General features: G+C 50.4%; 58 protein-coding genes (2 of these 58 only partly in view). 44 read left to right on the top strand and 14 right to left on the bottom strand.

The features are described from left to right. On the top strand, positions 1-276 hold the 3' end of the coding sequence (locus H9Q79_RS07780) for a PucR family transcriptional regulator (protein WP_118647718.1). It extends 966 nt beyond the left edge of the window; only the last 276 of its 1,242 coding nucleotides appear in the window; its start codon lies off the left edge, out of view; its stop codon occupies positions 274-276. A gap of 170 nt (positions 277-446) precedes the next feature. On the opposite strand, the gene H9Q79_RS07775 is transcribed toward H9Q79_RS07780, so the two are convergent. Further along, positions 447-1,034, bottom strand: a complete 588-nt coding sequence (locus H9Q79_RS07775) for a GNAT family N-acetyltransferase (RefSeq protein WP_118647716.1) — start codon at positions 1,032-1,034, stop codon at positions 447-449. 89 nt (positions 1,035-1,123) lie between these two features. Between H9Q79_RS07775 and H9Q79_RS07770 the strand changes: the two genes are divergently transcribed. Both H9Q79_RS07770 and H9Q79_RS07765 read left to right on the top strand, forming a co-directional pair. Beyond that, positions 1,124-1,672, top strand: a complete 549-nt coding sequence (locus H9Q79_RS07770) for an FtsX-like permease family protein (protein WP_249329575.1) — start codon at positions 1,124-1,126, stop codon at positions 1,670-1,672. Between the two features lie 17 nt (positions 1,673-1,689). Next, a complete protein-coding gene (locus H9Q79_RS07765; protein ID WP_249329574.1) occupies positions 1,690-2,163 on the top strand; it encodes an FtsX-like permease family protein in 474 nt (157 codons plus the stop codon). Positions 2,164-2,230: 67 nt separating this feature from the next. On the opposite strand, the gene H9Q79_RS18275 is transcribed toward H9Q79_RS07765, so the two are convergent. Continuing rightward, positions 2,231-3,196 carry a collagen-like protein gene (locus H9Q79_RS18275; protein WP_283245099.1) on the bottom strand — a complete coding sequence of 322 codons (966 nt, stop codon included), beginning with the start codon at positions 3,194-3,196 and terminating at the stop codon, positions 2,231-2,233. A gap of 19 nt (positions 3,197-3,215) precedes the next feature. Continuing rightward, the gene (locus H9Q79_RS07750; protein ID WP_118645508.1) at positions 3,216-4,316 is read right to left on the bottom strand and encodes a glycosyltransferase; all 1,101 of its coding nucleotides are present in this window, start codon (positions 4,314-4,316) and stop codon (positions 3,216-3,218) included. 352 nt (positions 4,317-4,668) lie between these two features. On the opposite strand from H9Q79_RS07750, the gene H9Q79_RS07745 reads away from it, so the two are divergent. The 8 genes from H9Q79_RS07745 to H9Q79_RS07710 all read left to right on the top strand — a co-directional run bounded on the left by H9Q79_RS07745 (position 4,669) and on the right by H9Q79_RS07710 (position 12,416). Next, positions 4,669-5,640: an alpha/beta hydrolase gene (locus H9Q79_RS07745; protein ID WP_118645510.1), complete on the top strand. Its 972-nt coding sequence runs from the start codon at positions 4,669-4,671 to the stop codon at positions 5,638-5,640. 89 nt (positions 5,641-5,729) lie between these two features. Further along, on the top strand, positions 5,730-6,425 hold the full coding sequence (gene tsaA / locus H9Q79_RS07740; RefSeq protein WP_118645512.1) for a tRNA (N6-threonylcarbamoyladenosine(37)-N6)-methyltransferase TrmO: 696 nt from the start codon (positions 5,730-5,732) through the stop codon (positions 6,423-6,425). Continuing rightward, positions 6,415-7,122: a DNA/RNA nuclease SfsA gene (gene sfsA / locus H9Q79_RS07735; RefSeq protein ID WP_118645514.1), complete on the top strand. Its 708-nt coding sequence runs from the start codon at positions 6,415-6,417 to the stop codon at positions 7,120-7,122. Before tsaA ends, sfsA begins: the two co-directional genes overlap by 11 nt. A 154-nt stretch (positions 7,123-7,276) precedes the next feature. Then, positions 7,277-8,761, top strand: coding sequence for a phosphate--AMP phosphotransferase (locus H9Q79_RS07730; RefSeq protein ID WP_118645662.1), 1,485 nt, complete (start codon positions 7,277-7,279; stop codon positions 8,759-8,761). A gap of 14 nt (positions 8,762-8,775) precedes the next feature. After that, a complete protein-coding gene (locus H9Q79_RS07725; RefSeq protein WP_118645516.1) occupies positions 8,776-9,297 on the top strand; it encodes a nitroreductase family protein in 522 nt (173 codons plus the stop codon). Continuing rightward, on the top strand, positions 9,294-10,205 hold the full coding sequence (locus H9Q79_RS07720) for a radical SAM protein (protein WP_118645518.1): 912 nt from the start codon (positions 9,294-9,296) through the stop codon (positions 10,203-10,205). The genes H9Q79_RS07725 and H9Q79_RS07720 overlap by 4 nt, the downstream gene beginning before the upstream one ends. Before the next feature lie 10 nt (positions 10,206-10,215). Further along, on the top strand, positions 10,216-11,418 hold the full coding sequence (locus H9Q79_RS07715; protein WP_118645520.1) for a class I SAM-dependent rRNA methyltransferase: 1,203 nt from the start codon (positions 10,216-10,218) through the stop codon (positions 11,416-11,418). Between the two features lie 38 nt (positions 11,419-11,456). Next, positions 11,457-12,416: an SPFH domain-containing protein gene (locus H9Q79_RS07710; RefSeq protein WP_118645522.1), complete on the top strand. Its 960-nt coding sequence runs from the start codon at positions 11,457-11,459 to the stop codon at positions 12,414-12,416. A 17-nt stretch (positions 12,417-12,433) separates the two neighbouring features. Here the strand turns inward: H9Q79_RS07710 and H9Q79_RS07705 are convergent, their stop codons facing one another. Both H9Q79_RS07705 and H9Q79_RS07700 read right to left on the bottom strand, forming a co-directional pair. Then, positions 12,434-12,898: a TspO/MBR family protein gene (locus H9Q79_RS07705; RefSeq protein ID WP_118645524.1), complete on the bottom strand. Its 465-nt coding sequence runs from the start codon at positions 12,896-12,898 to the stop codon at positions 12,434-12,436. Between the two features lie 211 nt (positions 12,899-13,109). Continuing rightward, positions 13,110-14,213 carry an ABC transporter substrate-binding protein gene (locus H9Q79_RS07700; RefSeq protein WP_118645526.1) on the bottom strand — a complete coding sequence of 368 codons (1,104 nt, stop codon included), beginning with the start codon at positions 14,211-14,213 and terminating at the stop codon, positions 13,110-13,112. Positions 14,214-14,435: 222 nt separating this feature from the next. Between H9Q79_RS07700 and H9Q79_RS07695 the strand changes: the two genes are divergently transcribed. The 11 genes from H9Q79_RS07695 to proC all read left to right on the top strand — a co-directional run bounded on the left by H9Q79_RS07695 (position 14,436) and on the right by proC (position 25,946). Beyond that, complete coding sequence (locus H9Q79_RS07695) at positions 14,436-14,627, top strand: hypothetical protein (protein WP_118645528.1); 192 nt, start codon at positions 14,436-14,438, stop codon at positions 14,625-14,627. Between the two features lie 61 nt (positions 14,628-14,688). Continuing rightward, positions 14,689-15,048 (top strand): arsenate reductase family protein, encoded by a 360-nt coding sequence (locus H9Q79_RS07690; protein WP_118645530.1) that lies wholly within the window; start codon positions 14,689-14,691, stop codon positions 15,046-15,048. Positions 15,049-15,055: 7 nt separating this feature from the next. Beyond that, positions 15,056-15,736 carry a response regulator transcription factor gene (locus tag H9Q79_RS07685; RefSeq protein WP_249329573.1) on the top strand — a complete coding sequence of 227 codons (681 nt, stop codon included), beginning with the start codon at positions 15,056-15,058 and terminating at the stop codon, positions 15,734-15,736. Further along, the gene (locus tag H9Q79_RS07680) at positions 15,733-16,749 is read left to right on the top strand and encodes a sensor histidine kinase (RefSeq protein ID WP_118645534.1); all 1,017 of its coding nucleotides are present in this window, start codon (positions 15,733-15,735) and stop codon (positions 16,747-16,749) included. The genes H9Q79_RS07685 and H9Q79_RS07680 overlap by 4 nt, the downstream gene beginning before the upstream one ends. A gap of 148 nt (positions 16,750-16,897) precedes the next feature. Further along, on the top strand, positions 16,898-17,665 hold the full coding sequence (locus H9Q79_RS07675; RefSeq protein WP_118645536.1) for an ABC transporter ATP-binding protein: 768 nt from the start codon (positions 16,898-16,900) through the stop codon (positions 17,663-17,665). Continuing rightward, positions 17,658-19,640 (top strand): FtsX-like permease family protein, encoded by a 1,983-nt coding sequence (locus H9Q79_RS07670; protein WP_118645538.1) that lies wholly within the window; start codon positions 17,658-17,660, stop codon positions 19,638-19,640. Before H9Q79_RS07675 ends, H9Q79_RS07670 begins: the two co-directional genes overlap by 8 nt. 5 nt (positions 19,641-19,645) lie before the next feature. After that, positions 19,646-20,557, top strand: coding sequence for an RluA family pseudouridine synthase (locus tag H9Q79_RS07665; RefSeq protein ID WP_249329572.1), 912 nt, complete (start codon positions 19,646-19,648; stop codon positions 20,555-20,557). A 76-nt stretch (positions 20,558-20,633) separates the two neighbouring features. Next, entirely contained in the window at positions 20,634-22,499 is a 1,866-nt protein-coding gene (gene asnB, locus H9Q79_RS07660) for an asparagine synthase (glutamine-hydrolyzing) (protein WP_249329571.1), read from the top strand. A 137-nt stretch (positions 22,500-22,636) separates the two neighbouring features. Continuing rightward, entirely contained in the window at positions 22,637-23,680 is a 1,044-nt protein-coding gene (locus H9Q79_RS07655) for an FUSC family protein (RefSeq protein ID WP_249329570.1), read from the top strand. A 414-nt stretch (positions 23,681-24,094) separates the two neighbouring features. Continuing rightward, positions 24,095-25,033 (top strand): aldolase catalytic domain-containing protein, encoded by a 939-nt coding sequence (locus tag H9Q79_RS07650; RefSeq protein WP_118645664.1) that lies wholly within the window; start codon positions 24,095-24,097, stop codon positions 25,031-25,033. A gap of 118 nt (positions 25,034-25,151) precedes the next feature. Further along, the gene (proC, locus tag H9Q79_RS07645) at positions 25,152-25,946 is read left to right on the top strand and encodes a pyrroline-5-carboxylate reductase (RefSeq protein WP_249329569.1); all 795 of its coding nucleotides are present in this window, start codon (positions 25,152-25,154) and stop codon (positions 25,944-25,946) included. Between the two features lie 47 nt (positions 25,947-25,993). On the opposite strand, the gene H9Q79_RS07640 is transcribed toward proC, so the two are convergent. After that, positions 25,994-26,236: a helix-turn-helix domain-containing protein gene (locus tag H9Q79_RS07640; protein WP_118645544.1), complete on the bottom strand. Its 243-nt coding sequence runs from the start codon at positions 26,234-26,236 to the stop codon at positions 25,994-25,996. A gap of 122 nt (positions 26,237-26,358) precedes the next feature. Beyond that, positions 26,359-26,817: a CYTH domain-containing protein gene (locus H9Q79_RS07635; RefSeq protein WP_118645546.1), complete on the bottom strand. Its 459-nt coding sequence runs from the start codon at positions 26,815-26,817 to the stop codon at positions 26,359-26,361. Between the two features lie 182 nt (positions 26,818-26,999). Between H9Q79_RS07635 and H9Q79_RS07630 the strand changes: the two genes are divergently transcribed. The 15 genes from H9Q79_RS07630 to H9Q79_RS07560 all read left to right on the top strand — a co-directional run bounded on the left by H9Q79_RS07630 (position 27,000) and on the right by H9Q79_RS07560 (position 41,185). After that, positions 27,000-27,557 (top strand): DJ-1 family glyoxalase III, encoded by a 558-nt coding sequence (locus H9Q79_RS07630; protein WP_118645548.1) that lies wholly within the window; start codon positions 27,000-27,002, stop codon positions 27,555-27,557. 46 nt (positions 27,558-27,603) lie between these two features. After that, a complete protein-coding gene (locus tag H9Q79_RS07625; RefSeq protein ID WP_118645550.1) occupies positions 27,604-27,861 on the top strand; it encodes a hypothetical protein in 258 nt (85 codons plus the stop codon). Between the two features lie 229 nt (positions 27,862-28,090). After that, positions 28,091-29,401 carry a trigger factor gene (gene tig / locus H9Q79_RS07620; protein WP_118645552.1) on the top strand — a complete coding sequence of 437 codons (1,311 nt, stop codon included), beginning with the start codon at positions 28,091-28,093 and terminating at the stop codon, positions 29,399-29,401. 24 nt (positions 29,402-29,425) lie between these two features. Then, positions 29,426-30,007 (top strand): ATP-dependent Clp endopeptidase proteolytic subunit ClpP, encoded by a 582-nt coding sequence (gene clpP, locus H9Q79_RS07615; protein WP_118645554.1) that lies wholly within the window; start codon positions 29,426-29,428, stop codon positions 30,005-30,007. 105 nt (positions 30,008-30,112) lie between these two features. Next, on the top strand, positions 30,113-31,411 hold the full coding sequence (clpX, locus tag H9Q79_RS07610; RefSeq protein WP_118645556.1) for an ATP-dependent Clp protease ATP-binding subunit ClpX: 1,299 nt from the start codon (positions 30,113-30,115) through the stop codon (positions 31,409-31,411). Positions 31,412-31,424: 13 nt separating this feature from the next. Next, the gene (lon, locus tag H9Q79_RS07605; protein ID WP_249329568.1) at positions 31,425-33,746 is read left to right on the top strand and encodes an endopeptidase La; all 2,322 of its coding nucleotides are present in this window, start codon (positions 31,425-31,427) and stop codon (positions 33,744-33,746) included. 64 nt (positions 33,747-33,810) lie between these two features. Next, on the top strand, positions 33,811-34,428 hold the full coding sequence (gene yihA / locus H9Q79_RS07600) for a ribosome biogenesis GTP-binding protein YihA/YsxC (protein ID WP_118645558.1): 618 nt from the start codon (positions 33,811-33,813) through the stop codon (positions 34,426-34,428). Positions 34,429-34,431: 3 nt separating this feature from the next. Continuing rightward, entirely contained in the window at positions 34,432-35,277 is an 846-nt protein-coding gene (locus tag H9Q79_RS07595) for an energy-coupling factor transporter ATPase (protein ID WP_249329567.1), read from the top strand. Further along, the gene (locus tag H9Q79_RS07590) at positions 35,268-36,125 is read left to right on the top strand and encodes an energy-coupling factor transporter ATPase (RefSeq protein WP_118645562.1); all 858 of its coding nucleotides are present in this window, start codon (positions 35,268-35,270) and stop codon (positions 36,123-36,125) included. The genes H9Q79_RS07595 and H9Q79_RS07590 overlap by 10 nt, the downstream gene beginning before the upstream one ends. Positions 36,126-36,129: 4 nt before the next feature. Next, positions 36,130-36,933, top strand: a complete 804-nt coding sequence (locus H9Q79_RS07585; RefSeq protein WP_249329566.1) for an energy-coupling factor transporter transmembrane component T family protein — start codon at positions 36,130-36,132, stop codon at positions 36,931-36,933. Between the two features lie 71 nt (positions 36,934-37,004). Then, positions 37,005-37,805: a tRNA pseudouridine(38-40) synthase TruA gene (gene truA / locus H9Q79_RS07580; RefSeq protein ID WP_118645666.1), complete on the top strand. Its 801-nt coding sequence runs from the start codon at positions 37,005-37,007 to the stop codon at positions 37,803-37,805. 288 nt (positions 37,806-38,093) lie between these two features. Then, positions 38,094-38,522 (top strand): 50S ribosomal protein L13, encoded by a 429-nt coding sequence (gene rplM, locus H9Q79_RS07575; RefSeq protein ID WP_118645564.1) that lies wholly within the window; start codon positions 38,094-38,096, stop codon positions 38,520-38,522. Between the two features lie 17 nt (positions 38,523-38,539). Beyond that, positions 38,540-38,932, top strand: coding sequence for a 30S ribosomal protein S9 (rpsI, locus tag H9Q79_RS07570; protein ID WP_118645566.1), 393 nt, complete (start codon positions 38,540-38,542; stop codon positions 38,930-38,932). 225 nt (positions 38,933-39,157) lie between these two features. Next, a complete protein-coding gene (locus tag H9Q79_RS07565) occupies positions 39,158-40,267 on the top strand; it encodes an aldo/keto reductase (protein ID WP_249329565.1) in 1,110 nt (369 codons plus the stop codon). 69 nt (positions 40,268-40,336) lie between these two features. After that, entirely contained in the window at positions 40,337-41,185 is an 849-nt protein-coding gene (locus H9Q79_RS07560; RefSeq protein WP_249329564.1) for a MerR family transcriptional regulator, read from the top strand. 50 nt (positions 41,186-41,235) lie between these two features. On the opposite strand, the gene H9Q79_RS07555 is transcribed toward H9Q79_RS07560, so the two are convergent. From H9Q79_RS07555 to H9Q79_RS07540, 4 genes are all read right to left on the bottom strand, one after another. Then, positions 41,236-42,417 (bottom strand): iron-containing alcohol dehydrogenase, encoded by a 1,182-nt coding sequence (locus H9Q79_RS07555; RefSeq protein WP_249329563.1) that lies wholly within the window; start codon positions 42,415-42,417, stop codon positions 41,236-41,238. Between the two features lie 92 nt (positions 42,418-42,509). Continuing rightward, entirely contained in the window at positions 42,510-43,889 is a 1,380-nt protein-coding gene (locus tag H9Q79_RS07550) for an aldehyde dehydrogenase (protein WP_249329562.1), read from the bottom strand. Positions 43,890-43,906: 17 nt separating this feature from the next. After that, a complete protein-coding gene (locus H9Q79_RS07545; protein ID WP_249329561.1) occupies positions 43,907-45,109 on the bottom strand; it encodes an iron-containing alcohol dehydrogenase in 1,203 nt (400 codons plus the stop codon). Further along, positions 45,060-45,584, bottom strand: coding sequence for a MarR family winged helix-turn-helix transcriptional regulator (locus H9Q79_RS07540; RefSeq protein ID WP_249329560.1), 525 nt, complete (start codon positions 45,582-45,584; stop codon positions 45,060-45,062). Before H9Q79_RS07540 ends, H9Q79_RS07545 begins: the two co-directional genes overlap by 50 nt. Before the next feature lie 192 nt (positions 45,585-45,776). On the opposite strand from H9Q79_RS07540, the gene H9Q79_RS07535 reads away from it, so the two are divergent. Beyond that, the gene (locus H9Q79_RS07535; protein WP_249329559.1) at positions 45,777-46,079 is read left to right on the top strand and encodes a hypothetical protein; all 303 of its coding nucleotides are present in this window, start codon (positions 45,777-45,779) and stop codon (positions 46,077-46,079) included. Continuing rightward, positions 46,051-46,605: a sensor histidine kinase gene (locus H9Q79_RS07530; RefSeq protein WP_249329558.1), complete on the top strand. Its 555-nt coding sequence runs from the start codon at positions 46,051-46,053 to the stop codon at positions 46,603-46,605. The genes H9Q79_RS07535 and H9Q79_RS07530 overlap by 29 nt, the downstream gene beginning before the upstream one ends. Here H9Q79_RS07530 and H9Q79_RS07525 read toward each other — a convergent pair. Further along, positions 46,496-48,586: an EAL domain-containing protein gene (locus tag H9Q79_RS07525; protein ID WP_249329557.1), complete on the bottom strand. Its 2,091-nt coding sequence runs from the start codon at positions 48,584-48,586 to the stop codon at positions 46,496-46,498. The two genes, H9Q79_RS07530 and H9Q79_RS07525, sit on opposite strands and share 110 nt — an antisense overlap. A gap of 125 nt (positions 48,587-48,711) precedes the next feature. Continuing rightward, a complete protein-coding gene (locus H9Q79_RS07520; protein WP_249329556.1) occupies positions 48,712-50,091 on the bottom strand; it encodes a radical SAM/SPASM domain-containing protein in 1,380 nt (459 codons plus the stop codon). Between the two features lie 299 nt (positions 50,092-50,390). Between H9Q79_RS07520 and H9Q79_RS07515 the strand changes: the two genes are divergently transcribed. Further along, positions 50,391-51,560 (top strand): GGDEF domain-containing protein, encoded by a 1,170-nt coding sequence (locus H9Q79_RS07515; protein WP_147371456.1) that lies wholly within the window; start codon positions 50,391-50,393, stop codon positions 51,558-51,560. On the opposite strand, the gene H9Q79_RS07510 is transcribed toward H9Q79_RS07515, so the two are convergent. Beyond that, complete coding sequence (locus H9Q79_RS07510; RefSeq protein WP_118645586.1) at positions 51,542-52,150, bottom strand: TetR/AcrR family transcriptional regulator; 609 nt, start codon at positions 52,148-52,150, stop codon at positions 51,542-51,544. The two genes, H9Q79_RS07515 and H9Q79_RS07510, sit on opposite strands and share 19 nt — an antisense overlap. A gap of 148 nt (positions 52,151-52,298) precedes the next feature. Between H9Q79_RS07510 and H9Q79_RS07505 the strand changes: the two genes are divergently transcribed. From H9Q79_RS07505 to H9Q79_RS07490, 4 genes are all read left to right on the top strand, one after another. After that, on the top strand, positions 52,299-53,174 hold the full coding sequence (locus tag H9Q79_RS07505) for a DegV family protein (RefSeq protein WP_118645668.1): 876 nt from the start codon (positions 52,299-52,301) through the stop codon (positions 53,172-53,174). A gap of 68 nt (positions 53,175-53,242) precedes the next feature. Continuing rightward, positions 53,243-54,592 (top strand): replication-associated recombination protein A, encoded by a 1,350-nt coding sequence (locus H9Q79_RS07500; protein ID WP_118645588.1) that lies wholly within the window; start codon positions 53,243-53,245, stop codon positions 54,590-54,592. Positions 54,593-55,210: 618 nt separating this feature from the next. Further along, the gene (locus tag H9Q79_RS07495; protein ID WP_118645590.1) at positions 55,211-56,737 is read left to right on the top strand and encodes an ABC transporter ATP-binding protein; all 1,527 of its coding nucleotides are present in this window, start codon (positions 55,211-55,213) and stop codon (positions 56,735-56,737) included. Position 56,738: 1 nt separating this feature from the next. Beyond that, positions 56,739-57,036 carry the start of an ABC transporter permease gene (locus H9Q79_RS07490; protein ID WP_118645592.1) on the top strand. 788 nt of this gene lie beyond the right edge of the window, so 298 of the gene's 1,086 nt are visible here — the first part of the coding sequence; the start codon lies at positions 56,739-56,741; the stop codon falls past the right edge of the window.

The following is a 57,036-nucleotide window of genomic DNA, read 5'->3' as shown; positions in this document are numbered from 1 at the left end:
TTTTACAGTCCAAAATTCCAGCGGCTCCTCACTTATGATGAGGTGAATCATACCTCTTATACAGAAGATTTGATGACGTATCTTGCAAAGGGGAAAAATATCATGCAAACTGCTGAATGTCTGCACATACATAAGAATTCCATGTATTACCGGCTGGCGAAAATTGAGGAGATCTGCGAATGCAGTTTAAAAGACTATCAGACGACCTTTGAAATGCAGATGGCGATATATTTTTATCGTGAAAGGCTGTTGCTAAATGGTGATAAGCAGGGCTGATCCTGAGAAATCTGCTAATCCTAAATCAACGGTATCAATATAATCAAAATGATTTTTCGCATATAAATGAATAGCCGGCATCCGGCATGCTAGCTTTTCTAATTTGTATATTCATTAATATCTTCTTTTCAAGCGATAAATCACACAATTTTTCAGGAAAAAATCAGGAGTTATGAGCGAAGGAATATTTCTTGCTTTTGGGGCAATACATAGTATGAATCATATCTTGTTCCATCATGCCCGATTAATATTTCGTCAGCATGTTCAAAGCCTAATTGCTTTAATGCCTTAATCCGTTCGGTTGCATTGGAATTTGCTTTTGTTGCAATTATGTCACAATTAAAAAGAGTGTAGGCTGGTTCAATGATCAGGTCTAAGATTTTGATAATTTCATTTGAGAATTCATAATCACTGCGTATATCCAACCGAAGCAATCCGCAGTTTGTAAAATAATCATCAGCATCTCTGTGGAAAAGTTCGATTGTGCCTATTGCTTTGTCAACCGCCTTTGAAACGACCGTCCATCTTACAAAGCCAGCCCTGTTATATTCAAAGAACCAATAATCAATCACCGGTTCCATTTTGTTTTCCGTGGTATAATAAAAATCATCTCCACCACAGTTATCACTATTAAAAAATGGCACGGCCATTTTGTCAGAATAGACCTTTAACAAATCTAAAGCATCCGCTTTACGAACCATTCTTAAAACAAAGCTCTCATTCTCATAGATAGGACAGTTTTTATAAACATCTTCCATATTGAATTCCTCACATTGGCATTTCTGTTATTGCCTGTTGCGCCGTACTTGTGTGTACGATGTTCTTGAATTTTTATTTTGATGTCCGTTTGATTGAGAGTGAGATTACATCAGAATTATCGATGATATTTTATAACGCTAAGGTTTCTACTGCAAAAGTCGTTTGCCTTGTAAGCGGCGGGTGCTTGCTTTTAACTTCGGTTGTTATGCTGTTGTTTTATATTAAGCATTATATTGATGCACACAAAAAGGAACTGGGGATATTAAAGGCTTTGGGATATTCAAATCTTAAAATTGCAAAAAACTTTTGGGTTTTCGGAATTAGTGCTTTTATCGGGACAGCGATTGGCTTTTGGGGAGCATTTCTGATAATGCCAAGACTTTATGCGCTGCAAAACAAAGATAAAATGCTTCCAGAAGTAACGATACATTTTCATCCCTCCATATTGTTTTATTTCGTAGTATTGCCGACAGTGCTTTTTTCAGTGCTTTCGATTTGCTATGCCTGGTACAAATTGAAAAAGCCCGTATTGCTGCTCCTGAAAGATAACCTGCAAGCCGCATCTAAAACCTTAAAAAACAGTTCTGAAAAAAACAGGGAATCTTCATTTTTAGAGGATCTGAAAAAAATACCTTGAAATGTAAGAAGACTCTTGTGTTTTTCATTGTTTTTGCTTCATTTTGTTTTTCTGCAATGACACAGATGTCTTTCAGCATGAAAGACTTATCAAGCGAAATGATGGGTGTAATGATTTTGATGATCGGACTTGTATTAGCGTTTACAACGCTGTTCCTTGCCATAACAACAGTTATAAATGGAAATACAAAAACTATCGCTATGATGAGAGTTTTTGGCTATACACAAAAAGAATGCAGTCAGGCAATTCTCGGTGGATACAGACCCATGTCCTATATCGGTTTTGCGATCGGAACCGTATATCAGTACATACTGCTTCGGATTATGGTAGATATTGTATTTAAGGATGTTGAGGGCGTCCCCGCTTATAAGTTTGATTTCCCTGTTATGCTATTTTCCCTGGCTGTTTTTATAGCGGTTTATGAAATCCTGATGCATGCCTATTCGGAAAGAATAAGAAAGATTTCAATTAAAGAGATTATGATCGAATAAAAGGTTGCCCTTGTTTCGGCCCGCAGGTGCAGAAACAAGGGCAAACAACTTTTTACGGGAGCTTTTGTCAGGTGGCGCTGCTGATTTTTTTTACAGTCAACAGGGCATTTGCATTGCCGTTAACAATTGCATCCAAATTGGCGGGCAGCGTGCGGACAATGGCGATTGCCAGATCCAGCACATCATTCGCGGCCAGAGATACGATTGTTGAGGCGGCCAGACGGCCGTCATAAGTGGTTCCGGCAGAGTCGTCGGCGGAAAGAGTCTGAGAACCCCGCGTCTGCTGAAGCATTGTTCCATTTCTGCGGACCCCGGCTGCGGCTGTGATGGATTGATTGGCATTGAGCAGGAGGTTATAAGTGATTTCATAATCACCGGTTTCGCTGACAGTTATTGAATTTGCGGCAGGATAAGATACATTCAGGGCCGGCATGGTCGTGTTCAGTGATATCGGTATATATTCATCGGCCTGGGTAAAAAAGAGGAGCTGTGTACTCGAATTGTATCTTCCGCCATAGGCGGCGAGTCCGCTCGCAGTGTTGCCTGCAGGTCCGGTAGCGCCGGTAGCGCCTGCAGGTCCGGCAGGTCCGGTAGCCCCGGTAGGCCCGGCAGCCCCCGGAGCCCCGGTAGGTCCGGCAGGCCCGGCAGCGCCGGTAGGTCCGGCAGGTCCAGCAGCGCCAGTAGCCCCGGTAGGTCCGGCAGGCCCTGTAGCGCCGGTAGGTCCGGCAGGCCCTGTAGCGCCGGTAGGTCCGGCAGGCCCGGTAGCGCCAGTAGCGCCGGTAGGTCCGGCAGGTCCGGTAGCCCCGGCGGGGCCGGTAGTTCCGCTAGGCCCGGCAGGACCGGGACAGCCTCTGGGGCCTGTGCAGCCCTGCGGTCCTGCAGGTCCGGTAGGTCCGGGTTTGCAGCAGCTGGACTGGCAGTGGCTGTCGTTTCCGCAGAATATGTTAGCGCATTCATTGATTTCTGACTGTGGGGATTGCTCAGAATCCTGACAGCTGCGGCTGTTTTTTTTGTCGCGGCGATTAAAGAACATAGAGTCTCTCCTTTACTTTTTAGGCCGGGCCAGACGCGTCAGAGGTAATCCCCAGCAGCTTTTCAAAATAACGCTGATTTGCACGGACTTCTCTGGCATAGGGTTTCAGTACCATGGAACGCAGGTGGTATTCCCAGGCCTTTTGATGATTGCCCAGCCGGTCATAGCAGACGCAGAGCTGGATATACGGGATATAATCGTGGCAGTCCTGCCGGACAAAGCTCCCGGCAGTTTCATCTGGTTTCGCGGCGATGGCCTGCTGATACCAGTAGGCGGCCAGGCGGTATAGTTGTCTGTTAAGCAGATGGCGGCCGATCTCACAGCAGATTTCCGCTCTCGGGATATCCAGAGAAAAGCTGTGAAAAAGGGCGTGGATACTTTCTTCCTCCCTGCCGAGCTGATCATAGCAGTATGATAGCTGCATGCAGGCGTCGATCTGATTCTCAATCCAGCCCCCAGGCTCTTTCAGGAATGCTATAAAAATCCTGGCTGCTTCTTCATAGCGTTTGTGGTAATAGAGCTCCCGGCCGTAGTAAAACTGATGACGCGGTTCCAGGATTTCCCCATTCTGGAGCATCATTTCATATATGTTCAGATTTCTGTCAGGGTCTCCGGCCGTTAGCTTCCGGTGCTCAATTTCTATGGGAGAATGCAGGACGGTACCGGAGGGGGTTACGGCCTCATGTACCTTTCCCGACCACCTGTATCCGCATCTGTTTTTTATAAGCCGCTCTCTGTAATAAGAGAATACAGGCTTGTTCTTTTCATCAAAGTTTGTCACGTATTTCATCATTACCATGTCTGTAGATGGGTTCAGTGTATGTTTTAGTGTCAACAGTTCTGCCAACCAGCGGGGAGAGATCACATCATCCGCATCCAGCCACATCCAGTAGTCCATAGATGCTTTGGAACAGATGAAGTTTCTGGCGGCTGAGAAGTCCTGGACCCAGGGGAAATCAAATACGAGTGGGGTATATTGCAGAGCCAGGGCCTTTGTCTGGTCTGTGGAGCCAGTATCTGCGATGAGAATTTCATCTGCAACCGTTTTCATGGGTTCCAGAATACGGGGAAGAACGGCCTCTTCGTTTTTTACAATCATACACAGGCTAATCGTGATCATGGGAACCTCCATAATTATACCCGCAGGGCATCCCGTAATGCATGCCCAGACGGGCGGGGGAACAGCTTTGCTGTTCCGCTATATATGAGAGAGCATGGCTTCTACAGGGGTTTTGGGTACAGCCATATTCCTCATACAATTAATATATGCCAGCCGCGGTTATTTGCCATTCTACTGCAGCAGTGTTTTAAGAATTCTATGAAAGAATCCCTCCAGCTCTGCCGAAAGGCATTTTTGTTACATATCAGGCGGAGGTTGAATATTTTAATTCTATAAGCCTGCGGCATCGGCGGGGAATTGTCTTTCTATCCAGCCCGGGCCGTCAGTAGAGATCAGGAGGAATAATGGTGTTATGATAAAGAGAATTTCGCTGGAACCGGCGGCAATTGAGGTTAGCGATGCAAATGCGGTGCCGCCGCTGATTTTTCAGCTTCCGCCCTGCAAAGGCCGTGAAGTGCTGGAAGAGGTACAGAGTTCACCCGTGTGCATGTGTCCGGCTGAGATCCAGAAGACTATGGTGAATACAGGAAGATGGGGAAGAATTCGTGTGTATGTGGTGCGTCCGGAACGGAGGCAATGTACCGGAAATGTCATTTTCTATATTCACGGCGCCGGCTGGGTATTCGGAAGTTTTTATACCCATGAAAAGCTGGTGAGGGAGTTGGCGGCCCGGACAGGATCTGTTATCATATTCCCGGAATATTCCAGAGCGCCTGAAGCACGGTATCCTATAGCTATAGAACAGTGTTACCAGATACTCTGTATGCTGCCGGCCCTCGCGGCACAATCGGGTTTTGAACTGAATCCGGAGACTCTGACCGTGGCCGGGGACAGTGCAGGAGGCAATATGGCAATCGCTATGACCCTGATGGCAAAATACCGAAGAGGGCCGTATATCCAGAAACAGCTTTTGTATTATCCTGTGACAAACGCCTGTTTCCAGACCAGTTCCTACTGCCAGTTTGCCGAAGATTATTACCTGTACCGTGAAGGAATGATCTGGTTTTGGAATCAGTATACCAGGTCAGAACGGGAGCGGAACCAGATTACTGCATCGCCTCTGCGCACCAGCCAGGAAAACCTGAGGGGCCTGCCCACGGCCATGATCCTCAACGGAGAAGCTGATGTACTGAGAGATGAAGGTGAAGCATATGCCAGGAAACTTCGGGATGCAGGGGTCAGCGTGACTGCCATACGGTTCCAGGGGATGATCCATGATTTTGTTATGCTGAATGCGCTGGATCAGACAAATGCCTGCCGCGCGGCCATGAACGTGTCTGTGGACTGGATTAACGAGCTGAATTGTGAAAGAAGCTGCGGTTAACCGGAGAGGAGTTCTGTCTCAGCTTCCGGTTGTAAAAAACGGATACTTTTTGTATAATGTAGGCAGAATACAAAAGGAGTGGTGATTTTATGAAAATAATAGCCCGTGTCCGCAGTGATTTCCCGACCAAATTCGGTATTCCCCGCCAGAGCGGACTGGTGCCGGAGCTGAAGGCCCGGATCGTCTTTGAACCGGAATACCGGAACCCGGATGCCGTACGGGGGCTGGATCAGTTCTCGTATATCTGGCTGCTCTGGCAGTTTTCCGAAGCCCTCAGGGATACCTGGTCCCCAACGGTGAGGCCTCCGAGGCTGGGCGGGAATACCCGTGTGGGTGTATTTGCCAGCCGTTCCCCGTTCCGGCCCAACAGCCTGGGACTGTCGTCGGTGAGACTGGATAAAATTGATCTGGATTCTGACCTGGGACCGGTGCTGTATATTTCCGGCGGTGACCTGATGGATGGCACTCCGGTATTTGATATCAAGCCATATCTGCCGTATGTTGACAGCCATCCGGACGCGGAGGGTGGTTTCACCGACCAGACGCGGGAATATGGGCTGCGTGTGGACATTCCGGAGTGCCTTATGGGGTATGTTCCGGAGGAGAAACGGGCGGCGCTGGCGGCGGTCCTGGCGAACGACCCGCGGCCATCTTATCAAAATGACCCTTCCCGGGTGTATGGCTTTTTTTTCGCAGGGCTGGAGGTAAGATTTACTGTGGCGGACGGTGTGCTGTGCGTATGTGAAATTGTAAAAAACGGAGGCCAGGACGGCCATGAAGTATGAGCGGATAGAACCGGCCGTATTTCTGGAACGGCCGAACCGGTTTGTAGCCCATGTGCTGCTAGAGGGCCAGGCGGAGAAAACCGTCTGTCACGTAAAGAATACGGGCCGCTGCAGGGAGCTGCTTGTACCGGGCACGGCTGTCTATGTGCAGAGGGCGGCCAATCCGGAGCGAAAGACCGGATATGATCTGATCTGTGCCGTGAAGAACGGCAATCTGGTCAACATGGATTCCCAGGCTCCCAACGAGGCGGCGGCGGAATGGCTGGCAAAGGGGAACCTGTTTTCAAAGGGGGCGAAGATCCGGCGGGAAGTCCGTCATGGCGGCTCGCGGTTTGACCTGTACATAGAGGATGGAGAGCGGAAAGCTTTTATGGAGGTTAAGGGAGTGACCCTGGAGGAGGGCGGGATTGCCAAATTCCCTGACGCGCCCACAGAGAGAGGTGTGAAGCATGTGGAAGAGCTGGCTGCCTGCTGTGGGGCGGGATATGAAGCCTATCTGCTGTTTGTCGTACAGATGAAGGGCGTCCGCTTCCTGACGCCAAACGATGACACACATCCCGCTTTTGGAGCCGCGCTGCGGAAAGCGGCAGCCGCAGGGGTGAGAATCCTGGCGGCAGACTGTCTGGTGACGGCAGATACGATGGAGATCGCCAATGAAATTCCGATTTTACTCACATCCCCTTATATTTTAGAATGATTTATGGTAAAATATAAGCAGTAATACCCGAAGCCGCACGTATAGTCTGCCGGCTTCGGGTTATCTGTATCAAAGGGGCTTAGTGGCTATCGTGAAACTGTTGTGCAGCAGCCCCGGATCAGAATGTCAGAATACAAAGATGGGAGGGATCGGAATGCTGGAAAACGTTGATGTGTCAAAACAAATGGATAAAAAAGAGGCGAAGGAGCTTCTGGATTCTCTGGATGCGGAGATTTCAGCTCTTCAGAGGAAGGCAAAGGAGCTGGGGATACCGGTTATGATCGTATTTGAAGGATGGGGCGCTTCCGGCAAGGGAACACTGATTAACCGTCTGATCCAGCCCATGGACCCGAGAGGCTTCCGGGTGTTCAGCATTAATAAGGCAACGGAGGAGGAGGAATTTCATCCTTATATGTGGCGTTTCTGGACAAAGGTGCCTGGCCGGGGAAGGATTCATATCTTTGACAGGAGCTGGTATGGCAAGGTGCTGCGGGATCGGGTGGACCATGAGATGACCAGAGATCAGGTGGCCTGCGGATACCACGATATTAATTCTTTTGAACATATGCTGTCTGTGGATGGCATGCTGATTCTCAAATTCTTCCTGCATATTTCTAAAAAGGAGCAGAAGAGACGGTTTGAAAAGCTGGAAGAGTCGCCGGAGACCCGATGGAGAGTTACGAAGGAGGACTGGAAGCATCATAAGCAGTATGAAGAATATCTGAGAGCATATGACGAAATGTTGGAGAATACCGACACCGCCTGGGCGCCCTGGTGTCTGGTGGAGGCGGAAAACTATCAGTATGCGGCCGCCAAGATTCTTTCCTGTGTTGCCGAAGGGCTGAAAGCTCAGATCGAGAAAGTTTCAATTGCCAAAGAGACCCCTGCAGCCGGAACGAAGGCAGAGCATGCGTCCAGGCTTCGGATCACGCCGCTGGCTGACGCAAAGCTTGACAGAAGCTATACGAAAGAGGAATATAAGAAAAAGCTGAAGGATTATCAGAGAAGGCTTACGATGCTTCACAGCGAGCTGTATAAAAAACGAGTTCCTGTAGTCCTGGTGTTCGAGGGCTGGGATGCCGGAGGCAAGGGCGGCGCCATTAAACGTCTGACCCAGTGCATGGACCCCAGGGGATACGAGGTGATTCCCACCGCGGCGCCGAATGACGAAGAGAAGGCCCACCACTATCTCTGGCGGTTCTGGCGGCGGATGCCGAAGGCAGGACATGTGGCTATTTTTGACAGGAGCTGGTATGGGCGCGTCATGGTTGAGCGGGTGGAGGGCTTCTGCACAGAACAGGAATGGCAGAGGGCTTATCAGGAAATGAATGAGATGGAAGAGGAGCTGGCAGCCTCAGGGGCCGTCGTGATAAAATTCTGGATGCAGATTGACAAAGAGGAACAGGAACGGCGCTTCCTGGCCAGGCAGGAGAATCCTGAGAAGAGCTGGAAGCTGACAGACGAGGACTGGAGGAACCGTGAGAAATGGGACCAATACGAGGCGGCAGTCAATGAGATGATCGTCAAAACCTCCACCCACCAAGCCCCCTGGGTCATTGTGGAGGGGAATTGTAAGTATTACGCGCGCATTAAGGTGCTCAGGACAGTTGTAAACGCGCTGGAAAAGCGAATGAAATGAAAGGAGAGGGGCATATGGATAATGCGATTCTGAAAATTATGAGAGAGCGGAGAAGCATCCGCAAGTATAAAAAGGAACAGATCACAGAGGAACAGCTTCAGGCGATACTGGAAGCGGGCACCTATGCGCCGACGGGGATGGGGGCACAGTCTCCCCTCATCCTGGCGGTCCAGGAACCGGAGGTGATCAGCCTGCTGTCACGGCTCAATGCGGCTGTGATGGGAACAGATTCTGATCCCTTCTATGGAGCGCCTACCGTGCTGGTTGTGCTGGCGGACCGGAACCGGCCGACGTATGTGGAGGACGGCAGCCTGGTCATCGGCAATATGCTGAATGCCGCCCATTCTGTGGGTGTGGATTCCTGCTGGATACACAGGGCCAGAGAAGTATTTGAAGGGGATGAGGGGAAAAGATTGCTGGAACAGTGGGGTATCCCAGGCCATTACGCAGGGATCGGCCATTGCGTCCTGGGGTACAGAGACTGTGAATACCCGGCGGCAAAGCCCAGAAAGGATAAGTATATCATAAGAGTATGACCTACATACAGATGGATCAGTGCAGGATCTGCCCCCGGAAATGCGGAGCGGCAAGAAACAAGGGCGGTACAGGCGTCTGCGGCGTGACGGCAGAGCTGAAGGTTGCAAGGGCCGCCCTGCATATGTGGGAAGAACCCTGCATATCAGGAGCGCGGGGTTCAGGGACAGTATTTTTCTCCGGCTGTGCCTTGGGCTGCGTCTATTGCCAGAATGAAGCTCCGGCCGCAGGGCAGGCAGGTGTGACAGTCACCGCCGCCCGCCTGGCGGAACTATTCCTGGAGCTGCAGGATAAAGGGGCGGCGAATATTAATCTGGTCACGCCCAGCCATTACGTGCCGCAGATCCTGGACGCCGCCGTGCAGTCGCGGGCCAGGGGATTAAAATTGCCGTTTGTCTACAACTGCGGCGGATACGAAGACCCGGAGAGCCTCCGGATGCTGGAGGACGTGGTGGACGTTTACCTGACAGATTTCAAGTATATGGATGGGGAGGCCGCACTCAGATATTCAAAGGCTCCCGATTATCCTGTCCGGGCGAAAGGGGCTCTGGAAGAGATGGTGCGCCAGCAGCCGGAGCCTGTGTTTGATTCGGAAGGCATGATGCAAAAAGGAGTGATTGTGCGTCATCTGCTTTTGCCCGGCCATGTGGAAAACGGCCGTCAGGTGGTGAAATATGTCTATGAGTCATACGGGAATAGGGTGTATTTAAGCCTGATGAACCAGTACACCCCCTTCCCGCGGCTCGCCGGCCGGTTTCCGGAGCTGTGTCGGAGAGTGACAAAACGGGAGTATCACGCATTGGTAGATTATGCGCTGGAGCTGGGGGTGGAAAATGGATTTATACAGGAGGGCGAGACAGCGCAGGAAAGCTTCATCCCTTCTTTTAACGGAGAGGGAGTAAAGAAATGAGGAGTTATTTATGGGCTTTGGAATAGTGACATTGAAAAAAGGGGAAGGCCGGCTGATGAAATCAGGCGGTCCCTGGATATTTGATAACGAAATAGCAAACGTAACCGGAGATTTTGAGAACGGTGATCTGGTGTTGGTCCATGATTTTGACGGATATCCGCTGGGACGGGGATTTCTGAACTGGAATTCAAAGATCCGTGTCCGAATGATGACCAGAGATCAGGAGCAGGAGGTAGATGAAGAATTCCTGGGCTTAAGGCTGAGGGAAGCCTGGGAGTACAGGAAGAAGGTGGTGGACACAGGCAGCTGCCGTCTGGTGTTCGGGGAAGCCGATTTCCTGCCGGGTCTGGTGGTGGATAAATTTTCAGATGTGCTGGTCGTGCAGTCTCTGGCGCTGGGCATGGACCGGATGAAGGAGGCGGCTGTCCGGCTGCTGAAGGAGATTTTGGCTGAGGATGGAATTAAGATCCGGGGCGTCTATGAGAGAAGTGACGCGAAAGTACGGCAGCAGGAGGGTATGGAGCGCACGAAAGGTTTCATTGGGGACACTTTCGACACGAATGTGGAAATTATGGAAAACGGAGTCCGATACATAGTCGATGTGAAGGAAGGGCAGAAAACAGGTTTCTTTCTGGATCAGAAATATAACCGGCTGGCAATCCAGAAGCTCTGCGGAGGGGCGAGGGTTCTGGACTGCTTCACCCATACAGGTTCTTTTGCCCTGAATGCCGGAATGGGCGGGGCGGCAAGCGTCCTGGGCGTGGACGCCTCGGAGCTGGGAGTCAGCCAGGCCCGTGAAAATGCCTGCCTGAACGGGATGGAGGACCGGGTTCGGTTCGTGTGCAGGGATGTGTTTGAACTGTTGCCGGAGCTGGAAGAACAGGGGGAGAAATTCGATGTGATCATCCTGGACCCTCCCGCCTTTACGAAATCCAGGAACTCAATAAAAAATGCAGTCAGGGGCTACAGGGAGATTAATCTGAGGGCAATGAAGCTGCTGAAGGACGGGGGCTTTCTGGCCACTTGCTCCTGTTCGCATTTCATGAGCTATGAGCTGTTTACACAGACGATCAACCAGGCGGCGAAAAATGTACACAGGAGGCTGCGCCAGGTGGAATACAGGACCCAGGCGCCGGATCATCCGATCCTGTGGGCGGCGGAAGAATCTTATTACTTAAAATTTTATATCTTTCAGGTGTGTGAGGAACGTTGACCGGAATTTAACAGACAAAAGAAGAGGAGAACAGATTTATGGTGAATTCATTTATTGCGATTGTAGGTCTTGTTGTAGCTGTCGGGGGAATTGTCCTGGCGATTCTCCGCCGGGGCAAACAATACCGGGAAGTCAATGAGAAAAAGCAGTTTCCCGCGCCGGTTCTTTTGATCATAGCCGGATGCGTGCTGGGCCTTTTGTCCCAGAGCTTTACGGTGATACCCACCGGCTACAGCGGAGTGAAAACGACTTTTGGACAGATTTCAGAGAGCACAGTACAGAATGGGATTAATTTTAAGATCCCCTTTGCCCAGTCCATCGAGATGGTCAATAATAAGATGCAGGACATTAAATACGCAGACCAGATCTGGAGTGAGACCAGTGACCGTACGGCTATCTATTATTCAGACGTGACAGTAACTTATCAGATCAACAATGAGAAATCTGCCTGGATTTATGCAAACGTGGGAAATTATCAGGAAAACCTGGTATCCCAAACCCTTGTGGCGTCGGCTCTTAAGGCCAGCAGCAAGAGCCTGAAGGATACGGATGCCACGAATCGTTCTATCATTGAGCCGGCCGCCCAGGAGAGCATTCAGCAGTCACTGGACGATAAATACGGGAAGGATATTGTTTTCATACGGAAAGTCGTGATCGGCGGGGCGGATTTTGAGGAAAGCTACAACCAGGCTATAGCGGACAAGCAGAACGCCCAGCTGGCCTATGAAAAACAGCAGATTGAGAATCAGAATGCGATTGAAAAAGCCGAAGCAGATGCCGAAGCTAAGAGGATTGCGGCAGAAGGCGAGGCAGATGCTAACAAGATACTGGCAGATTCCCTGTCGGATGACATCTTCAAACAGATGATGCTGGAGAAATGGGACGGCCAGCTTCCGAAGGTGACAGATTCCGGAAGCAACGTGTTCGACGTGACGGGTCTTCTGGGCGAGGAAGAGGACGGAAGCCAGGGTACAGGCAACGCAGAGGCCGGCCAGTAAGGGGGAAGCGTCCTGTATTAATTTAACCGGTAAATTGCGAAGTTCAGGCATGCCGCAAACAGGCACCACAGTAAATAAGGGATCTGCAGATAGGCGGCGGCAGGGCTTATCTGGTAGAATGAATAGATCATCAGCACGATGAGTACAATGAGTGCAATCAGCCATATAAAGGCCAGGAGATACTGGGAAAAAGCAAAAAACAGGATGCTCCAGAAAAAGTTAAAAAACAGCTGTACACCATAGAGCTTCAACGCGTTCTTTTTCCCGGGATCTTCAGAGGTATAGACCAGGTATGAAGATATGCCCATGAGCACGTACAGGATCGTCCATACAATGGGGAAGAGGACGGCAGGAGGGCTGAAGGAAGGTTTTTCAAAAGAGGAATATTTCATCATATTACCGCTGAAGAGCGCGGAAAGAGATCCGACAGCCAGCGGGATCAGAATAGAGATAATAAGAGCGGCTTTATTTTTGATTTTCATGTGATACCTCAAAAGTTGTTCAATCATAAATATGACTGCAGGAATGAGATTATGAGTGTTATCCCCACGGCCGTATTAAATACACATTTTTTTACCAATAAAATCAATCATTGATGCAAATAATGTAAGACAAAATGAAGAAACGCCAGTGCCGTCAAATGCATGCTCTGGCGCTTCTCCATTTTGGACTTACTTTACAGCTCCCATTTTTTTATTTCTGTGCGGCGGTTTTTGCGTAACCGGTTGTCACCAGTTTATCGTAAGGAGCCCGTTCTGCCAGTTCACCGGCGCTTTCCAGAATATTCTGAAGCAGGTCGAAACTGTCCTGTTCAAAGATCAGGTTGGATTTCCAGGTGTCCTGTTCGTAATAACGGGTTACGATGGTCGTGATTGTGGAAATATCGGTCTCTACAAACTGTGAAGAAATCACGCCTGCAATTTCCTCCGGGGTATGGGTCTGGACATAATCCATCCCTTTCTGAAGAGCGTTGGTGAAGGACTGGATGATTTCAGGATGCTCTTCCATATAGCTGGACTTTGCACTGAAAGCCGTGTAGGGGACGTAGCCGGATTCTTCGCCCACGGACGCGACCACATAGCCGGCGCCTTCTTCCTCCAGGGCTGTGGCGGAGGGTTCAAACTCAATGCTGAAGTCGCCCTGGCCGCCTGAGAAAGCTGCGGCTGTAGAACCGAAATCAATACTCTGGTTGATTTCCAGATCAGCGGCCGGGTCGATGCCATTCTGTTTCAAAACGTATTCAAAGACCATTTCCGGCATTCCGCCTTTCCGGCCTCCCAGCACATTTTTGCCCTTCAGGTCATCCCATTTAAAGTCAGCCATCGGTTCCCGGGCAACCACAAAGTTGCCGGCGCGTTGGGTCAGCTGGGCGAAGTTCACAACCACATCGTTCGCCCCCTCCAGATAAGCGTAGATAGAAGATTCCGGTCCCATGAATCCGATATCCGCTTCCCCGGAGATCAGGGCGGTCAGAACCTTGTCAGCCCCGAATCCTGTAACCAGAGTCAGATCGATTCCCTCTTCCTCAAAATACCCTTCCTCAATGGCCACATACATCGGCGCGTAAAAAATAGAATGTGCCACTTCGTTCAAAGTGACGGGAGTGAGTGCGTCCGCATCGTCCGTATCATTCGAAGCGGAGGATGAGGAGGAGGCAGAAGAAGCGCTGGAAGAAGCAGAAGAAGCCGTCGGCGAACCGGAGTCCGCGGGCTCTTTGGCAGATTCCTTTCCACAGCCGGCAAACAGCAGGGAAAGCGTCAGGGGCAGGCAGAGCATGGATACAATTTTCTTTTTCATAATAACCTCCATAATTCCTTGTGGCAATCATTGTGTATCAACAATTTATTCTATGTGAAATTCCTGAGAGTGTTACGGTTAATCAGACGTTGACTCTGACGCATACTGGGGATAAAATAGGGGCAGAACAATCCGCAGCGGCCAGGAGGAGGAATTACGGCCGGAAGATAATTTTTGAATATGCAGGCTGAATATTGGAATAAATTAACAGGAGGTCTTTAAATGTCCGAAAGCAGAAAGGTTTTGCGCGGTATAGCGACCGGTGTATTACTGATTTGTACAGTATATATAGTGTATTCTATTATAAAAGATCCTCTGGGTAAACATGACATTATGTTTGCCCTGGTTGTCACGGCAGGATTTATCGCGCTGGGCAGTAATAAGAAGGGAAGAAGTGAAGAAGCTAAGATGTGAAGAGCAAGAGAGACGATAACTGAGCGAAGTCTCCAATAGCTGAAAGAGAGGAGCTGCTGCTATGCTGTTTATATGTTACCCGAAATGCACAACCTGCCAGAAGGCAAGAAAATATTTAAATGAGAAACAGATTGCTTTTACTGAGAGAAATATTAAGGAGGACAATCCCACAGCCGAGGAGCTGAAGGAGTGGATTGCGAAAAGCGGCCTGCCGGTCAGGAAATTTTTTAACACCAGCGGATTGCTGTATAAGGAAATGAAGCTGAAAGAAGCTCTTCCGACGATGTCGGAGGAAGAGCAGATTGCTTTATTGGCCACGGACGGCATGCTGGTAAAGCGTCCGCTTCTGGTGACAGGCCGGGAGGTGCTGGTGGGTTTTAAGGCAGAGCAATATGACAGAATAGCCGGACAAGAACAGTGAGAATGATATGTATAAAATCCTGATTGTAGAAGATGATGAGATTATCGCCGGAGCGATACAGAAGGAGATCCGTTCCTGGGGCTATGATGCCCGGCAGGCGGAGGATTTTGAACACGTCCTTCAGGAGTTCGCCTCCTACGATCCCCAGCTGGTGCTGCTGGACATCGGCCTGCCGTTCTATAATGGCTTTTACTGGTGTGGGGAGATACGGAAGGTTTCGAGAGTGCCGATCATTTTTATTTCGTCGGCCGCGGACAGCATGAATATCATAATGGTCATGAACATGGGTGGAGATGATTTCCTGGTGAAGCCCTTTGACCTGAAGGTTATGACCGCAAAGGTACAGGCGCTGCTGCGCCGAACCTATGATTTTGGCGGGAAAACTGACCTGCTGGAGCACCGGGGGCTGATTTTAAATGTGGGGGATGCGTCCTTTTCCTACCAAGGCAGAAGGATTGAACTGACGAAAAACGAGAACAGGATTCTTCAGACACTGATGGAACAAAAGGGCAGGATCGTGAGCAGGGAGGCGCTGATGAGACGGCTGTGGGAGACGGACAGCTTTGTGGATGAAAATACGCTGACGGTGAATGTGACCCGTCTGAGGCGGAAGATTGACCAGGCGGGAATCCGGGATTTTATCGCCACCAGAAAAGGGGCCGGCTACATGATCGGGGAGGAGCCATGAGACAGAGAATCAGAGAGTTGGCGTCTTATCTTTACCAGCAGAGGAATTCAGTCTGGGTGCTGGGCCTTGGGGCGGTGCTGACGGCCCTGATGCTGTATCTGTATCAGCTTCCGATGGATGCCATCGGGTATCTGCTGCTGCTGTGGGCGGCTGCCGCGGCGTTCATAGGGCTACCTGGATTTCTGAGATTCAGAGGGCGGCACAGGCAGCTGGACGAGCTGAAGCATAAGGTCATCTATGAGCTGGACGGACTGCCGGAACCGGAAGACCTTCTGGCGAAAGACTATACGGAACTTTTGCAGATCCTGTACAGGGAGAAGGCGAAAGCTGTATCGGTGTCCGATGGGGCCAGAAAAGAGCTGATTGATTATTTCAGCATCTGGGCGCACCAGATCAAGACGCCCATCGCTGCCATGCGGCTGGTGCTCCAGTCTGAAGAGAGCAGCCAGAATCATGTGCTGGAGGCAGAGCTGTTCCGGATTGAGCAATATGTGGAAATGGTACTCTCCTATCTCAGGCTGGACAGCGATACCACTGATTTTGTCATACAGGAATACAGCCTGGACGGAATTGTGCGCCAGGCGGTCAAAAAGTACGCGCCATTCTTCATTCATGGGAAAATACGCCTGGATCTCCAGCCGTTGACGGAAAAGGTCCTGACGGATGAGAAATGGCTGGTATTCGTGGTGGAACAGATCCTGTCCAACGCGCTGAAGTACACGCGCAGGGGGAAGATATCTGTCTATGAAAAAAAAGACGGCGAGACAGGCGCGGTGTCGCTGGTGATCGCTGACACGGGGATCGGAATCGCCGCCGAGGATCTTCCCAGGGTATGCGAAAAGGGGTATACCGGATATAATGGCCGGAGCGACAAAAAGGCCAGCGGCATCGGCCTGTACCTGTGCCGGAAAATCCTGAACAAGCTGTCCCACGCCATCACCCTGGAATCCAGGCCTGGCGCGGGCACAAAGGTATACATCAGGTTCGAGCCTTTCGGAGAGAGAAGGCAGTAGCCTGGAACCGCAGAAGCACAGAGGTATACATCAGGTTTGAGCCTTACAAAAATGTAAGGAAATCGGGGGAAATGTAAGCTGAATCGATGGCAGACATTTCTCCTTTTCTTTAAAATGGGTGGTGTTGAGAATTAAGGAGGTACTTGAAATGTCAATACTGGAAGTCAACAATCTGAAAAAAATCTATACCACCCGTTTTGGTGGGAATCATGTGCAGGCTCTTGCCAACGTTTCTTTTTCAGTGGAAGAAGGGGAATATGTGGCGATCATGGGAGAGTCGGGTTCGGGCAAGACAACGCTGCTGAATATACTGGCCGCACTGGATAAGCCCACCAGCGGAGAGGTGCTGCTGAACGGGAAAAGCATTGTTTCCATCAGTGAAAAGGAAATTTCCGCTTTCCGCAGGGATCACCTGGGCTTCGTATTTCAGGATTTCAACCTGCTGGACACATTTTCCATACAGGATAATATATTTCTGCCTCTGGTGCTTCAGGGGAAGAAATATGAGGAGATGAGCGTGAGGCTTCAGCCGATTGCCAGAAAGCTGGCGATTCAGGATATCCTGGGGAAATATCCCTATGAGGTGTCCGGCGGGCAGAAGCAGCGGACGGCGGTGGCGCGGGCCTTGATCACCGCTCCCGAGCTGGTGCTGGCCGACGAGCCCACAGGCGCGCTGGACTCCCGTTCTGCCGATGAGCTGCTTCAGCTGTTCCGGCAGATTAACGGGGAGGGGCAGACGATATTGATGGTAACCCACAGCATTATGGCGGCCAGCAGCGCCAAACGGGTGCTGTTCATCAAAGACGGGGAGGTCTTCCATCAGTTATACCGGGGAGAACATTCTCAGGAAGAGATGTATCAGAAAATCTCATACACACTCACATTACTGGCGACAGGCGGTGGTAAGCATGAGTAAGTTTTTCTATTTCCAGCTTGCCTGGTCGAACATCAAAAAAAATAAGAAAATGTATTTCCCGTATATTCTGACCTGTACAGTGACGGTCGCCATGTACTACCTGATCCATTCGCTGGCCGGGAATGAAGGCTTCGGGTCGGGAACCGTGCGTGCGGTGCTGGGTCTGGCGGTGAATATTACAGCGATTTTTGCGGTAATCTTCCTGTTCTATACCAACAGCTTTCTCATGAAGAGGAGGAAAAAGGAGTTCGGGCTTTACAATATTCTGGGAATGGAGAAGAAACATCTGGGCAGGGTGGTGTTCTGGGAGACAGCCGATGTGGCAGCCATCAGCCTGGCGGCGGGCTTCGTTCTGGGAATCCTGCTGGACCGGCTGATGTTCCTGGCGATTCTCCGGCTGATCGGGGAGGAAATCCCTGTGGACTTCCGGATATCTGTGGACCCGGTGTTATCCGTGCTTTGCCTGTTCGGAATTATTTTTCTGCTGATCTTTTTGAATTCAATCCGCCAGATTCATCTTTCTAAGCCCATAGAACTGCTGAGGGGCGGAAATGTAGGCGAGAAGGAGCCGAAGGCAAAATGGTTAGTGGCGCTGCTGGGACTCGGCTGTCTTGCGCTGGGTTATTATATATCAGTGACGACGACGAATCCGGTGGCGGCGCTGAGCCTGTTCTTCGTGGCGGTTGTGCTGGTGATCCTGGGAACGTACCTGACCTTCATGGCCGGCAGCATCGCGTTTCTGAAGATTCTCAGGAAAAATAAGGGCTATTATTACCAGGCCAGGCATTTCACCAGCATTTCCGGTATGATTTACCGGATGAAGCAGAATGCCTGCGGGCTCGCTAACGTATGTATTCTGTCCACAATGACTCTGGTCATGGTGGCGGCCACCCTGTCCATGTGGATGGGTATGAATGGGATCATCAGGGAGCGTTTTCCGCGGGAAATCTGCGCCAGCAGCAACAGGCCTGAGGACGGCCAGACGGCAGAGCTGAGAGCCTGGATGGACGGGCTTCTGCAGCAGGAAGAGGTGGTGCCTGAGAACCTGGTTTCTTATTCCAGCCTGAGCTTCAGCGTCCTGGAGCAGGGAGGGGAATTTCTGTCCGGAGGGGGCAGCGGCGAGAATCTACTGAGTCAGGTCAACCAGCTACGGAATCTGTTTTTTGTCTCGCTGGAGGATTATAACAGGATAAATGGAACGGATGAAACCCTGGAAGACGGCGAAGTGCTGTTTTATTCCAACGGGGAGGAATATCCGAATGCGCAGTTTCAGGTGTTCGGCAGCACCTTTCGCATAAAGAAACAGCTGAAAGAGTTTGAGGGCAATAATCTGGCGGCTTCTGATATCGCCAGCAGCTATTTTGTAGTGGTAAAAGATCTGCAGGCTGTCTCAGGGTTGTTCCGGGCGTCGAAGGATGGGCAGGAAACTCAGGTTTATTATAACGATTACTATGCCTTTGACATGGGCGGGGAGGAGCAGCAGGCCAGCGCCCTTTACGGCAAGCTGCAGAAGGCCTGGACGGAAGCGGGCCTGAGCGGTAACGTGGGCTGCCGGTACGACAGCAGGCAGAATTTTATTGAAATGTATGGGAGCCTTTTTTTCATAGGCGTGTTCCTGGGCGCCCTGTTCATCATGGCGACGATCCTGATTATCTATTACAAGCAGATTTCAGAGGGATATGAGGATAAGGAACGCTTTGAGATCATGCAGAAGGTGGGCATGGACCAGGCGGAGACGAAACGGTCCATCCGTTCCCAGATCCTGACAGTGTTTTTCCTGCCGCTGATTATGGCAGGGATTCACATGGCCTTTGCATTTCCGTCAGTTTCCCGCGTCCTGGCGCTGCTGAACATGGTGAATGTGCCGTTGTTCCTGGGCTGCAATGTGGTCTGCTATCTGGTGTTTGCAGTATTTTATGTGGCGGTGTATGGTGTGACTGCGAAAATGTATTACAGAATCATAAAGGATAAATAAAAGCTATGGGAGATCGGATATTACGGATTCGGATAGAAAAAAAGGATGAAAACCTGACTGTTGAACAATACTTAAAGAAAAACCTGGAATTTTCAAAAAAGCAGATCAGCCGACTGAAATTCCGGGAGGATGGAATTCGTGTGGACGATGTGAGGCAGAGGGTCACCAAACGGCTGCGCGAGGGCGAGTACCTGGAAATCCTGCTGGAATCCTGTGGGAAAGATGCGTTACAGCTGGAGACGGATTCCGGCCGGCAAAAGCTCTATATTCTCTATGAAGACGCTGACCTCCTGATTGTGCGCAAGCCTTCCGGCCTTGTGTGCCATCCCTCCCACGGGCATTATCAGGATACGCTGGCCAACCAGGCGGCCGCCTATGGACGGGAACGGAGGGAGAACTGGACGGTGCGCATCATCGGCCGGCTGGATAAGGACACTTCCGGCATCGTGGTGTTCGCAAAGAATGCGGAGGCTGCGGCCCTTCTGGCCCGTCAGAGGGAAAGGGGGATTATGAAGAAAACGTATCTCGCCCTGGTAGAAGGGAAGCTTCGCCCTTCCAGAGGCTGTATTGAGAAACCCATCGCCCGGAATGGCGAAAGCCTCATGAAGATGAGGACGGACGGTGCCGGAAAGAGCGCGAAGACCTGGTATCAGGTGGTAGAGGAGGAAGACGGCCAGTCGTTGGTGCAGGTACAGATCGAGCATGGAAGAACCCACCAGATCAGAGTGCACATGGCTTCCGCAGGCCATCCCCTGGTGGGTGATCCTCTCTATGGAACAGGGAATAGCAGTGCCGATGATCCCGGCTGCGCTTCTCTGCACGCCTGGAAACTGGAACTGTCGCAGCCATTTACCGGAAAACGCCTGTTGATTGAAGCGCCTCTTCCGGAATGGTGCCGCAAGTTTTGTCCGATATGACGTATTTGACAAATCAGATTTGTTATACTAATATAGAGAAATCAGATAACAAATTGAGGAATGCAGAGGATACGATATGTGCGGAATTTGCGGATTTACAGGTACGTTTGAGAATGACGGGGACGTCATCCGGAGGATGACAGAGCTGATTACCCACAGAGGCCCGGACAGCGACGGATTTTATCGGGACGACAAAATTAATATGGGATTTCGCAGGCTGAGCATCATCGACCTTCAGGCCGGTGACCAGCCTGTTTATAATGAGGACAGGACGCTGGTCCTGAATTTTAACGGGGAAATCTATAACTACCAGGAACTGCGGGAGGAGCTGATAGAAAAAGGCCACACGTTCTATACGAAAACGGATTCAGAGGTGCTGGTCCATGGGTTTGAAGAGTGGGGCGAGAAGATGCTGGACCGTCTGAGAGGCATGTTTGGATTTGCGATCTATAATAAAAAAGACGGTTCCGTGTTTCTGGTGAGGGATTTCTTTGGGATCAAGCCGATGCATTATATGAATGTGAACGGCCATTTTGTGTACGGTTCTGAGATCAAAAGCCTGCTGGCATTCCCGGGCTTTGAGAAGAAATTTAACGAGCATGCGCTGGACAACTACCTGTCTTTCCAGTATGTGGTTCCGCCGGAGACTTTTTACCAGGGGATTCAATGCCTGCTGCCAGCACATTACCTCTGGTACCGGAATGGGGAGGTCAGCATCCACAGGTACTGGGAGCCCAGGTTCCATCCCGATGAATCCATGACGGAAGAGGAAGCGGTTGACAAAATTGAGAAGGTGTTTGAGAATTCCGTAGAAGCCCATAAGATCAGCGACGTGGAAGTGGGCTGCTTTCTGTCCAGCGGGGTAGATTCCAGCTGGGTGGCTTCCTACTTTTCAGGGCAGAAGGCCTTTACGGTAGGATTCGGGGAAGACGAGCGTTATAATGAGACCAGCTGGGCCGAGGGAGTGGCGAAGGAAAAGCAGCTGGATCACTACAAGCACCTGATAACGGCTGATGAATTCTGGAATGCGCTGTCAGGCGTGCAGTATTTTATGGATCAGCCGCTGGCAGACCCGGCCTGTATCGCTCTGTATTTTGTGTCCAGGCTGGCCAGCGAGCAGGTGAAGGTGGTGCTTTCCGGAGAAGGCGCGGACGAGCTGTTCGGAGGATACCGGATTTACCACATGCCGGATTCCAACTCTAAATATCAGAAGATTGTTCCGCTTTTTATACGCCGTGCGGTGGGGGCGCTGATGTCCCACCTGCCGCATTTCCGCGGCAGGGATTTCCTGATCCGGGCGTCAAAGCCTCTGGAGGAAGTATTTATCGGCAATGCGTCCATGTATAATCAGAAGGAGAAAAAGCGGCTGCTGAAGCGTCCCGAGCTGGCCACAGACCCCAGCCGGACCTGCAGGCCGTTCTATGACCGTGTAAAGGATTACGATGATGTGACGAAAATGCAGTATCTGGATATTAATCTCTGGATGGTGGGGGATATCCTGCTGAAAGCGGACCGCATGAGTATGGCGAATTCCCTGGAGCTGCGTGTTCCCTTCCTGGATAAGGAAGTCTTCAGGGTTGCGGCGACGGTCCCGAGAAAACTGAGAGTTGCCAATGGTACCACAAAATACGCCATGCGCAAGGCGGCGGAACGCCATCTGCCCACGGCGACGGCGGAGAAGCCGAAGCTGGGATTTCCGGTGCCGATCCGTGTGTGGCTGCGGGAAGAGAAATATTATAACATTGTAAAAAAAGAATTCACCTCCGACGCTGCCGCGAAATATTTCAATACCGGCGAGCTGGTAAAAATTCTTGACCGCCATTACCATCAGAAAGAGGACACCAGCAGGAAGATCTGGACGATCTATATGTTCCTTGTCTGGTACAGAACCTGTTTTCAGCAGGATTATGCCAATGGGACGCCGGGGCCTGGAAAGAAGTGATTGTTTACTGTTCATTCTGTGGCCGGCAGCGGCCAAAGGCCGGGAATAGACGGCTGCCGTCTGATACAATTGACAATTGCCGCGGTTAAGGGTATAATGCCTCCCTGATCTGGAAATGATGAAGGAGGTATTTGTATATGACATTTTATCAGGAACTTCAGCTAAATCAGGCTGGATCGAAAAACTTAATCAGACATGCGGAGAGCCGCCGGGAAAAACTGCGCCATACGCTTATCTATCTGCTGAAGATAGTGATCACGCTTGCCTTCTGTATGGCTTTTGTGATCGCTTTCAGCACTGTTTTCGGAGGAGAGAACAGCATTGTGGGCGTGGTGGTTCTGCTGTGCGTTATGGTATTCCGGAATGCGGATCTGGGGATACGGACGTCCCATGGGGCGGTTTCGCTGATTTTGATCTTCGGGATACTGGCGTTCGGGCCGAAGCTTGCGAACGCGAGCGGGCTGTTCGGGGAGTTTCTGGTGCATGTTCTGTGCATTTTCGGGCTGACATTTCTGGGATGCCACAATGTTGTCATGTCTAATCAGTCTACATTGGTGTTGGGCTATTTGCTGTTATATGGGTATGATGTGACCGGACGTGCATATCTCATGCGGCTGGCGGGAATAGGTGCCGGCGCCGTGCTGACGGTGCTGGTATATTGCAGGAATCACCGGAACCAGGTGTATAAGAGAGATTTCCGGAGTCTGCTGCAGGAGTTTGATCCCGCGTCCACCAGGACGAGATGGCAGCTGACGGTCACTCTCGGAGTCGCCTCTGTGCTTTTACTGGCTGGAGCGCTGCGCCTGCCGAGGGCGATGTGGACGGGGATTGCCGCCATGTCGGTGATGGTGCCCTTTGACACAGACTTGAAAAAGCGGGTGAAAGGCAGAATTCCCGGTAACATTGCCGGGGGGCTTCTTTTTCTCATCATCTATAGCTTTTTTCCTGAAACAGTTTATTCCTGCATCGGAATCATCGGGGGCATCGGAGTGGGCCTTTCCGTGAGCTACGGATGGCAGGCGGTCTTTAATTCGCTGGGGGCTATGTCAATCGCAGTGGGAATCCTGGGGCTTCCGGGAGCGGTTTTTTTCAGGATGCTTAATAATGCAATAGGCGCTGTCTATGGCCTGGTTTTTGAAAAATTATTTCACCGGTCAGTGGCGCGGCTGTCAGCGGGCTGAGATGGTGAGGCGTGTCAGCAGGTTAAGCAGGCAACAGAGGCTTACAGCTAAGAAATGAAAATGCTCATTGACAAATGATATGAAAAATCATATAATACAGAAAACAGTTAAGAGGGACACGATTATGTCTAACAGAAATCTCAGTTTAACATCTGCATACTTTTATTTTTACGGCTGGCGCAAAGAATTTGTACCGGCTTGTTGCGGTGCGCAGATCCTGAGAATTCCAAACTGTTTATAAATCAGACAGAGAAGAAGAATCATATGGGTCGATGCTTGCATCCAGCAGGCATCGGCCTTTTTGTATGTCTGTGAACGGAAGGATTTCCAGAAACACAAGGCGCATCCTCTGCCGGACGCGAAATAATAGGCGGTGCAGGAATGCGGCAGAAAAAAGAAAAGGAGGAAAAAATAATGAAACCCGAGATTTTAGACTGTACATTACGAGACGGAGGACTGGTGAACCGATTCTTTTTCAGCGATGAATTAGTGCGGGATCTGTATCAGACAAATTTAGAGGCCGGCGTTGATTATATGGAATTTGGATATAAGGCGTCGGAAAAACAGTTCAATCGGAAAGATTTCGGAAAATGGAAATTCTGCCGTGAAGAAGATATCCGCCAGGTTGTAGGAGACAATTCATCCAAGATGAAAATATCTGTGATGGCGGATGTGGGAAGAACAGAGCCGAGCAGCATACTGGCGCGCAAAGACAGCGTAATTGATATGATACGGATTGCAACTTACAGCTCCACAATTCCCGAAGCTTTAGAGCTGCTTGAGGACTGTCATGAAAAGGGCTATGAGACCTCTGTTAATATCATGGCGGTATCGAGTGACACAGAAGCGGTGATCCATGAATTCCTCGGGAAACTCTGTGACAGTCCTGCAGATGTGATTTACCTGGTGGACAGCTTTGGAGCCTTCTATCCGGAACAGATCCGGAACCTGTCCGCCCTGTATCTCGGATATGCAGAGAAAAAGGGAAAACGACTGGGAGTTCACGCCCATAACAATCAGCAGCTTGCCTTTGCGAATACGATAGAAGCGATTCGCTGCGGGGCAGGATTTGCAGACGCAACTTGTGATGGAATGGGAAGGGGGGCCGGCAACTGTTCTATGGAAATGCTGGTGGGATACCTGAAGGATAAACAGCTACAGGAGCTTCCGATTCTGGAATTCATAGAAAAGCATCTGATTCCAATGAAGGAAGCGGGAGTCCGATGGGGATACGAACTTCCCTACCTGCTGACTGGACAGGGAAGAGTGCATCCGTCCAGGGCGATACAGTTCATACAGGAAGGATGCAAAGATATTGCCGGAATGTTTGCACAGATAGCAGCGGGGCAGTAAGCCTCAGGCCGGCACTTTGCAGTGGCAAACCTGAATATGCTTGAAAATCGGGTGGAATGAATTATAATAGTATGAAAAGAGCTGTAAATGTACAGGGAAGTTCACAGGAGGTATTCAGATGAAGATAGGGTTTGTCGGCTGCGGGAATATGGCGACTGCCATGATAAGCGGTATCGTGAAGAAAGGGCTGGTCGCCAGGGCGGATCTGATTGCATCGGCAAAATCGGAAAAGACACTGGATAAGATCGGGAAGGAGCTGGGGATTCGGGCTGCTGCGGATAACCGGCAGGCAGCGGCAGAATCGGATGTGCTGATTCTGGCAGTTAAGCCGGTTTATATGGAAGAAGTGATAGAAGAAATATCGGATGCCATCAGGCCGGGGACAATAGTGGTGACACTGGCGCCGGGCAAGACGCTGAAATGGCTGGACGCCACGTTTGGGAAGCCTACGAAGCTGGTTCGGACGATGCCGAATACTCCGGCCCTGGTCGGGGAAGGGATGACTGCGCTGTGTCCGAATGAATTTGTGAAGCCGGAGGAATTGGCAGAGGTTGAGAAGATATTCCAGAGCTTCGGCAAGACACAGGTGGTACCGGAACCAATGATCGACGTGGTGGTCGGCGTCAGCGGCAGTTCGCCGGCGTATGTGTTCCTGTTTATCGAGGCTCTGGCTGACGCGGCGGTGGCGGACGGTATGCCCAGGGCACAGGCCTATGAATTTGCAGCGCAGTCTGTGCTGGGCAGCGCAAAAATGGTGCTGGAGACCGGGAAGCATCCGGGAGTTCTGAAGGATATGGTATGTTCGCCGGGCGGGACGACAATTGAAGCGGTTCGCGTGCTGGAGGAACGGGGGCTGCGCAGCGCTGTGTTTGAGGCCGCAAAAGCCTGTGTGAAGAAAGCAAGAGAAATGTAAAAAATAACGGAGCTGCGGAAAATCTGATTTTCTGCGGCTCCGGTTATTTAAAGGTTTTTGTTCTGGAAATCCAACAGGTCTTTTACCGGGACGTCCAGCGCTTCTGCAATGTCGAACAATCTGTTCAGAGAAATAGAAGTCCTGCTGTTCGGCGCTTCAATGTTGCTCATGTGTGTCCGGCTGATATGAACAGCCTCAGCCAATTCTGCCTGTGTCATTCCCCTGGCTCTGCGGTAGTAAGCTATCGTGAGGCCTAAAAGCCGTAGTTCATTTAAATGTGAATAATTCATGGCATTTCTCCCTTCCGTACAAAAGCTTTACTTTACAGTTTAAACGTTATAGTTAACAAAATAAACAATCCAGCACTAACAAATCGCAAAATGAGTTTTTGCAAATGGCCTGAAAAACAAAACTAATGAGATGTATTACTATACTTACTTAAAGTGCTGTTATGATATTTGTCGGAAAATGTCACATCCTCGCCGAACCAGTCAGGGGGAAGAAACGCATTGGCGGCAGCTATGTCCGGGAATTCCACCTCTGCCAGATACAGGCCTGTATAAGGAGCGTCAAAGACATCTAATTCAATGGTCAGAGTGCTGTTAAGAGGGAGCAGGTATCTTTTTTTTGACAGAAGGATACCGTCAGTTTTTGGCTTTAAGTGTTCATAAGCCGTGGAAGTCAGCGGAAGATTGTATTCTTCACGGACCATCAGGCCCTGTCCTTTGTACGTGAGGTAGTAATCATTATCCTGTCTTCGTATGCGCACTACCGGGTCGGTGCATAAATAACCCTGTTCAATCTGATGGCAGGGGAATTGTTCCAGATGATCCGGCAGTGCCTGAATCAGATACTTTCTTTCTATTTCCATGGGAAACGCCTCCTTATGCTTAAAAAGGAAATTTGCTTCTGCAGAGTGCACGTGTCATAATATATTCTGGAGTAAACACAGTGTATCATATTTCATTTGAAAAGTCATGGAAATGATGTATAATTTTCATAATGGAGGAAAGTCGTCCACAAAACGTTAATGACATAAAAGGAGGATCAGATATGGCAAAAATATATGTTTTTCTGGCAGACGGATGTGAAGAAGTGGAGGCATTAACACCGGTAGATCTGATACGGCGCGCCGGTCATGAAGTATGTATGGTTTCCGTCATGGGGAGGAAGCAGATTACCGGGTCTCACGGAATCAGGATAGAGGCCGATGTGCTTCTGGAAGATGAGGAGTTTGATGAGGGAGATATGTATCTGCTCCCCGGCGGAATGCCGGGAACCCGGTATCTGGGAGAGAGCCGGCGGCTGGCGGAACTGCTGCTTCAGAGGCATGCGCAGGGTAAACATCTGGCGGCTATCTGCGCGGCGCCGAGCGTGCTGGGGCAGCTGGGGATTTTGAAGGATAAGAAAGCGGTATGCTATCCGGGCTTTGAAGAAAAACTGACGGGGGCCCAGGTGCTCACAGTGCCGGCAGTTACGGATGGTACGATCACCACGGCCCGGGGAGTGGGTGCCGGAATTGATTTCGGGCTTGAGCTGATCCGGGTACTGGACGGAGCAGATAAGGCCCGTGAAATAAAGGATCAGATCGTATATCCTTATAACAGCTGACAGATGCCGGAATTCCCGGAACTATTCTAACAGGAGGAACGGAGAGATGCTTACAGTATTTAACCGAAAAGAAGTAGCCGCCACATACGATATGGCGGAGCAGAGCAGGGTACGCAGGATATTGGCTGAGAATCACATTGATTACCGGGTAAAAGTAATCAACAGGAAAAGCCCTTCCGCGTTTTCAGATACGAGGGCCAGAACCGGAACCTTCGGAGAAAAGCCGGAATTATTTTATGAGTATTTCATATATGTCCATAAAAGAGATGCTGAAGAGGCACAGTTTGTGCTCAGAAAGCCATAAACAGGTTTGCAACCCTGTGTGACAGACGGATGATGCAAAAATTGCAGGTTTCCATCTTGCGCTTTTAAAGTGTTTATGATATACTCTTTTAATGACTGTAACGGGGAAAGTCTGCTCCAGAGTACCCCGTAGCAAGCTTTATGAGCGGCAGCCATACTGCTGCCGGGATCGTCCGAAAGTATTCAGGGATAAAATACGTTCCATATATATAAAGGAGGAAATTAATACAATGAGCGTTCAGGTTGAAAACTTGGAAAAGAACATGGCGAAACTCACAATTGAAGTTTCCGCAGAAGAGTTGGAGAAGGCACTGCAGGGTGCATATTTAAAGCAGAAGAATAATATCAGCATTCCCGGTTTCCGTAAGGGAAAAGTGCCGAGAGCTATGGTTGAGAAAATGTATGGAGCGGGTATTTTTTATGAAGATGCTGCCAATGCACTGATTCCGGAGGCGTATTCCAACGCGGTTGCCGAGAGCAAGCTGGATGTCGTATCCCAGCCGGAAGTCAACGTAGTGCAGATTGAGAAGGGCAAGCCGTTTATCTTTACAGCGGAAGTAGCCGTTAAGCCGGAGGTTACCCTGGGCGAATACAAAGGACTGGAAGTTCCGAAGGCAGATCTGACAGTTACCGAAGAGGAAATTGAAGCTGAACTGAAGAAAGAGCAGGAGAAGAACGGCAGAACGATTGATGTGGAAGACCGTCCGGCGCAGATGGGTGATACAGTCACCATAGATTTTGAAGGTTCTGTGGACGGAGTGCCTTTTGAAGGCGGGGCTGGCAAGGATTACCCGCTGACCCTGGGTTCCAATACCTTTATTCCCGGATTTGAGGAGCAGCTGGCGGGAGTTAAGCTGGAAGAGGAAGTGGATGTCAATGTGACTTTCCCGGAAGATTATAATGCGGAAGAGCTGAAGGGAAAAGCTGCTGTATTTAAATGTACCATTCACAAGATTGAGACTAAAGAGCTTCCGGAGCTGGATGACGATTTTGCCAAGGACGTATCCGAGTTTGACACACTGGATGAATACAAAGCAGACGTGAAGGCAAACCTGGAGAAGAAGAAAGAAGCAGACGCAAAACGCGCCAAAGAAGATGCAGCCGTTGAAAAAGCCGTTGCTAACGCGTCCATGGAGATCCCTGACGCGATGGTGAAGAGTCAGGCTGCCCAGATGGTGGACAACTTTGTCAGAAGGCTTCAGGCACAGGGCATGAGCATGGAGCAGTATATGCAGTATACCGGCCAGACCCTGGAGCAGATGCAGGATCAGATGAAGCCCCAGGCTACCAAGCAGATCCAGACCCGTCTGGTGCTGGAGAAGGTTGCCGAGGTTGAGAACATAGAGGCCAGCGAGGAGAAGATCGACGGCGAGATTCAGGAAATGGCCAAGATGTACAATATGGAGGCCGATAAGCTGAAGGAGCTGTTGGGCGACTTTGAGAAAGAACAGATGAAGAAAGATCTGGCTGTTCAGGAAGCAGTTACCTTCCTGGCAGACCATGCGGTGGAAGTAGATGCGCCGGAGAAGACTGAAGAGTAACTATTTGAAAATGGAGGCTGTTGTATGAGTTTAGTACCTTACGTCATTGAACAAACCAGCAGAGGGGAGAGAAGCTACGATATTTACTCCAGGCTGTTAAAAGACAGAATTATATTTCTCGGGGAAGAAGTGAATGACACTTCAGCAAGCCTGGTGGTAGCGCAGCTCCTGTTCCTGGAATCAGAGGATCCGGGAAAGGACATCCACCTGTATATCAATAGCCCGGGCGGTTCTGTTACGGCAGGTATGGCGATCTATGACACCATGCAGTATATTAAATGTGATGTGTCTACAATCTGTATCGGAATGGCTGCGAGTATGGGTGCTTTCCTGCTTTCCGGAGGCGCCAAGGGCAAACGGATGGCTCTTCCGAATGCGGAAATTATGATTCATCAGCCCTCAGGCGGTGCTCAGGGGCAGGCGACAGAGATCCGGATTGTTGCCGATCATATCCTGAAGACAAAGAAAAAGCTGAATGAAATCCTGGCGGCTAATACGGGCCAGCCTTTGGAGAAAATTGAGATTGATACGGAACGTGATAATTACATGTCAGCAGAAGAAGCAAAAGCATACGGGCTGATAGACAATGTGATAGCGAACCGGTAATGGTAGATGAGGGTGTTTCAAAAGTACGAAGGAAAGTCAGCTTCGCTTTTGATGCACCCTTTCGGCCTTTCGGAAAGAAAGCTGAGAAAGGGATTGGTATAAAAAATGGCTATTAAGGGGAATGAACCCAGAATTAGATGTTCTTTCTGCGGAAAAACAGAGGATCAGGTGAGAAAGCTGATCGCAGGGCCCGACGGCGCATATATCTGTGATGAGTGCATTGAGATCTGTTCAGAAATTATAGAAGAGGAATTTACCAACGAGCCTCAGACAGATGATTCAGAGATTAATCTGCTGAAGCCCATTGAAATAAAAGACTTCCTGGACCAGTATGTGATCGGACAGGATGAGGCGAAGAAGGTGCTGTCAGTTGCCGTTTACAACCATTATAAACGGGTGCTGGCAGGAGAGGGTTCTGACGTGGAGCTGCAGAAGAGCAACATCCTGATGCTCGGGCCCACGGGATCAGGAAAAACTCTCCTGGCTCAGACGCTGGCAAAGCTCCTGAATGTGCCGTTTGCTATCGCAGATGCTACGGCGCTGACAGAAGCAGGCTATGTAGGTGAGGATGTGGAAAATATCCTGCTGAAACTGATTCAGGCGTCGGAATATGATATGGACCGTGCACAGCACGGCATCATCTATATCGACGAGATCGACAAGATCACCAGGAAATCAGAGAATGCTTCCATCACCAGGGATGTTTCAGGAGAGGGCGTACAGCAGGCACTGCTGAAGATCCTGGAGGGAACGGTAGCGAGCGTGCCTCCCCAGGGAGGAAGAAAACATCCCCATCAGGAATTTTTGCAGATTGATACCACAAATATTCTGTTCATCTGCGGCGGCGCATTTGAAGGATTGGAAAAGATCATTGAAACACGCCAGGATACCAAATCCATCGGCTTTAATGCCGATCTGGGGCGTCAGAAGAATGAAAATGTGGGTGAAGTCCTGCGTCAGGTGATGCCCGAGGATTTCATCAAGTTCGGCATGATTCCGGAATTCATCGGCCGTGTGCCGGTTGTGGTGACTCTGGACGCATTGACAGAGGATGCGTTGATCCAGATACTGAGCGCGCCGAAGAACTCACTGATTAAGCAGTATAAGAAGTTATTAGAGCTGGACGGCGTGAGCTTGAGCTTTGACGAAGATGCTCTGAGAGAGATCGCAAGAGAATCGCTGAGCCGTAAGACCGGGGCCAGGGGGCTTCGGGCGATCATGGAGAAGACCATGATGGAGATCATGTTTGAATCTCCTTCGGACAGCACGATTAAAGAATGCCATATTACAAAAGCAGCGGTAGAGGGTAAAGAACCGCCCATGCTGGTACACGGGGAGCCAACTCCGGTGCCGAGGCGCGCGCAGACGCGCAAGAGCAGGGCAGGTCGTACTGAAACCGCGTAAGGAGTGAAAATACATGAGTGACCTGATTATCATGCTGCCTGCGATAGCGCTGAGAGGAACTACGATTCTGCCGGACATGATCGTCCATTTTGATATCAGCAGAGTCCGGTCTGTAAAGGCAGTGGAAGAAGCGATGCTTCATGATCAGAAAATATTTTTGATAACCCAGAAAGATACTGAGGTGGACGACCCGGGCCAGGCTGATGTCTATAAGATCGGGACGGTAGCTGTCATCAAGCAGGTGGTAAAGCTCCCGAAAGGGGTGCTCCGCGTCCTGGTAGAAGGTCTGGAAAGGGCAGAGCTTCTGGGATTCGAACCCAGAGAGGATATGCTGGAAGCAGAGATTGTCACCTTTGAAAAAGATGGCGCAGAGCCTGTTTCTGAGAATGTGATAGAGGCGATGCTCAGGAACCTGAAGGAAGTTTTCGCGGTTTACTGCCAGGAAAGCCAGAAGATAAGCCGGGAACTGATGCTGCAGATTCTGGAATTTGACGATGTGGAGAAGCTGGTGGATCAGATTGCCATCAATATGCCCGTTTCCTACGAACAGCGTCAGAAGCTGCTGGAGGCTGTGGAGCTTAAGGACCGGTATGAGACCCTGAGCGTTTTGCTGAGCAATGAAGTAGAAATACTGAAGATCCGTGCAGAGTTCCAGAACCAGGTGAAGGCCCGGATTGACAAGAACCAGAAGGAGTATATCCTCAGAGAACAGCTGAAGCTGATCCGTGAAGAGCTGGGGGAAGATAACGTACAGTCCGAGATTGAGAGCTTCAAAGAGAAAGCAGAGAAGCTGCGGGCGTCCAAAGAGGTAAAGGAGAAAATCCGGGAGGAGATCCGCCGTTTCCAGAACGTGATCAGCAATCCGTCTGAAAGCGCGGTCATCCGGGGCTATATTGAGACGCTGCTGGGACTGCCCTGGGATAAGATGTCCCGTGACAACAGGGATCTGAAGAAAGCCAGGAAGATCCTGGCAGAAGATCACTACGGCCTGGAGAAGGTTAAAGAGAGAATTCTTGAATATCTGGCGGTCAGAACTTTGACAAAGAAGGGCGACAGCCCGATCATCTGCCTGGTGGGACCACCCGGCACAGGAAAGACTTCTATTGCCCGTTCTGTGGCAAAGGCCCTGAATAAGACGTATGTGCGTATCTGTCTGGGCGGCGTCCGTGATGAGGCGGAGATCCGGGGACACAGGCGTACCTATGTGGGCGCCATGCCCGGGCGGATTGCCCAGGGGATGCATCAGGCGGGAGTGAAGAACCCGCTGATGCTTCTGGATGAGATCGACAAGGTGAGCAGCGATTACAAGGGTGATACTGCCTCGGCGCTGCTGGAGGTATTGGATTCTGAACAGAACAGTAAATTTTCCGATCACTATGTGGAGATTCCCATTGACCTGTCGGAGGTGCTCTTCATCGCGACGGCCAATGATGTCCAGAAGATTCCGGGCCCGCTTCTGGACCGGATGGAGCTGATCGAGATCACCAGCTATACGGAGAATGAAAAAGAGCATATCGCCAGAGAACATCTGCTGCCCAAGCAGATGAAGGCAAACGGCATTTCAGAGCAGCAGCTCACGGTCTCGGACAAAGCGCTGAGCGAGATCATCAGCGGTTATACGAAGGAGGCGGGCGTCCGTTCCCTGGAGCGTAAGCTCGGCCAGATCTGCCGGAAAACAGCGCTGAAGATACAGGAAAGCGGAGAGAAAAAGGTCTCTGTAACCGTCCGCAATCTGGAAGAATATCTGGGAAGGAAGCGCTATAATGTCAACAAAGCGAACCCGGAGCCGGAGGTGGGAATTGTCAGAGGCCTGGCATGGACCAGTGTGGGCGGCGATACTTTGCAGATCGAGGTCAACGTCATGCCCGGGCGGGGTGAATTCCGCCTGACAGGGCAGCTGGGCGATGTGATGAAGGAATCGGCCCAGGCCGGGATCAGCTATATCCGTTCCATATCTAAAGCCTATGGAATCAAAGAAGAATTTTTCAAGAAACATGATATTCACATACATATTCCGGAAGGAGCTGTACCAAAGGACGGCCCCTCCGCCGGAATTACCATGGCGACTGCCATGCTGTCGGCCATCACCCAGGTGCCGGTGCGCGCCGACGTGGCTATGACGGGTGAAATCACACTGCGGGGGCGGGTGCTGCCCATCGGCGGGCTGAAGGAGAAGCTTCTGGCCGCTAAGAAAGCGGGCATCAGGATTGTCCTTGTGCCTGACCGGAACAAATCGGACGTCCAGGAGATGGACGCTGAGATCACGGGCGGGCTTGATATCCGCTATGTGGAAGGAATGGAACAGGTGCTGGAAACGGCGCTTGTGCGGGAATAGAGTCAACATTCAGCCGCGGCGTCCGTCTATGGCGGCAGGCCCCGGCCAATAAGGAGAGACAGGAATGGTAATCAAACAGGTAGCATTGGACATTGTCTGCGGTGTGACCAGCACACTGCCGGATACCGGGCAGCCGGAGGTAGCGTTCGCCGGGAAATCCAACGTGGGCAAATCTTCGCTGATTAATGGCCTGGTGAACAGGAAAGCACTGGCCAGAACCAGTTCTCAGCCGGGCAAGACTCAGACCATCAATTTTTATCATATCAATGATGAAATGTATCTGGTGGATCTGCCGGGATATGGATACGCAACGGCGTCGGAAGAGGTGAAGGCCCAATGGGGTAAGATGATAGAACGGTATCTTCATACCTCCGCGAATCTGAAGGCAGTGTTCCTGCTGATCGACATACGCCACGCGCCTTCGGTAAACGATCAGATGATGTACCGGTGGATACTGGAGAAGGGTTACCATCCAATAGTAATCGCCACAAAACTGGACAAAATAAAGAGAAGCCAGCTGCAGAAGCATCTTAAGCTGATACGGACCACGTTGGATATGGAGAGCGGAGCCCGAATCCTGCCTTATTCCGCACTGACGAAGCAGGGAAGGGATGAGATCTGGGAGCTGATCGACGGGCTGACAGGTCTGCAGCCGGATATTGCAGAAGAAACGAGGAGTTAGGCCGTGGGAATTATCAGAGCCAAAAAGCTGGGATACGATTATTTTCAATATGAGGATGAGGGCAAGGAGCCGGAAATCACTCATGCCATCGAGGATGTGGATCTGGATATCCAGCCCGGGCAGTTTATTGCGGTACTGGGGCATAACGGCAGCGGGAAATCTACGCTGGCCAAGCATATGAATGCGCTGCTGGTGCCCACGGAGGGTACCATGTGGGTGGATCATATGGACACTTCCAGTGATGATGACATCTGGAAGATCCGCCAGGAGGCAGGTATGGTATTTCAGAATCCCGACAACCAGATCGTAGCCTCTGTGGTTGAGGAAGATGTGGGATTTGGCCCTGAGAATATGGGCGTGCCTACTGATGAGATCTGGAAGCGGGTGGACGACAGCCTGGCGGCCACAGGCATGGTTTCCTACCGGAAGCATTCCCCCAACAAGCTTTCCGGAGGGCAGAAGCAGCGTGTTGCCATTGCCGGCGTTATGGCCATGCGGCCGAAATGTATTATTCTGGATGAGCCGACGGCCATGCTGGACCCCAATGGGCGGAAGGAAGTGCTGAAGGCAGTCAGGGAACTGAATCAGGCCGAGGGAGTGACGGTTATCCTGATCACCCATTATATGGAAGAGGTAATCTATGCGGACCGCGTGTTTGTGATGGATGAAGGACGCATGGTCATGCAGGGCACCCCGAGGGAGGTATTTTCACAGGTAGATAAGCTGAAAGAGCTGCGCCTGGATGTCCCCCAGGTGACGCTGCTGGCCCATGAGCTGAGGAAGGAAGATGTCCTGGTGCAGGAAGGAATATTGACGATCGAGGAATTGGTGAATGCGCTATGTCGATAAAATTAGAAGATGTGACCTATACCTACAGCCCCGGTACTGCATATGAAATGCATGCCTTGAAAAATGTGTCTCTGGAGATCCCCCAGGGACAATTTATCGGAATCATCGGGCATACGGGCAGCGGGAAATCCACGCTGATTCAGCATTTTAACGGTCTGATGCGTCCCACCTCGGGCCGTGTGCTCTATGACGGAGAGGATATCTGGGCGGACGGTTACAAACTGAGGGACCTTCGTTTTCATGTGGGACTGGTGTTCCAGTATCCGGAGCACCAGCTGTTTGAGACAGATGTGATCACAGACGTCTGTTTCGGTCCCAAGAACCAGGGGCTGACGCCGGAAGAATGCCGGGAACAGGCGGAGAAATCTCTGCGCCATGTGGGGATTCCTGAAGAGTTGTATGAGAAATCTCCCTTTGACTTGTCAGGAGGTCAGAAGAGGAGGGTTGCCATAGCGGGCGTTCTGGCCATGAACCCGGACGTCCTGATCCTGGATGAACCTACAGCCGGCCTCGATCCGAAGGGCAGAGATGAGATTTTGGACCGGATTGAATATCTCCATGACACCAGGGGAATTACTATCATACTGGTTTCCCACAGCATGGAGGATATTGCCAAATATGTAGAGCGGATCATCGTGATGAATCACGGGGAGAAGGCCTATGACGGCACGCCGAAGGAGGTCTTTTCACATTACAGGGAACTGGAAAAGATCGGCCTGGCAGCGCCCCAGATGACTTATATCATGCATGCTCTGAAGGATGCGGGGATGGATGTGGACGTAACCGCAACAACAGTAGAAGAAGCCAAGGAATCCATTTTAAAGGCACTTGGCAGACAGATAGGATAAAGCTATGATAAGAGATATTACAATAGGCCAGTACTATCCTGCAGAATCCCTTCTGCACCGGCTGGACCCGAGAGTAAAATTTGTCGGTACCCTGATTTATATTGTGTCCCTGTTTGTGATGAACAGCTGGGGATATCTTCTGGGAACTGCTTTTCTGATAGGTGTTATTTTGTTGTCGAAGGTGCCCTTTTCCTTCATGATACGGGGATTAAAGTCCATTGTGGTACTTCTGGTCATCACCATGACCCTGAACGTTCTGCTGACACCGGGACGGGTGATCTGGCAGTGGGGTATTTTGAGAGTGACGTGGGAAGGACTGGCGCTGGCGGGACGGATGGGAATCCGTCTGATTTATCTGATTCTCGGCGCGTCGCTGATGACGCTGACGACCACGCCGAACAAGCTGACAGACGCCATGGAAAGCCTGATGAAGCCTTTGAACAAAATCCATGTGCCCGTTCATGAAATTGCCATGATGATGTCCATCGCTCTCCGGTTTATCCCGATACTCCTGGAGGAAACCGACAAGATTATGAAAGCCCAGATGGCGCGCGGGGCAGATTTTGATTCGGGCGGGCTGATTAAAAAGGTGAAAGCTATGGTTCCATTGCTGGTTCCGCTGTTCGTGTCGGCGTTCCGCCGGGCCAATGACCTGGCGCTGGCCATGGAAGCACGCTGCTACCATGGGGGAGAGGGAAGAACGCAGATGAAACCTCTCCGGTATCAGAAGAGAGACTGGCTGGCGTACAGCTTTTTGCTGGTATATCTGGCAGCTTCGATTGTGATAGGAGTCGTCCTGAAATGGTAAAAATGGCAGCCGTGCCGGGAGCAGGGAAGTCCTGTCGCTGCCCTGTGAGTATAGAAAGTGGGTTGAGGGATATGAAGCGGATAAAATTGACGGTCGCATATGACGGTACGAACTATTGCGGCTGGCAGGTGCAGCCCAACGGGATCACCGTTCAGGAGGTGCTGAACAGAGCGCTGAGCGAGCTTTTGAAAGAGGAGATCCACACCGTCGGCGCCAGCCGGACGGATGCTGGGGTACATGCGAGAGGGAATGTGGCGGTCTTTGATACCCGGGCGCGGATGCCTGGAGATAAGATCGCCTTTGCTTTGAATACCAGGCTTCCGGAGGATATACGGATACAGGGATCACAGGAGGTTTCTCCGGAATTCCATCCACGTTTTACGAGTACAGTAAAAACATATGAATATAAAATCCTGAACCGCACATTTTCCGACCCTACCAGAAGGCAGGACAGTATGTTCTGGTACGGGGCATTGGATCTGGAAGCGATGAAGGAGGCGGCGGGGTATCTGCCGGGCACTCATGATTTTAAAAGCTTTGCGGCCGTTCAGGGCGCGGAAGGTTCAACCGTGCGGACTATCTATGGCACCCGGCTGTGGAAAGAGGACGACATGATCCATTTTCAGATTCAGGGAAACGGGTTCCTGTATCATATGGTACGGATCATCGCCGGTACTCTGCTGGAAGCAGGGAAGGGCTCCTGGCCGGCGGAGCGGATGCAGCAGATTCTTGAAGCCAGGGACAGAAGCCAGGCCGGTCCCACGGCCAGGGCCTGCGGGCTGACGTTGCTGGAAATACAGTATCCCGAGTGGGAGCCAGATTTCCGGAACAGAAAGGATGACAGTTTCAGTCTGAATGAAGCATGTGTTTAAATCGGGTTAATTTCATGCAAAAAATGTAAATAATGGTTGACACATACGAGTTCGTATCATATAATTAATCAGTGTGGCACCGTGTCGGCTGCTGGCGGTTTTGCATCTCCCAAATGCGGAATTCCAGTGCGGCAGGAGCCAGAATGAGAACATGGAGGCCAAAGCCCCGGCTGAGATGTTTATTCGTGTGCGGGAACCATTCGGACAGTGGCGAGAGCACAGAATCGGGCACCAGGCCCGGCATTACATGATATTTTAGATGCAGTTATAACACAGGAGGTTATATCCATGAACACATTTATGGCTAATCCGGATAAGATCGAGAAGAAATGGTATGTTGTTGATGCTACGGATTGTACCCTTGGACGTCTGGCTTCAGAAGTAGCAAAGGTTTTAAGAGGAAAGAACAAACCGGAGTTCACTCCTCATGTAGATACCGGTGATTATGTAGTGATTGTCAATGCAGAGAAGATTAAAGTGACCGGCAAAAAGCTGGATCAGAAGATCTATTACAGCCACTCCGAGTACGTGGGCGGCATGAAAGAGACCACTTTAAAGGAACTGCTGGCAAAGAAACCGGAAAAAGTAATTGAACTGGCAGTCAAAGGCATGCTTCCCAAAGGACCTTTAGGAAGAGCAATGCTGGCAAAACTTCATGTGTACGCTGGTGCTGAGCATCCCCATGCAGCTCAGAAACCGGAAGTGCTGACATTTTAATGAGGAGGTAAGAGACATTGGCTAGTGCAAGATACTATGGAACAGGAAGAAGAAAAAAATCAATCGCGAGAGTATATCTGATGCCGGGAACCGGTAAGATTACGATTAATAAAAGAGATATCAATGAATACTTTGGTCTGGAGACACTGAAGACCATCGTTCGTCAGCCTCTGACAGCTACAGAGAACGTCGACAAATTCGATATTCTTGTAAATGTACACGGCGGCGGCTATACCGGACAGGCAGGTGCCATCCGTCATGGAATCGCCCGTGCCTTGCTTCAGGCAGACACAGAGTACAGGCCGGTATTGAAGAGCGCCGGATACCTGACCCGTGACCCGCGTATGAAAGAGCGTAAGAAGTACGGCCTGAAGGCAGCACGTCGTGCGCCTCAGTTCTCCAAGAGATAATCAACCGAACAAAAGTAATCAGAATGTATCAAAAACCCCGGAACTTCGGCTTCCGGGGTTTTTCCAATCCACATAGAGTATGCAGCAAGGCATATTGCTAAGCACATCTCGATGATTTTAGCATATCGCTGGACGGCGTCATGGGGACAAGCCCCTATGTATTGATAATAAAGAAATAATATGCTATCGTTTAAACATTAGAATGATCACAGAATGGAGGGATTCATGATGCAGTATAAGGACTTTCGGGGAGAAGTGAGCCTGTCGCGGCTGGGAATGGGCACCATGCGTTTACCCAGAGAAGGAAATCAGCCCGGGGCTCCGATTGATTTTGCAAAATCAGAGACAATCATTGATAAAGCGATGGCTTCCGGCATCAATTATTATGATACGGCGTATGTATACAGCGGTTCAGAAGAGGTGCTGGGCAGGGCGCTGGCGAAATATCCCAGAGACAGTTATTATCTGGCTGATAAGTTCAATATCCTTGCGGAGCCGGATTATAAAGCACAGTTTACGGAGGAGCTGCGCAGGCTGGGTACCGACCGCATTGATTTTTATCTGCTCCATGAACTGCGGGATAACTTTCTGGACCAGATCCTGACCAGGGAGTGTCTCGGCTATTTTGAGGAATTAAAGCGAAAAGGGACGATCCGGTATCTGGGCTTTTCCTACCACGGTTCCCCGGAACAGTTTCCACGCGTCCTGGCTGCTTATGACTGGGATTTTGTGCAGATACAGCTGAATTATTTTGACTGGCTGTTTGGAGACGCCAGGGCACTGTATGAAGCGCTGGAGCAGACGGATATTCCGGTCATGGTCATGGAGCCGGTCCGCGGCGGAAGGCTGGCGGAGATGCCGCCAGCCCTGGAAAAGCGTCTGAAGGACGTGGAACCGGACCGCTCCATCGCCTCCTGGGCGATGCGCTGGCTGATGGATAAGGAGAAGCTGGCTGTGGTACTCAGCGGCATGAACACTCTGGAACAGATGGAGGACAACCTGGCTGTCTTTTCAGAGTACAGCCCACTGACGGCAGAGGAGAAGGCACTGGTTGAGGAAGTCTGCGCGGAGTACCGCCCTCTGATATCTGTAGCCTGTACCGGGTGCCGTTACTGCTGTGAGGAGTGTCCGAAGCAGATCAATATACCCCGTGTCCTGAATATCTATAATGACATCAAACTGGACAGAGCGTGGAGGATCGACTTCCTGAAGATGCTGGATGAGGGCCGCCGGCCGGAGGATTGCCTCGGCTGTGGGCTGTGTAAAAAGCATTGCCCTCAGGGAATTGATGTCCCGGCTTATATGAAGGAGCTGGTGGAGCTGGAAAAACAATAATTTTTCTGTTGACCTTGACGGAACGTCATAGTTTAAACTGTTTTTGTCAGGAAAAAGGAGGCCATACAGATGAAAACGGTTAAAGAAGTATCTGAACTGACAGGTATCAGCGTGCGCGCGCTTCACTATTATGATGAGATTGGGCTGTTCAGGCCTACGGCGGTCAGTGAGGCGGGATACCGGCTTTATGACGATAAGGCCCTGGAAAGATTGCAGCAGATCTTGTTTTTCCGGGAATTCGATATGCCCTTAAGGGATATCAAGGCTGTTATGGAAAATCCACATCTTGACAGTAACCAGATACTGCAGAGTCAGAGACAGATGCTGGTGATGAAAAAAGAACGCCTGGAGCGCCTCATCGCCAGCCTGGATGACATTCTGAAAGGAGATAACAGGATGGATTTTGAAGTGTTCAGCAAAGAGGACATTGACAAGCTTTATGCGGCTATCGTTACCAATATGCCGAAGGAGCAGCTAGAGCAGCTCGCGGAGCAGTACGGGGGACTGGAACAGTATGAAAAACATTTTCGGGAAAGTGCAGCCAGTGAGAATGCCCAGAAGAATTATGCGAAAATGGTGGAATGGTACGGCGACAAAGAAAGTGCGCTGAAGGCCGCTGAAAACCCGGATAATCCACAGATCATACCGGCATATCAGAAACGCATGGACGAAGTGCTGAAAAAACTCGCAGCCAGAAAGGGTGAGGATGTGACTTCTTTTGCAGTAAAAGAGGTGGTCGGAGAATATGATTTTGTGGCAAAGCAGCTTTATCAGATGAAGGATGTAAGCGCTATGATGCTGGAGGCGGCAGAGGAATATCAGAATAACAGAAAAATACAGGAAACCCTGGATAAAATGTATGGAGAAGGTGCGGCCATATTCATCGGCCGGGCATTCGAGGCATTTTATGAAAAATGACGGTGCGGCTGACCCCCTGGCGGGGTCAGCCCTTTGATTCTCTGGAACCGTCAGAAATCGACCTCAGTACCATAATATGCGCATGTTATCAGCCTTTGCATGCCGGCCGTGGTGATCGGGCGTGGATTGGAACCGGTGCAGGCGTCAGAAACGGCGAGCTCAGAGATCTTCGCGAGCTTTTCCCTGAACTCCATCTCAGGGATGCCGAAGCCCTGTAAAGAGCAGGGAATATCCATGTCTTTATTATAGGAAAATATCTTTTCACAGAGGCTGTTCACCAGCGACTGCTCGCTTGCTCCGGCAAGTCCTGCGGCGCGGGCGATTTGTGCGTAGCGGCTGGCCGCTTCCGGCACCCTGGCATTATAGCGGATTACGTAGGGCAGGTAGATCGCGTTGGCGCAGCCGTGAGGAATATGTCCGCAGGTGAATGCGGCTCCCGTTTTGTGGGCCATGGAGTGGACGATTCCCAGGAGTGCGTTGGAGAAGGCCATACCGGCCAGACATTGGGCGTAATGCACCTGTTCCCTGGAGGACTGGTTTCCCCGGTAAGACGCCGGAAGATAATCCAGTACCATTTCAATGGCTTTGAGGGCGAGAGGGTCCGTGAAGGGGCAGTGCAGTGTGGAAACATATGCCTCTACCGCATGCGTCAGCGCATCCATCCCTGTATAGGCAATCTGCCTGGCAGGCAGACCCTGTACCAGCTCGGGATCTACAATTGCCACGTCTGGGGTGATGTTAAAATCGGCCAGGGGATATTTGACCCCGGTCTGGTAGTCGGTGATTACCGAGAAAGCGGTGACCTCTGTCGCGGTGCCGGATGTGGAGGGTATTGCCGCGAATCTGGCGAGCCTTCTCAATTCAGGGAAATGAAAGGGGACGCATAAGTCCTCAAAGGTAATGTCAGGGTATTCATAAAAAGCCCACATGGCCTTTGCGGCGTCAATGGGTGAGCCGCCGCCGATGGATACGATCCAGTCAGGCTGAAAGCTCCGCATTGCCTCAGCGCCCTTTAGAACCGTCTCTACTGACGGGTCAGGTTCTACACCTTCAAAAAACCGGAGTTCCATCCCGGCTTCTTCCAAAAAAGCGGCTGCTTTATCCAGGAAACCCTGACGTTTCATGGAACCTCCGCCGGTGACGAGGAAAGCCCTGCGCCCTTTTAAATTTTTCAGTTCTTCCAGGCAGCCTTTTCCGTGATAAATATCTCTTGGTAATGTAAATCTGCTCATAATCGATCCTCCTTCTCGGGGATAGTATGAGTCTTTTGTAGAGAAAATATCAGGCAGAAAAACAGAAATGAAGCGGCTGCCCTCTGTCAGTATTATTTCAAAAAGAAATGAATCAGCTTGTCATGTATATTTTTGTAAGGCTGGTACCGCATGGGAAGATCCAGCCAGGTTTTTTTATCCACAATACTTTTAAAATGTGAGAAAGTGCGGAAGCCGTCTCTGCCGTGATAGGAGCCCATGCCGCTTTCTCCGAAGCCGCCGAAGCCCATCTGACTGGTTGCCAGATGAATGATCGTATCGTTGACACAGCCGCCGCCAAAACCGCATTCGGCAGTGATTTTCCTGATTGCCGGCCTGTTAGCAGAAAATATGTACAGCGCCAGCGGATGAGCCATTGAGTTGATCGTCTGGATGGCATCCTGGAAGGATTCGTAAGTCAGGACGGGCAGGAGCGGGCCGAAGATCTCTTCCTGCATGACCGGATCTTCAAAGGTGACGGAATCCATCACGGTCGGTTCTATTTTCAGGGCCAGGGGGTCTGTTTTCCCTCCAAAAACGACCTTATCCGGTTGGATCAGGCCGGAAATACGCTGAAAATGCTTTTCATTGATGATCTTGCCATAATCTGGATTGGCCAGCGGGTCCCTGCCGAACTGGGCGGTGATCTGGCGTTTAATTTCATCGATCAGCGCTTCCCTTATCTCCCTGTCGCAGTAAATGTAGTCAGGAGCCACGCAGGTTTGCCCGCAGTTGAGGAATTTGCCGAAGACAATCCGTTTGGCGGCCAGTTTCAGATTGGCTGTTTTTTCCACGACGCAGGGGCTTTTTCCGCCCAACTCCAGGGTGACGGGGGTCAGGTGGGCAGCGGCCTGCTTCATTACCTCTTTGCCGACGGCCTGGCTTCCGGTAAAAAAGATGTAGTCAAAGGATTCCTGCAGAAGGCAGGTGTTCTCTGCACGGCCTCCGGTGACGGCCGTCACATAAGGCTCCTCAAAGCATTCCCGGACGATCTCTTTCATAATCTCGCTGGTGTGCGGTGAATAGGCGCTGGGTTTTAAAACCGCTGTATTGCCGGCAGCCAGGGCGTCCACCAGAGGGTCCATGGTCAGGAGGAAGGGATAATTCCAGGGACTCATGATCAGCACAGTCCCGTAGGGGGAGGGCTTCTGATAGCTTCTGGAATGAAATTGAGCCAGAGGAGTTGGAACCCGTTTTTCTCTGGCAAAGGACCGGATATGCTTCAGCATATAGGAAATCTCGCTGAGCACCAGCCCGGTTTCGCACATGTAGCTTTCAAACCCGCTTTTTCCCAGGTCCCTTTGGAGGGCTTCATTGATCGCCGTTTCCCGGGACAGGATGCAGGCCTTCAGCTTTTTCAGGGCCTGTATTCTGTAATTGATATCCAGAGTAGTCCCGGTGTAAAAAAAGGAACGCTGCTGGCTGACCATATTTTTAATTTCTGTTTCCGTCATATGAAGATTCCTCCCTCTCAGTTTTCCATCAGAAGATAATAGAATTGTTCCAGTTCCTTGGCGTTCATGAGAACCGGGACAGGGTAGAGGGGATTAGCTTCCTTATCCGCGTAATGAGAAAGCTTTGAGATATCCTCTTCTCTGATTTCCCGGATCGTATCTCCGATGCCGAAGCGTTTCTTCATATCTTTAACCGCTTGGATGAAATTTTTGGCCGCATATTCATCGGATGAGCCTTTGTCAGAAATGCCGGCCTCAACAGCCAGCTTGCGGAGCTTGGCGTGGATGGAAGAGCCATAGGCTTCCAGTACAAAAGGGAGGAGGACTGCATTAGCCAGCCCGTGGGGCACATTGTATTCTCCGCCCAGGGAGTGGGCCACCGCGTGAACATATCCCACGTAGGATTTGGTAAACGCACAGCCTGCGTAGAAGGAAGCTTTCAGCATGTTGCGCCGGGCTTCTATATTGTTTCCGTCCGCATAAGCGGTGTCCAGGTTCTCAAAAATTAACCGGACGGCCATCAGGGCGTCTTTCCGGGTACCGTAGGTGGTTGAATTGCCAATGAAAGCCTCAACCGCATGAGTGAGGGCGTCCATGCCGGTAGTGGCGGTGATGTGAGGCGGAAGGCTCAGAGTGACCTTGGGGTCCAATACCGCGTATCTTGGGATCAGCGGGAAATCGTTAATCGCATATTTATGGCGTGTTTCGGCGTCGGTGATAACAGCCGCCAGAGTCGTTTCACTGCCGGTTCCTGCTGTCGTCGGGATTGCTATAATCAGCGGAAGCTTTGTGTGTACCTTCAGAATTCCTTTCATCTTCTCGAGAGACTTGCCCGGCTTTGCCGCGCATACGGCCACAGCCTTGGCACAGTCCATGCTGGAGCCCCCTCCGAAACCGATAATCGCGTTGCATCCGCCGGACTGATAGATCTCCAGCGCCTCCGCCACATTGGCCGTCGTGGGGTTGGCGACGGTCTGATCGTAGATGGTAAAAGTGATACCGCCGGCTGCCAGAGCCTTTTCCAGGCGCTTTGTGAGTCCCAGCTTCCGGATGCCTGTATCAGTGATGACCAGAACGTTGTCACAGTTATTTTTCCGTATGATTTCCGGAAGTGCTTTTACGCTGCCGACAATCTCCGGCTTGCGGTAAGGAAGAAAAGGCAGGGCGATTTTAAATGCTGTCTGAAAGACCCTGCAGTAAATCTTTTTCAGTTGATTCATGGTTGTTAGAAATCCTTTCTGTTTCTTTATCCAATTTAGCACAGATCTCATTCAGGTTCTCGGAAACCTGAAACAGGACGCGGTAAAAGAGCTCCCGTTCCTCATCCGAAATCCCCTTGCCACCTGAAATAACCGCACTCATAATCAAGTCCTTCACCTTGAGGGCGCAGTCAGATCCTCTGGCGGTTAAAACCGCTTTCGCACGGTATTTCCTTTTATCGGGGGAAATGGTGTAGGTGATGAACTGATTCATCTCAAGATCCGAAAGAATCCTGGAAATACCGGCCTTATCCTCACGGCAGATGGAGCACAGGTCAGCCGCTGTCAGCCCTTCCGGATTCTTACTGAGGTAGTAGATACACATGACATGGGAACCCTTGAGCCCCAGGGAATCCATGCGGTGTTTCTTGATCCTCTGAATGGATTTGTAGACCTGGGTGATACCGGAGGTGAGTTTTTCAAATCTTTCTATCATAGTTACCTCTTTCTGTCTGGAAAGTTGATTCATCAACTTACAAAACAACATGACTATAACAGAGAAATGTTGATTTGTCAACAAATATTTGGAGGCTTTGGGTAATTCATTATGCACACATTTTTTACAGGATTTTTAGAAAAGTTTTTTCTATAATGTGTTCATATAAAGAAGAAAGAGGTGGGTTTTATTATGAAGAGTTTTAAAGGGCTAAAGGTTTTTGCAATTGGGTTGGGCGTTTTGATGCTGGTGGGATGCGGTCCGGCTTCTGGGGAAGGAGGCGTCCGGAAGGATTTGCGGGCAGGAAGCGGCCAGACTGGAAGCGAACAGGGAGAAAGCGGGCGGACGGCGGATGGAGGCCGGGCACAGGACGGCGGCCAGGGAGATGCGGAAGACCTTTATAGTTTGGCTGCTGCTGGCTTCTACAGACGCAGGAGCGGTAAGCCTCTATCCCCGGGAGGTAAACGTGGATATCATCCTGTTCAGCCTGTATGAAAGCTATGAAGCGTTGTGCATTCAAAAAGGCGTGAAATTGTCAGTGGAAATGGAAGAAAAGGAATTGCCGGAACTGAAGGCCGATCCGGACCGGCTGATCCAGGTTCTGAGGATTTTCATGGACAATGCCGTGAGGTTTTCAAAAAAAGGCTCCGGCATAGAGCTTCAAGCCAGAGCTTTAAAAAATGAAATCTGTTTTTCTGTCGCAGATCATGGAACGGGGATTTCTGCAGAAGACGCGGTTCATGTCTTTGAACGGTTCTATTGCGGGGATAAATCCCGGACAGATCAATCACACTATGGCCTGGGACTGTCCATAGCCGCAGAAATCACCCGTATGATGGGGGGGAAGGATCGGTTTCAGAGAAACGCCAGGCGGCGGCTGCACGTTCTGGGCTGCGTTTCCCGTCAGCTAATCAGAATTTTTTCCCGGAAGCCAGAGCCGCGAATTCATCAAAGGGAACTGCCTGTGAATAATACCAGCCCTGATATCTGGTGCAGCCGGCTCCGGCCAGCGTGTCCCTGAGCTCTGGGCTGCTGACATACTCAGCCAGCACGTCTACATTCAGGGAATGGGAGAGCTGGACAATGGAGGAAACGATATCCCGGCACCGGGGATTATCAAGCATGCCTGTCACCAGCGACCCATCCAGCTTAACCAGTTCAAACTGGCTGCCGAGAAGGTATTTCAGGGACGTCTGACCCATGGAGAAATCATCTACCGCAAAATGGTAACCCAGCTCGTGCAGGCGGGAAAATCGCGCCTTCAGTTCGTCATTGAACAGAAGGGCAGTCTGTTCAGTGATTTCTAACCAGGGCAAATAATCCCTGGCTGACAGGTCAGTCAGGAAATTCTCAAAATCTGCCGACTGAATCGAGGAGCCTGTGATATTGACGCTGATTTTTAGTTCCAGTCCGGTTTCGCTGTGCAGCCGCTGGAGATCTGCGGCGGCGCGGGAAACGATCATCTTTTCCAGGCGGGGAAGCAGATCTGCTTCCTGGGCGAGACGGATGATCAGGGGAGGGTAGACCATGCCGAAGACCTTGTGATCCCATCGCAGCAGCGCTTCAGCCCCCAGGCAGCGTCCGTCCAGATGATATTGGGGCTGGTAATACAGCATTAGCTGACCGGTGTTGATCGCGTGATTCAGATCCGCGGCCAGGGCCTTGGCTATAGTATCAGAGGCAGTGAGTACGGTAGGCGTCCCAGTGGCTTCGCTGTATTTCATTTTCTGAAGAAGCTCGTCGTATTCCGACTGGGCTGTCCGGAGCTTTTCAGCATCGTACCTGCGGACAAAGGGGCGGTAAATCAATACAGCCAGAAACAGGTTGAATACCTGCAGAAGAGTGCCGGCGACAGATCCCGTGGCCATATACCCTCCGATCAGCACAGGAGTCGTCCATTCAACTGTGTGCGTTACGACCGGGACCAGACCGATGACAGTGGCGGCGTAGGAGGTGAAGAAACAGGCGACGGGCGTCAGTATGAACGGAATCAGCAGCGTCGGGTTGTAGATGACCGGAAGGCCGAACACAAGGATCTCATTAATATTGAATACCAGCGGAAAGGCGGCCATTTTAATCAGTGTACGGTTGCTTCTCCTGCGGCTGAACAGCAGGAGTGCCAGAAAAAGTCCGAGAGTGGCGCCGCAGCCGCCCATGAGGACGAAGGTATCCAGGAAGGGCTTGGTGAGGATCTCCACAGGCGTCTGCCCGGCAGCGACAGCAGCAGCATTCTTCTCAAGAGCGGGGACCAGCATTGTGGTGGAAACACCCTCCAGGACGTTGCTGCCGTGTATGCCGAAAAACCAGAGGACGCTGGAGAGAATTACGAACAGAAGCCCGCCTCCGATACCGCTTCCGACAACCCTGAAAATAGCGTTGGCGCTCAGAAGGAACAGGGATTGGATGCTGTCTGCCCCGGTAATGCTCAAAATCACATAGTTAAGCACGGCAAACAGAATGATGACAATAGCGGCAGGGAAAATAGATTTGATTGCGGAAGTCAGCCGGACGTCGCCGCCGTCAGAAAAAAGGTTCACCGGCTTCATGCGGTCCACCAGGATGACGTATAGTTCAGAACCGGCCAGCGAAGCCAGAATGGCTATAAATGTGCCCTGGGCGCCGAAAGATCCCTCCGTGGCGGTTCCGGTAGTCATTCCTGATAAAATAAAAAAGCATACCAGGGCGACGATAATCATTCCTCCTGAATGTGATCTGGCGTCAGAGCTCTTCAGAAGGCTGTACTGATAAGAGATGGACAGTGTCATATAAACAGACAAAAGGCCGAAGGTGACATTATAGACGCCATTAATAAGCGCATAAAGAAAGCCCCCGCTCCAGCCTGCAATAAACTCCTGATAAGCTGTGAGGGGGAGTGATTTCAGAACCAGTGAGAAGGCTCCAATCATTAATATGGGAATCAGTGTGACGAGGCCGTTACGGATCGCCTGTATTCCTGTACACTGAGATAATTTTCTGAATCTTGTAAATATCGAACGCCACATATCAGCCACCTGTATCATTTATACTTCTCGAACCATTATAGCCTATATTTCCACGGCGGGCAATGGAAGAAACAATAAAACATAAAAAACCCCCGGACTTTTTGTCCAGGGGCTTTCATTTTCTATTATTTTCCACATCCGCTGCAGGAAGAGCAGGAATCCGGGTGAGAAGAACACCAGAGTTCGTCTGCAACCGGCTGCCAGTTAGCGGCGTAGGTTTCGCATTTGTCACAGAGATGGTCGACAGACTCAGGATCCTGATAATCAGTATTCACCGCATTGGTATCCTTAACCAGCTGGCGCAGGCGCTGCGGATTCTCCAGCATTGGGCAGGGGCGGAGATGATTCTCATTAAATGGCTGGTTATCATGATAAGCCTGGAAAATCGGGCTCTTCAGTGCTTCCAGCAGAGTGCAGTCATGAATATTTGCATTGGAATAGTGGATGAATACACAAGGCTCTACGTCACCCTTAGCGTTGATATGCAGGTAACGGCGGCCTCCGGCAATACATCCGCCTACATACTCTCCATCATTCTGGAAATCCATACCGAAGATGGCCTTGGTTCCACGGAATTCACGAATGCGTTTGTACATCTCTGTACGCTGTTCCGGACTCAGCATCAGTTCCGGAGAAGCAGCGTTGCCTACCGGCATATAATGGAAGAACCATACAAACAGGGCTCCCATATCGATGATCTTATCATAGAATGCTTCACTGGACACATCCTCAAAGTTGCGGCTGGTATAGCATACAGAAATACCAAAGGGCAGCTTGTGTGATTTCAGCAACTCCATTGCATGCATTACCTTCTGGTAAACGCCCTGTCCGCGGCGGCTGTCGTTGGCGTCTTCAAAGCCCTCCAGGCTGATAGCCGGAACGAAGTTTTTCACGCGGAGCATTTCCTGGCAGAATTCTTCATCGATCAGCGTTCCATTGGTGAAGGACAGGAATTCACAGTCAGGATGCATTTCGCAGATTTTGATCAGGTCTTTTTTACGTACCAACGGTTCGCCGCCGGTATAGATGTACATATAAGTACCCATCGCTTTACCCTGTTGTACGATAGAATCAATCGTCTCCAGAGAGAGGTTCAGCTTGTGGCCGTACTCAGCAGCCCAACAGCCGGTGCACTGCAGATTACATGCGGATGTAGGATCCAGCAGGATTGCCCACGGAACGTTGCAGTTATTTTTTTCTGCTGTCTCTTCCTGAAGCGCGCTTCCCTTTAAGCTGGCGTTGGTGATAAAGTTAGCGAAAAATGCCTTGCGGACTTCCGGATCCAGTGCATAGATACGAAGAATCAGATCATACCAGTTGTTCTTCTCCTCGATTGCCTGACGGATTGCGTTTCTCTGGCCAACATACCAGTCTTCCGGACACAGTTTGTCAACCAGGTCCATGATCTTGGGTGCATTTTTCTCAGGGTCTTTTTCCAGGTAATTCAATGCGGTATTGATAGCCGTAGAAATTGCAGCATTTTTAATTTTAGTTCCTACATTCATTGTCAATTACTCCATTCTTTCTTTATGTATATCTATAGGTTCCGGTCAGCGCAGCAGGATTCCGCGCGGACATACTTAATAACGCCCTTATTATAGGTAGGAAATTACCAGATGTCGACGGCCAAAGCTGGAAAAACGTAACATTTTAGGACATATTTTTAAAAGTGTCTAATTCTGTATACATCAAAGAAAGTGTCTGCTTTTTAAAATTTCCGCTGTTGAAATGGGACAGGCTGTGGTATGATGGACACATACAGGCAACAGGTGTGCCGGCATTCAGGAAGGGCCTAAGAAGACTTATGAGAAAAATCGGGATTGTTCAGAAAATCATATTTACTCCGGAAGAGGAAGAGAGATTTCAGCGTTCGGTGGAGCGGCAGATCCGCCGCTTTCTGTGGATTCCTGTCGGAATCCTGATTTTGTTCCAGATCTTTAATATACTGCATGCGCTGATCTATACGGAATTCAGGCTGGATACGGTTCCCAGCAGGGTTTATTTTTGTATGTACGCGCTGATGCTCACGGCGTCGCTGCTGGCTGTCGGGATGCTGTATGTGTTTTCACGGCCGGCAGCCGGAGAGCGTACGGGGCGTATCCTGCGGCTGCAGTACGTATTTGTGGTTTTTCTTGTGGCATGGTCTGTTGCGGTCACGCTTTATGACCAGAGGGTATCTGATAACATCAGTGTATACCTGGTCATGGTCATGAGTGCGGCGGTGCTGGCCTATCTGCCGCCGGGGGTGTTCCTGCCGCTGTACCTTCTGAGTGAGGCATTTATGATCGCCGGGATGCCGCTGTTCAGCAGCGGACAGGCCGGTGACCATTTTGGATTCTATGTGAATTCGGCCGGCATGACGCTCACATCGCTGTTTGTAAGCTTTTACCGGTATTACAGCCAGCGGAGGGATTTCAAAAACCGATGTATTATTGAAGAAAAAAATCAGGAAATTATGGAGAAGAGTGCGGAGCTGGATTTCATTGCCAATCACGATTCTCTCACCGGCCTGCTGAACCGCCGTTTTCTAATAGGCTTTCTTCACAGGATCTATCAGGACAGCAGGCAGAATCAGTTTCTCCTGGGGGTCTACATGATCGACATAGATAATTTCAAGAATTACAATGACTGTTACGGTCATGTGATGGGAGATGAGTGTCTGAGAAGAATTGCGGATGCCCTGGGCCTTCAGATGGATACAGGCAAGCTGTTCCGGTACGGAGGGGAAGAATTCCTCGTGCTGAAGCCGGACGTCCGGCGGGAGGACTGTGACAGGATAGGAGAAGAGCTGCGCAGGTGCGTAGAGGCTCTGAAGATAAAGGCCGCCGATCCAGGGAAGGTGGTTACGGTCAGCATCGGCTTCAGCTGCGGAGAAGCCAGAGACGAGAAAGGCTGGGAGTCCCTGCTGAAAAAGGCCGACAGCGCCCTGTACCATGCGAAGCGGAGCGGGAAGAATCAAGTTTCTGGCCTGTGAATGACGCCCCTTTTAGTTAAAATCTCCGATTCGAGAATTCCCCGCAGGATTTCTTTAGATTCTGCACGTATCTGCTCAAGGGAACTCCGTTCTCCATGGCATTCATTAATGAAGCCCAGCAGCCCCAGGCAGAGAAATCCCGTAACCTTCCGCGTTGAATACTTGGGCATCAGGAGATTGCGTTCCTTGCGGGCGTGCATTTCAACAGTCTCCAGCACATAGTGATAGAAAGTGAATGCCAGAGAGTAATTCCGGTGAGGGCTGGTCTGGTGAAAAAAGTCAAAATTGTTATAATAAGTGTCCAGGATGCTGTCCAGGACGTTGCAGTAGCTGGTCACCGGGTCGTTCCCGGGATTGTTGGACTGTTGCAGGCGGTTATACAGCTCCGTCCCGGAGGCGATCATTTCTTTGAATATATCGTCGGCCAGGTCATATTTGTCACTGTAGTGAGTGTAGAATGTAATCCGGCTGATATCGGCAGTTTTGCATAAGTTAGTGATCGTGATTTCTTCAAATGGCGTGTCAGCCAGCAGTTCGATCAGAGCCTGCCTGAGGGCGCGCTTTGTCTTGACAATTCTTTTATCTTCCATAATACCTTTACTGTTTCCTGAATCTGTATAAGTAACTGACAAAATGTAATTTATGTTATAGCATTGTTTACAGGGTTACTTTATAATTTTAATGCGTATGCTTTATTTGGTCAATAAAAAAGAAGAAGATTTGGGGGAAAATCATAGGATGCAGGGAATTGCAGTGATGACAGACAGTAACAGCGGAATGAGCAGGGAGGAAGGGGAACGGCTTGGTATCTCCGTACTGCCGATGCCTTTTTTAATAGATGGTACATTTCATTTGGAGGGAGTAGATTTAACACAGGAAGAATTTTACCGCCTGCTCGGGCAGAATGCGGAGGTTTCCACCTCACAGCCGTCCCCCGGCGAGATTATGGACTGGTGGGGAGAGCTTCTGAACTCTCATGACGAGGTTCTGTATATTCCTATGTCCAGCAGTTTGAGTGAATCCTGTCATGCGGCACAGAATCTTGCTCTGGAATACGGGGGAAAGGTGCAGGTAGTGGACAACCGGAGGATTTCCGTCACCCAGAGGCAGTCTGTTCTGGATGCCGTGGAGCTGGCGAAAAAGGGATTACGTGCGCCCGTGATCAAAGAAATCCTGGAAAGGGAGGCTCTGGAAGCCAGTATCTACATCACTGTGGATACTCTGAAGTACCTGAAAAAGGGCGGAAGGATAACCAGCGCGGCAGCGGCTATTGGCACAGTGCTTAATCTGAAGCCGGTCTTAACCATCCAGGGTGGGAAATTAGATGCCGCGGGAAAGGCCAGAGGGATGAAAGCTGCCAGACGGATTATGGTCAATGCCATGGGGCGGGACTGCGAGACGAGATTCGAGAAGGCCTGCCGGGAAGGGAGGATGCGGCTTCAGATCGCATACAGCCAGATCTCCCGGGAGGTGCTGGACAGTTGGCTAGAAGAAGTGCAGGCAGCATTTCCGAGCGTGGAGATATATGCCGCACCGCTGTCGCTGAGCATCGCCTGCCATATCGGGCCGGGCGCGCTGGCGCTGGCTGCAGCGAAGGTACCGGAAGAGTTGTGAGGGTGTTGTTCCTGGCGGGAGCCTCATGGTATACTGGTAAGCAGATCGGATATTAAGGAGGTGGGCTCATGGAACAGTTGACACTTTTTAGCGGCCCTGAAACCCAACCCCTGGCGGCCAGGCTCCGGCCCCAGTCTCTGGATGAGTTTGTGGGACAGGCACACCTGCTGGGCGAGGGTAAGGTGCTGAGGCGCCTGATTGAAAGCGACCAGATATCTTCCATGATTTTCTGGGGGCCGCCCGGTGTGGGCAAGACAACTCTTGCGCGAATCATCGCCAACAGGACAAAAGCTTCATTTATAGATTTTTCGGCGGTTACCAGCGGTATTAAGGAGATCCGCACGGTCATGCAGCAGGCGGAGGAAAACCGCCGTTATGGGGAAAAGACCATCGTATTTGTGGATGAGATCCATCGGTTCAATAAGGCTCAGCAGGATGCGTTCCTGCCCTTTGTGGAGAAAGGCAGCATTATTCTGATCGGCGCTACGACGGAGAATCCATCCTTTGAGATTAACGGGGCTCTTTTATCCAGGTGTAAGGTGTTTGTGCTGCAGGCCTTAAGGACCGGTGAGCTGACGGCTCTGTTGGCACGAGCCTTAGAGGATAAGAGGGGATTCGGCAATCAAAGAATCAGGATTTCCGGGGATATGCTTGAAATGATCGCTGTATTTGCCAACGGGGATGCCAGGACAGCCCTTTCCACGCTGGAGATGGTGGTGCTGAACGGCGATCTGGACGGCGAAGGGGTGATCACTGTCACATCCGGGACTCTGGAGCAGTGTACATCCAGAAAGTCTCTGCTATATGATAAAACAGGTGAAGAGCATTACAACCTGATTTCCGCCCTCCATAAGTCTATGCGGAATTCGGACCCGGATGCGGCTGTATACTGGCTGGCCCGTATGCTGGAGGCAGGAGAAGATCCCCTGTATGTGGCCAGGCGCGTGATACGGTTCGCCAGTGAGGATGTGGGTCTTGCTGATCCGAGAGCGCTGGAAATCGCAGTTGCGGCCTATCAGGCCTGCCATTTCCTCGGGATGCCGGAATGCACGGTTCATTTGACGGAGGCCGTAGTCTATCTGTCGGTGGCTCCTAAATCTAACTCCCTCTATGAAGCCTATGAGCAGGCCAAGAAGGATGCGGTGAAGCAGCTGGCAGAACCGGTGCCGCTGGTGATCCGCAACGGGGTGACCCGTTTGATGAAAGAGCTGGATTACGGTAAAGGGTATCAGTATGCCCATGATACGGAAGAAAAACTGACTGACATGCAGTGCCTTCCCGATTCCCTGCTGGGCCGGGAGTATTACCGGCCGGGAGAACAGGGGCTGGAAGCCAGATATAAGGAGCGGCTGGATCAGATGAAAGCATGGAAGAAGTCTGTCCGCGGCAGGGAAGGTGGATGCGTTCGCGATGAATAGAAGAACTGAATAAGAGATGATTATCAGAGAAAGCCAGTAGAATTACTGGCTTTTTTTGTATGCGATGTTCAGAAAAAATGCAGTGAACTTAATATAGAATGCAGTTTACATTGATCTGGTACAATTGCTTAATAAATATTGAGATTTAATTGTGCTTCGGCACAAAATGCATAACTGAACCTGGGGAATTGCAGGGTTATAAGCACAATATGCATAAATATTTAAACCTTTTCATTGACTCTCTAGTTACTTGAGGCACTAATATGTTCATAGAAAGCAATTTATACAGATTAATGATATTTATAGAAAATAATTTATACAGATTAATGATAATTAGAAGAATTACTTTGGAAGTTTCGTTTTTTATAAGCGGAATAAAAGTTATCTTTTGATAGTAATTCGGACCTTGAAAATTTAATAGGATGTTCTTTATTTGATCTGCAGCATTATTTGAATTCTTAAGTTTTGCCCATTGCCGAAATGGGTATGGAAGTAAGCCCTTCTTTAGTATTAAGATGGTGCCGCGCCGGACAGGCTGCGGCATTTTAGAGTAGTAGATTCGTCAGCAATACTGTGCAATATTTTGTTTACAAAGAGATGGAAGGGGAAATAAGAAGTATGGATAATGAATACATGGTAGAAATGCGGCATATCACCAAGACGTTTGGCAAGCTTGTCGCTAATAACGATGTATCCTTGAAAATTAAAAAGGGAGAAATCCACGCGTTGCTGGGTGAGAACGGCGCAGGCAAATCTACATTGATGAATGTGCTGTATGGCCTTTACGGCAAGGACAAGGGTACCGTCCTCTGGAACGGCCAGGAGATTAATATTAAAAGCCCGGACGAGGCGATTAAATTGGGTATCGGTATGATCCATCAGCATTTTATGCTGGTTAATAAGTTTTCCGTGCTGGAGAATGTAACTCTGGGCATAAAAGAGGGTAAATGGATCGAAATTCCCACAGATGAGATCCGTAAGAAAATTATGGAGCTCTCTGATACATATGGACTAAATATCAAGCCTGATGCGATTGTTGAGAATCTGACAGTAGGCGAGCAGCAGAGAGTAGAGATTGTAAAAGCACTTTACCGCCATTCCGAGCTGCTGATTATGGACGAGCCTACCGCAGTGCTGACGCCCCAGGAAGCAAAACAGCTGTTTAAGGTGCTTTATAAGCTGAAAAACGAGGGCAAATCTATCATCTTTATCAGCCACAAGCTGCCAGAGGTTTTGGAAATCTGTGATGCCATCTCTATTATGCGTGACGGATGCCTGGTAGAAGAGATGGAGAATACAGAGGATCTGGATGAGGCGAAGCTGGCAAACGCAATGGTAGGCCGAGAGCTGAATCTGGAAGTGGTAAAAAGTAAGTGCGAACCGGGTGAAGTCGTGCTGAAACTGGAAGGCATCAGCTGTGACGGTATCAATGCGTCCTGCGGCGTGACGGATTTTTCTCTTGAGCTGTACAGAGGCGAGATTGTAGGCCTGGCCGGTGTAGACGGCAACGGGCAGACAGACCTTTCGGAGCTGATCATGGGTCTTCGCAAAATGACAACCGGCAAAATCGAGTTCCTGGGTCAGGATATCAGTAAAATGACAACCAAACAGAGAAGGGAGCTTTCATTGGGATATATTCCGGCAGACCGCCTGAAATCCGCAATGATTCCTTCTATGTCTCTGACAATGAATATGTGTATCAACAAACCGGATCAAGCGCCTTTCGGCACAAAATGGGCATTGAATCAGAAAAGTATTACGGAATATACCGAACGCAAAATGAAAGAATTCAATGTAGTTGCAAAGAGCTCCGGCGAGGTGGGCGGCAATCTGTCCGGCGGTAATCAGCAGAAGCTGGTGTTGGCCCGTGAGCTTGGCGAGAAAGTTGATCTCGTGATCGCCGTATATCCGACCCGTGGCCTGGATATCGACGCGACACATTTTGTGTTTGATACGATGCTGAAAGCCAGAGACGAAGGCGCCGCTGTCCTTTATATCTCTACCGAGCTGGAAGAAATCCTGCAACTCAGCGACCGGATCGGCGTCCTGTATGAAGGCAGACTTCAGGGCATTATGCCTCAACAGGAAGCAGAAGTAACGAAGATAGGTCTGATGATGGCCGGAAGAGAAGTGGAGGTGAAATGAGATGAGTATCAAAGGCACATCGAAAGACAAAAAAAATGTCATCGAAACAATTTTCCGCTTCAGTCCTGTGATTGGCGCGGTCATTGGCCTTTTGGCAGCGGCATTGTTTGTAATGTTATACAACGTAGACCCAATCACCTTTATCGGAGCCCTTTGCAAGGGCGCGCTGGGAAGCGCTAAGGCAATCGGTAACTCCCTGAACAGAGCGACTCCGTATATTATTGTCGGAGCGGCAACCACGATCGCATTCAAGTGTGGTTCCATGAACATGGGTCAGGAAGGCCAGGTATTCATGGGCG

Origin of the sequence: Wansuia hejianensis, assembly GCF_014337215.1 — a bacterium.
GTDB lineage: Bacteria > Bacillota > Clostridia > Lachnospirales > Lachnospiraceae > Scatomonas > Scatomonas hejianensis.
This window is presented reverse-complemented; position numbering and strand designations above follow the sequence as displayed.

Bases quoted from the DNA above. Each gene is read 5' to 3' on its own strand.
- H9Q79_RS07515 (WP_147371456.1), top strand. From the start codon at position 50,391: ATGAGAAAAATCGGGATTGTTCAGAAAATCATATTTACTCCGGAAGAG.
- truA (WP_118645666.1), top strand. From the start codon at position 37,005: ATGAAGCGGATAAAATTGACGGTCGCATATGACGGTACGAACTATTGC.
- H9Q79_RS07725 (WP_118645516.1), top strand. From the start codon at position 8,776: ATGGATAATGCGATTCTGAAAATTATGAGAGAGCGGAGAAGCATCCGC.
- yihA (WP_118645558.1), top strand. From the start codon at position 33,811: ATGGTAATCAAACAGGTAGCATTGGACATTGTCTGCGGTGTGACCAGC.
- H9Q79_RS07715 (WP_118645520.1), top strand. From the start codon at position 10,216: ATGGGCTTTGGAATAGTGACATTGAAAAAAGGGGAAGGCCGGCTGATG.
- H9Q79_RS07665 (WP_249329572.1), top strand. From the start codon at position 19,646: ATGGGAGATCGGATATTACGGATTCGGATAGAAAAAAAGGATGAAAAC.
- H9Q79_RS07675 (WP_118645536.1), top strand. From the start codon at position 16,898: ATGTCAATACTGGAAGTCAACAATCTGAAAAAAATCTATACCACCCGT.
- clpP (WP_118645554.1), top strand. From the start codon at position 29,426: ATGAGTTTAGTACCTTACGTCATTGAACAAACCAGCAGAGGGGAGAGA.
- H9Q79_RS07550 (WP_249329562.1), bottom strand. From the start codon at position 43,889: ATGACGGAAACAGAAATTAAAAATATGGTCAGCCAGCAGCGTTCCTTT.
- H9Q79_RS07565 (WP_249329565.1), top strand. From the start codon at position 39,158: ATGATGCAGTATAAGGACTTTCGGGGAGAAGTGAGCCTGTCGCGGCTG.
- rplM (WP_118645564.1), top strand. From the start codon at position 38,094: ATGAACACATTTATGGCTAATCCGGATAAGATCGAGAAGAAATGGTAT.
- H9Q79_RS07655 (WP_249329570.1), top strand. From the start codon at position 22,637: ATGACATTTTATCAGGAACTTCAGCTAAATCAGGCTGGATCGAAAAAC.
- H9Q79_RS07720 (WP_118645518.1), top strand. From the start codon at position 9,294: ATGACCTACATACAGATGGATCAGTGCAGGATCTGCCCCCGGAAATGC.
- H9Q79_RS07700 (WP_118645526.1), bottom strand. From the start codon at position 14,213: ATGAAAAAGAAAATTGTATCCATGCTCTGCCTGCCCCTGACGCTTTCC.
- H9Q79_RS07555 (WP_249329563.1), bottom strand. From the start codon at position 42,417: ATGAGCAGATTTACATTACCAAGAGATATTTATCACGGAAAAGGCTGC.
- lon (WP_249329568.1), top strand. From the start codon at position 31,425: ATGAGTGACCTGATTATCATGCTGCCTGCGATAGCGCTGAGAGGAACT.
- H9Q79_RS07730 (WP_118645662.1), top strand. From the start codon at position 7,277: ATGCTGGAAAACGTTGATGTGTCAAAACAAATGGATAAAAAAGAGGCG.
- H9Q79_RS07670 (WP_118645538.1), top strand. From the start codon at position 17,658: ATGAGTAAGTTTTTCTATTTCCAGCTTGCCTGGTCGAACATCAAAAAA.
- tig (WP_118645552.1), top strand. From the start codon at position 28,091: ATGAGCGTTCAGGTTGAAAACTTGGAAAAGAACATGGCGAAACTCACA.
- H9Q79_RS07585 (WP_249329566.1), top strand. From the start codon at position 36,130: ATGATAAGAGATATTACAATAGGCCAGTACTATCCTGCAGAATCCCTT.
- H9Q79_RS18275 (WP_283245099.1), bottom strand. From the start codon at position 3,196: ATGTTCTTTAATCGCCGCGACAAAAAAAACAGCCGCAGCTGTCAGGAT.
- H9Q79_RS07505 (WP_118645668.1), top strand. From the start codon at position 52,299: ATGCAGGGAATTGCAGTGATGACAGACAGTAACAGCGGAATGAGCAGG.
- H9Q79_RS07510 (WP_118645586.1), bottom strand. From the start codon at position 52,150: ATGGAAGATAAAAGAATTGTCAAGACAAAGCGCGCCCTCAGGCAGGCT.
- H9Q79_RS07775 (WP_118647716.1), bottom strand. From the start codon at position 1,034: ATGGAAGATGTTTATAAAAACTGTCCTATCTATGAGAATGAGAGCTTT.
- H9Q79_RS07560 (WP_249329564.1), top strand. From the start codon at position 40,337: ATGAAAACGGTTAAAGAAGTATCTGAACTGACAGGTATCAGCGTGCGC.
- proC (WP_249329569.1), top strand. From the start codon at position 25,152: ATGAAGATAGGGTTTGTCGGCTGCGGGAATATGGCGACTGCCATGATA.
- H9Q79_RS07625 (WP_118645550.1), top strand. From the start codon at position 27,604: ATGCTTACAGTATTTAACCGAAAAGAAGTAGCCGCCACATACGATATG.
- H9Q79_RS07650 (WP_118645664.1), top strand. From the start codon at position 24,095: ATGAAACCCGAGATTTTAGACTGTACATTACGAGACGGAGGACTGGTG.
- tsaA (WP_118645512.1), top strand. From the start codon at position 5,730: ATGAAAATAATAGCCCGTGTCCGCAGTGATTTCCCGACCAAATTCGGT.
- H9Q79_RS07520 (WP_249329556.1), bottom strand. From the start codon at position 50,091: ATGAATGTAGGAACTAAAATTAAAAATGCTGCAATTTCTACGGCTATC.
- H9Q79_RS07540 (WP_249329560.1), bottom strand. From the start codon at position 45,584: ATGATAGAAAGATTTGAAAAACTCACCTCCGGTATCACCCAGGTCTAC.
- H9Q79_RS07635 (WP_118645546.1), bottom strand. From the start codon at position 26,817: ATGGAAATAGAAAGAAAGTATCTGATTCAGGCACTGCCGGATCATCTG.
- H9Q79_RS07640 (WP_118645544.1), bottom strand. From the start codon at position 26,236: ATGAATTATTCACATTTAAATGAACTACGGCTTTTAGGCCTCACGATA.
- H9Q79_RS07705 (WP_118645524.1), bottom strand. From the start codon at position 12,898: ATGAAAATCAAAAATAAAGCCGCTCTTATTATCTCTATTCTGATCCCG.
- H9Q79_RS07525 (WP_249329557.1), bottom strand. From the start codon at position 48,586: ATGTGGCGTTCGATATTTACAAGATTCAGAAAATTATCTCAGTGTACA.
- sfsA (WP_118645514.1), top strand. From the start codon at position 6,415: ATGAAGTATGAGCGGATAGAACCGGCCGTATTTCTGGAACGGCCGAAC.
- H9Q79_RS07495 (WP_118645590.1), top strand. From the start codon at position 55,211: ATGGATAATGAATACATGGTAGAAATGCGGCATATCACCAAGACGTTT.
- H9Q79_RS07685 (WP_249329573.1), top strand. From the start codon at position 15,056: ATGTATAAAATCCTGATTGTAGAAGATGATGAGATTATCGCCGGAGCG.
- H9Q79_RS07680 (WP_118645534.1), top strand. From the start codon at position 15,733: ATGAGACAGAGAATCAGAGAGTTGGCGTCTTATCTTTACCAGCAGAGG.
- H9Q79_RS07750 (WP_118645508.1), bottom strand. From the start codon at position 4,316: ATGATCACGATTAGCCTGTGTATGATTGTAAAAAACGAAGAGGCCGTT.
- H9Q79_RS07690 (WP_118645530.1), top strand. From the start codon at position 14,689: ATGCTGTTTATATGTTACCCGAAATGCACAACCTGCCAGAAGGCAAGA.
- H9Q79_RS07545 (WP_249329561.1), bottom strand. From the start codon at position 45,109: ATGAATCAACTGAAAAAGATTTACTGCAGGGTCTTTCAGACAGCATTT.
- H9Q79_RS07500 (WP_118645588.1), top strand. From the start codon at position 53,243: ATGGAACAGTTGACACTTTTTAGCGGCCCTGAAACCCAACCCCTGGCG.
- H9Q79_RS07630 (WP_118645548.1), top strand. From the start codon at position 27,000: ATGGCAAAAATATATGTTTTTCTGGCAGACGGATGTGAAGAAGTGGAG.
- asnB (WP_249329571.1), top strand. From the start codon at position 20,634: ATGTGCGGAATTTGCGGATTTACAGGTACGTTTGAGAATGACGGGGAC.
- H9Q79_RS07590 (WP_118645562.1), top strand. From the start codon at position 35,268: ATGTCGATAAAATTAGAAGATGTGACCTATACCTACAGCCCCGGTACT.
- H9Q79_RS07710 (WP_118645522.1), top strand. From the start codon at position 11,457: ATGGTGAATTCATTTATTGCGATTGTAGGTCTTGTTGTAGCTGTCGGG.
- H9Q79_RS07695 (WP_118645528.1), top strand. From the start codon at position 14,436: ATGTCCGAAAGCAGAAAGGTTTTGCGCGGTATAGCGACCGGTGTATTA.
- H9Q79_RS07745 (WP_118645510.1), top strand. From the start codon at position 4,669: ATGATAAAGAGAATTTCGCTGGAACCGGCGGCAATTGAGGTTAGCGAT.
- clpX (WP_118645556.1), top strand. From the start codon at position 30,113: ATGGCTATTAAGGGGAATGAACCCAGAATTAGATGTTCTTTCTGCGGA.
- H9Q79_RS07535 (WP_249329559.1), top strand. From the start codon at position 45,777: ATGAAGAGTTTTAAAGGGCTAAAGGTTTTTGCAATTGGGTTGGGCGTT.